The organism is Nocardia sp. MDA0666 (assembly GCF_003023875.1).
Lineage (GTDB): Bacteria > Actinomycetota > Actinomycetes > Mycobacteriales > Mycobacteriaceae > Nocardia > Nocardia aobensis.
Genome location: NZ_PYHT01000016.1, coordinates 115,344 through 169,990 on the forward strand (window position 1 = coordinate 115,344; position 54,647 = coordinate 169,990).

At 68.0% G+C, this 54,647-nt stretch carries 47 protein-coding genes and 1 pseudogene (1 of these 48 only partly in view); 27 read left to right on the forward strand and 21 right to left on the reverse strand.

All coding sequences use genetic code 11. The features are described 5' to 3' along the window. Positions 1–545: the 5' portion of an alpha/beta fold hydrolase gene (locus C8258_RS21735; protein WP_106956788.1), read on the reverse strand. Its footprint begins 505 nt before the window's first position; the window shows 545 of its 1,050 coding nt (coding positions 1–545); its start codon is at positions 543–545; the stop codon falls past the left edge of the window. A 561-nt stretch (positions 546–1,106) separates the two neighbouring features. Between C8258_RS21735 and C8258_RS21740 the strand changes: the two genes are divergently transcribed. The 7 genes and pseudogenes from C8258_RS21740 to C8258_RS21770 all read left to right on the forward strand — a co-directional run bounded on the left by C8258_RS21740 (position 1,107) and on the right by C8258_RS21770 (position 7,541). Next, the gene (locus C8258_RS21740) at positions 1,107–2,717 is read left to right on the forward strand and encodes a DEAD/DEAH box helicase (RefSeq protein ID WP_199195803.1); all 1,611 of its coding nucleotides are present in this window, start codon (positions 1,107–1,109) and stop codon (positions 2,715–2,717) included. 26 nt (positions 2,718–2,743) lie between these two features. Further along, complete coding sequence (locus C8258_RS21745; RefSeq protein ID WP_106956790.1) at positions 2,744–3,961, forward strand: PQQ-binding-like beta-propeller repeat protein; 1,218 nt, start codon at positions 2,744–2,746, stop codon at positions 3,959–3,961. Between the two features lie 56 nt (positions 3,962–4,017). Further along, a complete protein-coding gene (locus tag C8258_RS21750) occupies positions 4,018–4,650 on the forward strand; it encodes an acid phosphatase (protein ID WP_233225243.1) in 633 nt (210 codons plus the stop codon). Then, a pseudogene (locus C8258_RS21755) lies at positions 4,647–5,125 on the forward strand (N-acetyltransferase family protein). Before C8258_RS21750 ends, C8258_RS21755 begins: the two are co-directional and overlap by 4 nt. A 93-nt stretch (positions 5,126–5,218) precedes the next feature. Further along, positions 5,219–5,560, forward strand: coding sequence for a YciI family protein (locus C8258_RS32935; protein ID WP_036504463.1), 342 nt, complete (start codon positions 5,219–5,221; stop codon positions 5,558–5,560). A gap of 8 nt (positions 5,561–5,568) precedes the next feature. After that, positions 5,569–6,888, forward strand: coding sequence for an RNA polymerase sigma factor (locus tag C8258_RS21765; protein WP_106956792.1), 1,320 nt, complete (start codon positions 5,569–5,571; stop codon positions 6,886–6,888). A gap of 59 nt (positions 6,889–6,947) precedes the next feature. Then, positions 6,948–7,541 carry an N-acetyltransferase gene (locus tag C8258_RS21770; protein WP_233225244.1) on the forward strand — a complete coding sequence of 198 codons (594 nt, stop codon included), beginning with the start codon at positions 6,948–6,950 and terminating at the stop codon, positions 7,539–7,541. Here the strand turns inward: C8258_RS21770 and C8258_RS21775 are convergent. After that, positions 7,523–7,969 carry a hypothetical protein gene (locus C8258_RS21775; RefSeq protein ID WP_369974799.1) on the reverse strand — a complete coding sequence of 149 codons (447 nt, stop codon included), beginning with the start codon at positions 7,967–7,969 and terminating at the stop codon, positions 7,523–7,525. The two genes, C8258_RS21770 and C8258_RS21775, sit on opposite strands and share 19 nt — an antisense overlap. A 92-nt stretch (positions 7,970–8,061) precedes the next feature. Between C8258_RS21775 and C8258_RS21780 the strand changes: the two genes are divergently transcribed. Both C8258_RS21780 and C8258_RS21785 read left to right on the forward strand, forming a co-directional pair. Then, entirely contained in the window at positions 8,062–9,135 is a 1,074-nt protein-coding gene (locus C8258_RS21780) for a diacylglycerol kinase family protein (protein WP_106956794.1), read from the forward strand. Positions 9,136–9,369: 234 nt separating this feature from the next. After that, positions 9,370–9,624 carry a WhiB family transcriptional regulator gene (locus C8258_RS21785; RefSeq protein WP_030516005.1) on the forward strand — a complete coding sequence of 85 codons (255 nt, stop codon included), beginning with the start codon at positions 9,370–9,372 and terminating at the stop codon, positions 9,622–9,624. A gap of 191 nt (positions 9,625–9,815) precedes the next feature. On the opposite strand, the gene C8258_RS21790 is transcribed toward C8258_RS21785, so the two are convergent. The 4 genes from C8258_RS21790 to C8258_RS21805 all read right to left on the reverse strand — a co-directional run bounded on the left by C8258_RS21790 (position 9,816) and on the right by C8258_RS21805 (position 14,743). Continuing rightward, positions 9,816–11,330 carry a sensor histidine kinase gene (locus C8258_RS21790; RefSeq protein WP_036504467.1) on the reverse strand — a complete coding sequence of 505 codons (1,515 nt, stop codon included), beginning with the start codon at positions 11,328–11,330 and terminating at the stop codon, positions 9,816–9,818. 54 nt (positions 11,331–11,384) lie between these two features. Further along, the gene (locus tag C8258_RS21795) at positions 11,385–11,600 is read right to left on the reverse strand and encodes a biotin/lipoyl-binding carrier protein (RefSeq protein ID WP_036504493.1); all 216 of its coding nucleotides are present in this window, start codon (positions 11,598–11,600) and stop codon (positions 11,385–11,387) included. A 112-nt stretch (positions 11,601–11,712) separates the two neighbouring features. Then, a complete protein-coding gene (locus C8258_RS21800; protein ID WP_106956795.1) occupies positions 11,713–13,866 on the reverse strand; it encodes a molybdopterin oxidoreductase family protein in 2,154 nt (717 codons plus the stop codon). Between the two features lie 76 nt (positions 13,867–13,942). Then, positions 13,943–14,743 carry a hypothetical protein gene (locus tag C8258_RS21805; protein WP_146161302.1) on the reverse strand — a complete coding sequence of 267 codons (801 nt, stop codon included), beginning with the start codon at positions 14,741–14,743 and terminating at the stop codon, positions 13,943–13,945. 452 nt (positions 14,744–15,195) lie between these two features. Here C8258_RS21805 and C8258_RS21810 point away from each other — a divergent pair, with 452 nt between their 5' ends. Further along, entirely contained in the window at positions 15,196–16,653 is a 1,458-nt protein-coding gene (locus C8258_RS21810; RefSeq protein WP_106956797.1) for a wax ester/triacylglycerol synthase family O-acyltransferase, read from the forward strand. 28 nt (positions 16,654–16,681) lie between these two features. Here C8258_RS21810 and C8258_RS21815 read toward each other — a convergent pair whose 3' ends face one another. Then, positions 16,682–17,677 carry an alpha/beta hydrolase family protein gene (locus C8258_RS21815; RefSeq protein ID WP_106956829.1) on the reverse strand — a complete coding sequence of 332 codons (996 nt, stop codon included), beginning with the start codon at positions 17,675–17,677 and terminating at the stop codon, positions 16,682–16,684. A gap of 1,201 nt (positions 17,678–18,878) precedes the next feature. Next, positions 18,879–19,772, reverse strand: a complete 894-nt coding sequence (locus C8258_RS21820; RefSeq protein ID WP_106956798.1) for a universal stress protein — start codon at positions 19,770–19,772, stop codon at positions 18,879–18,881. 286 nt (positions 19,773–20,058) lie between these two features. Here C8258_RS21820 and C8258_RS21825 point away from each other — a divergent pair, with 286 nt between their 5' ends. Beyond that, positions 20,059–21,327, forward strand: a complete 1,269-nt coding sequence (locus C8258_RS21825; protein ID WP_146161303.1) for a S9 family peptidase — start codon at positions 20,059–20,061, stop codon at positions 21,325–21,327. Between the two features lie 71 nt (positions 21,328–21,398). Here C8258_RS21825 and C8258_RS21830 read toward each other — a convergent pair whose 3' ends face one another. Then, a complete protein-coding gene (locus tag C8258_RS21830; protein WP_106956800.1) occupies positions 21,399–22,196 on the reverse strand; it encodes an SDR family oxidoreductase in 798 nt (265 codons plus the stop codon). Positions 22,197–22,334: 138 nt separating this feature from the next. Continuing rightward, positions 22,335–23,321 carry a DUF2804 domain-containing protein gene (locus C8258_RS21835; RefSeq protein WP_199195804.1) on the reverse strand — a complete coding sequence of 329 codons (987 nt, stop codon included), beginning with the start codon at positions 23,319–23,321 and terminating at the stop codon, positions 22,335–22,337. Between the two features lie 208 nt (positions 23,322–23,529). Between C8258_RS21835 and C8258_RS21840 the strand changes: the two genes are divergently transcribed. From C8258_RS21840 to C8258_RS21850, 3 genes are all read left to right on the forward strand, one after another. Next, complete coding sequence (locus tag C8258_RS21840) at positions 23,530–24,186, forward strand: TetR/AcrR family transcriptional regulator (protein ID WP_369974800.1); 657 nt, start codon at positions 23,530–23,532, stop codon at positions 24,184–24,186. 41 nt (positions 24,187–24,227) lie between these two features. After that, positions 24,228–25,088 carry a 3-hydroxyacyl-CoA dehydrogenase gene (locus tag C8258_RS21845; protein WP_106956802.1) on the forward strand — a complete coding sequence of 287 codons (861 nt, stop codon included), beginning with the start codon at positions 24,228–24,230 and terminating at the stop codon, positions 25,086–25,088. A 66-nt stretch (positions 25,089–25,154) separates the two neighbouring features. After that, positions 25,155–26,921, forward strand: coding sequence for an oleate hydratase (locus tag C8258_RS21850; protein ID WP_106956803.1), 1,767 nt, complete (start codon positions 25,155–25,157; stop codon positions 26,919–26,921). A 7-nt stretch (positions 26,922–26,928) separates the two neighbouring features. Here C8258_RS21850 and C8258_RS21855 read toward each other — a convergent pair whose 3' ends face one another. The 3 genes from C8258_RS21855 to C8258_RS21865 all read right to left on the reverse strand — a co-directional run bounded on the left by C8258_RS21855 (position 26,929) and on the right by C8258_RS21865 (position 29,244). Beyond that, entirely contained in the window at positions 26,929–27,438 is a 510-nt protein-coding gene (locus C8258_RS21855) for a nuclear transport factor 2 family protein (RefSeq protein WP_106956804.1), read from the reverse strand. A 145-nt stretch (positions 27,439–27,583) separates the two neighbouring features. Further along, complete coding sequence (locus C8258_RS21860; protein WP_106956831.1) at positions 27,584–28,432, reverse strand: TIGR03619 family F420-dependent LLM class oxidoreductase; 849 nt, start codon at positions 28,430–28,432, stop codon at positions 27,584–27,586. 8 nt (positions 28,433–28,440) lie between these two features. After that, positions 28,441–29,244 carry an SDR family oxidoreductase gene (locus C8258_RS21865; protein ID WP_106956832.1) on the reverse strand — a complete coding sequence of 268 codons (804 nt, stop codon included), beginning with the start codon at positions 29,242–29,244 and terminating at the stop codon, positions 28,441–28,443. A 493-nt stretch (positions 29,245–29,737) separates the two neighbouring features. Between C8258_RS21865 and C8258_RS21870 the strand changes: the two genes are divergently transcribed. The 7 genes from C8258_RS21870 (at position 29,738) to C8258_RS21900 (ending at position 37,236) form a co-directional block, all read left to right on the forward strand. Further along, complete coding sequence (locus C8258_RS21870) at positions 29,738–31,153, forward strand: sensor histidine kinase KdpD (protein ID WP_233225245.1); 1,416 nt, start codon at positions 29,738–29,740, stop codon at positions 31,151–31,153. Beyond that, positions 31,150–31,557, forward strand: a complete 408-nt coding sequence (locus C8258_RS21875; protein ID WP_106956806.1) for a roadblock/LC7 domain-containing protein — start codon at positions 31,150–31,152, stop codon at positions 31,555–31,557. Before C8258_RS21870 ends, C8258_RS21875 begins: the two co-directional genes overlap by 4 nt. Before the next feature lie 10 nt (positions 31,558–31,567). Next, entirely contained in the window at positions 31,568–31,933 is a 366-nt protein-coding gene (locus tag C8258_RS21880; protein ID WP_106956807.1) for a DUF742 domain-containing protein, read from the forward strand. A 49-nt stretch (positions 31,934–31,982) separates the two neighbouring features. Further along, positions 31,983–32,561, forward strand: a complete 579-nt coding sequence (locus tag C8258_RS21885; RefSeq protein ID WP_255420437.1) for an ATP/GTP-binding protein — start codon at positions 31,983–31,985, stop codon at positions 32,559–32,561. Continuing rightward, a complete protein-coding gene (locus C8258_RS21890) occupies positions 32,558–33,835 on the forward strand; it encodes a cytochrome P450 (RefSeq protein ID WP_106956808.1) in 1,278 nt (425 codons plus the stop codon). Before C8258_RS21885 ends, C8258_RS21890 begins: the two co-directional genes overlap by 4 nt. Beyond that, positions 33,832–35,064 carry a cytochrome P450 gene (locus C8258_RS21895; protein ID WP_233225246.1) on the forward strand — a complete coding sequence of 411 codons (1,233 nt, stop codon included), beginning with the start codon at positions 33,832–33,834 and terminating at the stop codon, positions 35,062–35,064. Before C8258_RS21890 ends, C8258_RS21895 begins: the two co-directional genes overlap by 4 nt. Positions 35,065–35,172: 108 nt before the next feature. Next, positions 35,173–37,236 (forward strand): CocE/NonD family hydrolase, encoded by a 2,064-nt coding sequence (locus C8258_RS21900; protein ID WP_106956809.1) that lies wholly within the window; start codon positions 35,173–35,175, stop codon positions 37,234–37,236. A gap of 77 nt (positions 37,237–37,313) precedes the next feature. Here C8258_RS21900 and C8258_RS21905 read toward each other — a convergent pair whose 3' ends face one another. Continuing rightward, the gene (locus tag C8258_RS21905) at positions 37,314–38,858 is read right to left on the reverse strand and encodes a long-chain-fatty-acid--CoA ligase (protein WP_106956810.1); all 1,545 of its coding nucleotides are present in this window, start codon (positions 38,856–38,858) and stop codon (positions 37,314–37,316) included. A 248-nt stretch (positions 38,859–39,106) separates the two neighbouring features. Here C8258_RS21905 and C8258_RS32940 point away from each other — a divergent pair, with 248 nt between their 5' ends. Next, entirely contained in the window at positions 39,107–40,282 is a 1,176-nt protein-coding gene (locus C8258_RS32940; RefSeq protein WP_233225247.1) for a CdaR family transcriptional regulator, read from the forward strand. A gap of 203 nt (positions 40,283–40,485) precedes the next feature. Beyond that, on the forward strand, positions 40,486–40,818 hold the full coding sequence (locus C8258_RS21915) for a hypothetical protein (protein ID WP_106956811.1): 333 nt from the start codon (positions 40,486–40,488) through the stop codon (positions 40,816–40,818). A 22-nt stretch (positions 40,819–40,840) separates the two neighbouring features. Here C8258_RS21915 and C8258_RS21920 read toward each other — a convergent pair whose 3' ends face one another. From C8258_RS21920 to C8258_RS21930, 3 genes are read right to left on the reverse strand one after another with little or no spacing between them, the layout of a single operon-like run. Next, complete coding sequence (locus C8258_RS21920; RefSeq protein ID WP_036509014.1) at positions 40,841–41,662, reverse strand: YceI family protein; 822 nt, start codon at positions 41,660–41,662, stop codon at positions 40,841–40,843. Beyond that, on the reverse strand, positions 41,659–44,358 hold the full coding sequence (locus C8258_RS21925) for an MFS transporter (protein WP_106956812.1): 2,700 nt from the start codon (positions 44,356–44,358) through the stop codon (positions 41,659–41,661). Before C8258_RS21925 ends, C8258_RS21920 begins: the two co-directional genes overlap by 4 nt. A 13-nt stretch (positions 44,359–44,371) precedes the next feature. Next, complete coding sequence (locus C8258_RS21930; RefSeq protein ID WP_233225248.1) at positions 44,372–44,899, reverse strand: MarR family winged helix-turn-helix transcriptional regulator; 528 nt, start codon at positions 44,897–44,899, stop codon at positions 44,372–44,374. Between the two features lie 452 nt (positions 44,900–45,351). Here C8258_RS21930 and C8258_RS33325 point away from each other — a divergent pair, with 452 nt between their 5' ends. The 3 genes from C8258_RS33325 to lipB all read left to right on the forward strand — a co-directional run bounded on the left by C8258_RS33325 (position 45,352) and on the right by lipB (position 47,911). After that, positions 45,352–45,846, forward strand: a complete 495-nt coding sequence (locus C8258_RS33325; protein WP_233225249.1) for a transglycosylase SLT domain-containing protein — start codon at positions 45,352–45,354, stop codon at positions 45,844–45,846. Positions 45,847–45,968: 122 nt separating this feature from the next. Then, a complete protein-coding gene (locus C8258_RS21940; protein WP_106956815.1) occupies positions 45,969–47,198 on the forward strand; it encodes a DUF475 domain-containing protein in 1,230 nt (409 codons plus the stop codon). A gap of 62 nt (positions 47,199–47,260) precedes the next feature. Beyond that, positions 47,261–47,911 (forward strand): lipoyl(octanoyl) transferase LipB, encoded by a 651-nt coding sequence (lipB, locus tag C8258_RS21945; protein ID WP_106956816.1) that lies wholly within the window; start codon positions 47,261–47,263, stop codon positions 47,909–47,911. Here lipB and C8258_RS21950 read toward each other — a convergent pair. From C8258_RS21950 to C8258_RS21960, 3 genes are read right to left on the reverse strand one after another with little or no spacing between them, the layout of a single operon-like run. Further along, positions 47,854–48,876 carry a hypothetical protein gene (locus tag C8258_RS21950; protein WP_106956817.1) on the reverse strand — a complete coding sequence of 341 codons (1,023 nt, stop codon included), beginning with the start codon at positions 48,874–48,876 and terminating at the stop codon, positions 47,854–47,856. The genes lipB and C8258_RS21950 overlap by 58 nt on opposite strands. Then, positions 48,873–50,276, reverse strand: coding sequence for a pyridoxal phosphate-dependent aminotransferase (locus tag C8258_RS21955; protein ID WP_106956818.1), 1,404 nt, complete (start codon positions 50,274–50,276; stop codon positions 48,873–48,875). Before C8258_RS21955 ends, C8258_RS21950 begins: the two co-directional genes overlap by 4 nt. After that, complete coding sequence (locus tag C8258_RS21960) at positions 50,273–51,322, reverse strand: helix-turn-helix transcriptional regulator (protein ID WP_063064913.1); 1,050 nt, start codon at positions 51,320–51,322, stop codon at positions 50,273–50,275. Before C8258_RS21960 ends, C8258_RS21955 begins: the two co-directional genes overlap by 4 nt. Positions 51,323–51,709: 387 nt before the next feature. On the opposite strand from C8258_RS21960, the gene C8258_RS21965 reads away from it, so the two are divergent. Then, positions 51,710–52,201 carry a hypothetical protein gene (locus tag C8258_RS21965; protein ID WP_106956819.1) on the forward strand — a complete coding sequence of 164 codons (492 nt, stop codon included), beginning with the start codon at positions 51,710–51,712 and terminating at the stop codon, positions 52,199–52,201. Here C8258_RS21965 and C8258_RS21970 read toward each other — a convergent pair. After that, positions 52,174–54,645 (reverse strand): MFS transporter, encoded by a 2,472-nt coding sequence (locus C8258_RS21970; protein WP_233225250.1) that lies wholly within the window; start codon positions 54,643–54,645, stop codon positions 52,174–52,176. The two genes, C8258_RS21965 and C8258_RS21970, sit on opposite strands and share 28 nt — an antisense overlap. Between the last annotated feature and the right edge of the window lie 2 nt (positions 54,646–54,647).

The following is a 54,647-nucleotide window of genomic DNA, read 5'->3' on the forward strand; positions in this document are numbered from 1 at the left end:
GCCAGCGCGCGGACCTGCGGAACACCGTTGACGCGGTTGTAGTCCAGCGGTGCGCCGACCGCGGTGACGGAGCGAATCGGCAGGGTCGCGTCGGCCGCGGCGGTGAGCAGTGACAGCACGCCGCCGAGGGACCAGCCGACCAGATCGACCGGAGCTCCGTCGCGATCGGCCGAGACGCGCCGCACCGCCTCGGGCAGGATGTCGTCGACCCAGTCCTCGAATCCCATGCGGCGGTCGGCGAAGCCGATCTCGCCGTAGTCGACGAGGTAGGGGCGGCGGCCGATCTCCAGCAGGAAGCGGGCCATACTCTGGTCCGGGCGCAGATCGAAGCACACCGCCGGGGCCGCCAGCGGCGGAACCATCAGCACTGCCGTGTCGTCGGCGGGCGGCGGTCCGGCGGGATCGACGTCGAAGCGGCGCAGCAGCCGGTGCGGTTCGTCCCAGAGCACCGTCGAGGGAGTGGGGACGGGCGCTTCGATGCCATCGCCGAAGGTCAGCGCCCATGCGTTGCGGGCCGCGACGCCCACGGTCTCTGCCAAGCTCACAGCGACCAATTTATCGTGTGACACACCGTCTCACATATGTGGGCTGGACCACGCCGCGCCGCGCCGCTCGCGGACCCGGCGAGCGAAAGCAGACATATCGACCTCGCGCCACTCGCCCGCAGCTTCCGCGAAATCACCGTTCCGACCGACCGCGCAATTTCGCGAGTCACGATGAATTGCCGTGTGCCGCATACGGACCGGAGACCGAGCAGCGGACGGCGACAGCGGGAGCGAGGCGAAGAAAGCTATCACGCTACAATCTCTATGGGCAACGGAAATTTTCGCTCGCACCGCCATATCCCGGCCGGCTAATCGGGACCGGTGGTCGAGGCAGTGCGACAAGGGGTAACCGGGGCCCGCCGAAAATGTGCGCGCACCAGATCCGCGACCCCTTTGCGCCGCGCTCGGACAGCGATCCGGGTGGCGAGAGTGCAGGTGGAACCCGCCGGAAATGTGGTGGCCCGGTAATCCGGTCCCAATCCACCCTCGTGCGCGCTGGATGCGACAAACACGAGGAAGGCACGAATCCTGAGCAAGATCACCGTCGAACAAGAACCCGGGTTGGCGGACACGCTGCTGACAGCGGAACTCGACTCCACCCACACCACTCCGACATTCGCCGAATTGGGCGTTCGCCCCGAAATCGTGCGCGCTCTCGGCGAGATCGGAATCGAACACACTTTCGCCATCCAGGAGCTGACTCTCCCCCTCGCGCTGGCCGGCGACGATCTGATCGGCCAGGCCCGCACCGGTATGGGCAAGACCTTCGGATTCGGCGTACCGCTGCTGCACCGGATTTCCACCGCGAATTCCGGCACCACGGCATTGGACGGCACCCCCCGCGCACTGGTCATCGTGCCGACGCGGGAACTGTGCGTCCAGGTCACCCAGGATCTGGAGAATGCCGGTAAATATCTGAGCAATCAGCAGGGACGCCTGCGCGTCACCTCGATCTACGGCGGCCGCCCCTACGACGCGCAGATCGCCGCGCTGCGCGAGGGCGTCGACGTGGTCGTCGGCACCCCCGGCCGCCTGCTGGATCTGGCCGAACAGCAGCATCTGATTCTCGGCAAGGTCGGCGTCCTCGTGCTCGACGAGGCCGACGAAATGCTCGACCTCGGCTTCCTGCCCGATATCGAGCGCATTCTGTCGATGGTTCCGGAACAGCGTCAGACGATGCTGTTCTCGGCGACCATGCCGGGACCGATCATCACGCTGGCCCGCACATTCCTGCACAAGCCCACCCATATCCGGGCCGAGGAACCCTCCGATTCCGCGGTGCACGAGCGCACCGCGCAATTCGTCTACCGCGCGCACGCGCTGGACAAGAGCGAATTGGTCGCGCGGATTCTGCAGGCCGAGGGGCGCGGCGCGACCATGATCTTCACCCGCACCAAGCGCACCGCCCAGAAGGTGGCCGACGATCTGGCCGACCGCGGTTTCGCCGTCGGCGCGGTACACGGCGATCTGGGCCAGATCGCGCGCGAGAAGGCGCTGGACAAATTCCGCAAGGGCAAGATCGACGTGCTGGTCGCGACCGATGTCGCCGCCCGCGGTATCGATATCGACGACGTCACCCACGTCGTGAACTATCAGTGCCCGGAGGACGAGAAGACCTACGTGCACCGCATCGGCCGCACGGGCCGGGCCGGGCGCACGGGTGTCGCGGTCACGCTGGTCGACTGGGACGAGCTGCATCGCTGGGAGAGCATCAATTCCGCACTGGGCCTGGGCATTCCCGAGCCGGTGGAAACCTACTCGCGCTCCGAGCACCTGCGCAGCGATCTCGGTATTCCGGAGAACACGACCGGCACCGTGCGGCGCGCCCCCGCGCGCGAACCGGATGCGGTCGTGGAAGAGCGGGAGGCACGCCAGCCGCGCAAGCGCAACCGGCGCCGCACCCGCGGCGGCAAGGCGGTCGACGCGGCCGAGGGCACCACGGCGGAGTCGGCAGAGTCGGCGACGGACACCGCGGAAAGCGCTGCGGGGCAATCGGTTTCGGCCGAACAGCCCGCGAGCGACGCGGCCGAGGGCGACAAGCCCGCACGGCGTCGTCGCCGTCGGCGTCGTAAGCCCGCCGCGGAGGCAGGCGACACCACCGGCGGTGACGACTCGGCAGCCGAGTCCGGTAGTACGGCAACAGGTGGGGATCAGACTGCCGCATCGGCCTAGTCGCCGGATCGGTTAGTCTCGCTGACGTGCTCGCACCCGAGCGGCGGACGCGCGCCGACCTCTATGCCGCAGTCGCGATCGCCGTTGTCGTGGCGATCGCGGCGGTTGTCGTGTGGTCGACGAGCGACGCCCGCGGCACCGAATCCGATCCCGCGGCACATCCGGCTTCGGTGGCGCCGACGGCCGATCGGCTGCCGGATGCCCTCACCGAGCGGTGGCACGCCCCGGACGGCGTCGCCGCGCGGGCACTGACCTCGAGCGGCGTCGCCGTCACCGGTGACGGCGGCACCGTCCGCAGCCTCGACGCCGCCACCGGGCGCGAGCTCTGGAAATATCAGCGCGATCTGCCGCTGTGCGCGCTGGAGAGCCAATTCGCCACGGTGATCGCCACCTATCGCGATCCGCGCGGTTGCAGCCAGACCACGATGCTCGGCGCGGAGGACGGGCGGCGGCGCACCGCGCGCAGCAGCTATATGGACTCGCAGGTCCGGCTGTCCACCGACGGCACCTACGTGCTGGCCCAGGGCCCGCGCCGGCTGGAGGTGTGGCGGTCGGATCTGGTCCGCACGCTCGAGTACGGCTACGTCGACGCGCAGGTGAACCCGCACACCCAGCCCCGGCACGACTGCACGCTGCTGTCGGCGGCCTCGGGCGGCAGCCGCCTGGCCGTGCTCGAACGCTGCCCCGACGACGCCGCGGACCGGCTGACGGTGCTGAATCCGGCACCCAAGGACGCCTCGGCCCCGGAGGAGTACGGTTCGCACGTCTTGACCGAACCCGGAGCAGCGGCCGGCAACGCCCGCGTCGTGGCGGTCGCGGACAATCGGATCGCGCTGTATCTTCCCGGAACCGATGCCGCCCCACCGGAATTCGCGATCTACGATGCCAACGCGAATTCGCTTGCGGTGCATCGTCTTTCCGCGCCGATCGCCGACAACAGCACGGTCACCCGGCTCGGCTCGGCGTATTTCGTGTTCACCGGCAACAGCGTGATCGCCTTGAGCGCGAGCACGTTCGAGCCGCTGTGGACCGCACCGGACGCCCTGGGCGCACCGGCGATGATGGCGGGCAACGTCCTAGTGCCGGTCGCCGACGGTATCGCGGCGCTCGATCCGGGCAGCGGCGCCCTGCAGAAGCGGATCCCGTTGCGGCGCAGCGACTATCACGGGGAGCCGATTTCGCTGGCCGTGAGCGGTCCGGTGGTGCTGGAGTTGCGGGGCGGCCGGCTCTACGGAACCAGCTGAGCCCACGCCTCGATCCGTCCGTCCGGCCGCTCGGGTGGTGCGGCATGATCGAAATCATGAGTGCATCGGACAGGGACTATCGGCTGGTGCTGCTGCGGCACGGCGAGACCGCGTGGTCGGCGGCGCGCAAACACACCGGGCGCACCGATATCGCGCTCACCGAACGCGGCGAAGCGCAAGCCCGTGCCGCCGGGAAGGTCGTGGCGGGACTCGGCCTGAGCGATCCGCTGGTACTGACCAGCCCGAAGCAGCGCGCCCTGCGCAGCGCCGAACTGGCCGGGCTGCCCGATCCGCGAATCGACGACGACCTGGTCGAATGGGATTACGGCGACTACGAGGGCCTGACCACCCCGCAGATCCGCGAAACCGCGCCCGGCTGGACGGTCTTCACCGGCGACGTCCCGGGCGGTGAATCCGCCGATGCGGTCGGCGCGCGGGCCGATCGGGTGCTCGAATCGGTCGCGCCGGCGCTGCGGATGCGCGATGTGGTGCTGGTCGGGCACGGACATTTCTCCCGGGTGCTGATCGCGCGCTGGGCAGGGTTCCCGGCCCGGGAGGGACGGCGATTCTTCCTGTCGACCGCCGCGATCAGCGTGCTGGGCCACGATCACCAGGCCGCGACGATTCTGGCGCACAACATCGTGCCGCCCGAGGCGAGCCGAGAATCCGACACCGAGGCGAGCCGATGATTCGCCGCGCCACGCCCGAGGACGTGCCGCCCTCGTCGACCTCGTCTACGACCTCGCCGACTACGAGAAGGCGCGCGAACAGTGCGCCTTGACGGCCGCCGACCTGCACTCCGCCCTGTTCGGTCCGGCGCCGGCGCTGTTCGCCCATGTCGCGACCGTCGATGGGCGGGTCGCCGGGTGCGCGATCTGGTTTCTGAACTATTCGACCTGGACCGGTAAGCACGGCATCTACCTGGAGGATCTGTACGTCCGGCCGGAGGCGCGCGGTCGCGGCCTGGGCACGGCGCTGCTCGCCGAACTGGCCCGCGAGGCCGTGGCCAACGGGTACACCCGGGTGGATTGGTCGGTGCTGGACTGGAATACGCCCTCGATCGAGTTCTACCGCGGGCTGGGTGCGGTGGCCCAGGACGAGTGGACCGGGTTCCGGCTCGCGGGTGACGCGCTGGCGCGGCTCGCCGATTCCGGAAAATTCTGAGAATTCCGCGCGCCGGTGTCGATTCCGCGGCGGGGTGCGCGTCGAAGAGTTGAATGGCTCGAAAGGCGGGCCACCCACTCGGAGGACGAAACCATGTCGCAATATCTGATCCTCATCTACCAGGACGAGCGTGCCGTGGCCGAACCGGAGTCCGGCAGCGCGATGCTCGACAGTCACCGGCAGTTCGGCGAGGCCCACGCGGCGGCGCTGCGCGGCGGAAACGCCTTGCACCACAGTCACACCGCCACCAGTGTGCGGCCGGACGGCGCCGGCGACTTCGTGATCACCGACGGCCCGTTCGCCGAGACCAAGGAGCAGCTCGGCGGCTACTACCTGATCGAGGCCGAGGACCTCGATGCCGCGATCGCCATCGCCCGCCGCGTGCCGATGAGCTCCGGGGGCGTGGAAGTGCGCCCGGTCCTCGAATTGAGCTGAGCCACACCGTGCTCGACGACCACTCCCCCGGCCCCGCCCGCACCGACCGCTCCACCGACCGGGTCGCCGCGGCGGTGGCCGACGCGCATCGCCGGGAGTGGGCGTTCGTGCTGGCGGCGACCGTGCGGGTGACCCACGACCTCGAGCTCGCCGAAGAATGCGTCCAGGACGCGTACGCGCAGGCGCTGGTGCGATGGGCCGCGGACGGAATTCCGTCCCGGCCCGCAGCCTGGCTGACCACGGTGGCCCGCCATCGCGCATTGGATCTGCTGCGCCGGCAGTCCACCGCGCGCCGGGCGCTGCCGTTGCTGATCGCGGACGAAAAAACCACCGGGACAACCGATTTCGATGCCGTCGATCCGTACGATCCGCAGTTCCCCGACGACCGCCTGCGACTGATCTGCACCTGCTGCCATCCGGCGCTGGCCCCGCAGACCCAGGTAGCGCTCACCCTGCGTCTGGTTTGCGGGCTCACCACCGCCGAGGTGGCGCGCGCCTTCCTGGTGGCCGAGCCGACTATGGCCGCGCGGATCACCCGCGCCAAGAAGAAGATCGCCGCGGCCCGGATTCCCTACCGGGTACCGGGACCGGCCGAACTGCCCGAGCGCATCGAGGCCGTGCTGGCGGTCGTGCATCTGCTGTTCACCACCGGGCACACCGCACCGTCGGGCGACGACCTCATCCGCCGCGATCTGACCGAACGCGCCCTCGATCTGGCGCGGATGCTGCACGCTCTGCTGCCCGAGGATCCGGAGATCGCGGGCCTGCTCGCGCTGCTGCTGCTCACCGACGCCCGCCGCGCGGCGCGGGTGACGTCCGGGGGCGCCATGGTCGCGCTGGCCGATCAGGACCGCGCGCGCTGGGATCGGGAGGAGATCACCCAGGGCATCGCGCTGGTGCGCTTCGCGCTGGAACGGCGGCCGGGCCGGTACGCGCTGCAGGCCGCGATCGCCGCCGTGCACGCCGAGGCGCCCAGCTACGCCGCCACCGACTGGCAGGAGATCCGCGGACTCTACGACGTGCTGATCCGGATCTGGCCGTCGCCGGTAGTGGCGCTCAATCGAGCCGTCGCGATCGGGATGGCGGGCGATCCGGCCGCCGGGTACGCCGCGCTCGAGGCCCTCGCTGCCGAACCGCAGCTGGCCGGGTACAGCTATCTGCCCGCAGCGCGCGCCCACTTCCTCACCGAACTCGGGCGGTTCGACGAGGCCCGGCTCGCCTACTCCGAGGCCCTGCTGCTGACCGAGAACGCCGCCGAGCGCGACTTTCTCGACCGCCGCCTGGCCGAGCTCGACCGGCGCGCGTCCGGCCGCCACAACGGCCGCTGAGGCGGCGTTTCGCGCGGTCGCGGGCATAGGGTGGACCGATGGATGTGACCGTTCGTCCCGTGACGGAATCGGAAGTGCCCGAACTGGCCCGCGTGCTGGGTCTGGCGTTCGACGACGATCCGATCATGCGGTGGTGCATACCCGCCGAACGCTCCCGGCCCGCCCGCGCGGCGACCATGTTCGGCGTGCTGATCCGGCATCTGTACCTGCGGCACGGGGCGGTGGACGCGGCCTTCGACGCGGCGGGCCGGATCGTCGGGGGCGCGGTGTGGGCGCCGCCCGGGCAGTGGAATTCCTCGGACGCCGATCAGCTGCGGATGCTGCCCGCGCTGGCGCGTGCGTTCCGGCTGCGGCTGCTCGCCGCCGGGCGGATGTCGGATCGGATGAGCAAGGCGCATCCGCACGAACCGCATTGGTATCTCGCCATCGTCGGCACCGATCCGGCGGTCCGCGGCAAGGGGTACGGGCATGCCCTGCTGGCGCCGCGGCTGGCGCACTGTGACGAAACCGGTGCGCCCGCGTATCTGGAATCCAGCAAGTTCGCCAATATCGCCTATTACGAGCGCTACGGCTTCGATCTGCGCGGCGAACTCGACGTCACCGGCGGCGGACCGCTGTTGTGGCCGATGTGGCGTCAGTCCGCGACGTCGTAGGCCTGGGCCATCCACCGCACCGACGGCGGCGAGAAGATCAGGCCGAGGGTGACGAGTGCGAGCAGCCCGACCGGAACGCCCAGTTCGAACCGATGCGAGCTGAGCATGTACCAGGCGGCGGGCAGCAGGAGGACCTGCGCGATCACCACGATGGCCCGGCCCCAGCGCTTTCCGCGCAGCAGGCCGATACCGGCGGCCAGCACCGCGCCGGCCAGGATGACGAACCAGGCGGCGGTGCCGTAGGCCGATTTCGCGGAGGTGTCGGCCGAGGTGATGCCCTGCACCACGAGCACGATCGCGATGATCACCCCGATCAGGCCCTCGAGCGTGGCCAGCGCACCCGCGCCACGCACGGTGCCCGGAGTCGGGTCGGCCGCGCCGCCGGTGGTGCCGCCGGTGCTCTCACTGTCCGCGTTCTGCTTCGCCACCCGCCCAGCGTAGAACCGCGCGAACCGGGCCTCGCACGCGTGGTCACCTCCGCGGCGGGATTCGGCGGCGATCGCTCAGTAGGCTGCTCAGGGTGCGGACGCTGTTGATCGTGAATCCCAATGCCACCTCGACCACTCCGGCCACGCGGGATCTGCTCGCCCACGCGCTGGAAAGCCGCACCCAGCTCATCGTGGCGCATACCCAGCATCGTGGACACGCCGCCGAATTGGCGCAGTGGGCCACCGATGCCGAGATGGACCTGATCGTGGTGCACGGCGGCGACGGCACGGTCAACGAGACCGTCAACGGATTCCTCCCGCTGCCGGAACCGGGCACATCGGCCCCGCCGGAACCGGGCACATCGGCACGGCCGCAATCGGCCGCGTCCGCATCGGACCCCGCCGGCGCCGTGGCATCGGCCGCCGCGCGACGAGCGGGCACCTGGATCCCGCGGTTGGGCGTGATCCCGGGCGGTTCGGCGAACGTGTTCGCGCGTTCGCTGGGTATCGAAGCGGATCCGGTGGCCGCGACCAATCAGCTCATCGACCTGCTCTCGCTCGACGGCGGCGACGCCCACGCCGGCGATCGCCGGATCGGCCTGATGGTCGCCGACGGCCGCTGGTGCGCGTTCAGCGCGGGCGTCGGGTTGGACGCCGACGTGTGCGAGGCGATCGATCGCAGCCGCGCAGCGGGTCATGCCGCGACACCGGCCCGGTATCTGCGCACCACGGTCCGGCAATTCTTCCGGGCCAAGCGACGCGAGCCCGCGATCACCGTGCGTGTTCCCGGCCACGATCCGGTGCCGGGCGTGCATTACGCCTTCGTGACGAACACCAGTCCGTGGACTTATCTGGACAGCACTCCGGTGCGCACCAATCCCGGGACGACGTTCGAACGCGGGCTCGGTGTGTTTGCGATGCGGACCATGGGGGTATTGCCGACACTGTCGGTCGCCAGGCAACTCCTGGCGTCCGATGGAGATCCGAAGGCCCGCAATTTGTTTCGCGTCGACGATGTAGCGTCGGTGCGAATCGAGGCCGACGACGAGGTCGGCTTGCAAATCGATGGCGACTTCATCGGCCGCCGCAACGTGGTGGATTTCACCTCGGTGCCGGAAGTGCTCGAAGTGGTCGCTCCCGAGCCGGATTCCGCCCGACACAACTGAGAAACCTCGCAGTTGCGCTGCGGAAACCAGCACAAGCGAGTACAAAGGACTCCGCAGGCCCGGCTTTTCAGGGCTTTAGAGCGTGAGCTTCCCCACGGTGCACCCGAAGGCTATTGACATCTACGGTGTTCGTGAAAGCATTCACAAGCAACCGTGCGGAAACATTCGAGACGCACAAGTGAACGGACCACAAACCAGCGGCGCCTTACGGCGCCCATGCAAAGGAGCAGAGGAATGGACTGGCGCCACAAGGCCATCTGTCGCGACGAGGACCCCGAGCTGTTCTTCCCGGTGGGTAACAGTGGTCCGGCGCTCGCGCAGATTGCCGATGCCAAGCTGGTCTGCGCCCGCTGCCCCGTGACCGCCGATTGCCTGTCCTGGGCCCTGTCCTCCGGGCAGGATGCCGGCGTGTGGGGTGGTATGAGCGAAGACGAGCGCCGGGCGCTGAAGCGGCGCAACGCCCGCACCCGCACTCGCAGCGTCGTCTGAGACGCGCGGCGTTACCGGCCCGTAGTAACCGCACAGCCCGACCGGTAACGCATTTCGGCCCGGCACCGGAAAGGTGCCGGGCTTCACTGTTTTTGTTGCCGGATTGTTTTCCCGCGCTATTTCACATAACCGTTCGACGGCGATTCGGACTTATCCGATTTCCGCGACTCGCATGTGCGCGAGGCGCTGTTTCAGCGCGCGTTGCGGCGCCCCAGCGGCACCCGCAGCACGGCGTCGGTGCCGATATCGGCGCCGGGATGCAAACCGATCGAGCCGCCGAGTTCCGCGGTCACCAGAGTCCGCACGATCTGCAATCCCAGCCGATCGGAACCCTCGAGGCTGAATCCCTCCGGCAACCCGCGTCCGTCGTCGCTGATGATGACATCCAGCCACCGCGCCGAACGCTCGGAACGTATTGTGACAGTGCCGTTTTCGCCCGCATCGAAGGCGTGCTCGATGGCGTTCTGCACCAATTCGGTCAGCACCATCACCAACGGGGTCGCGCGTTCGGCCGAGAAAACTCCCAGCGAACCGTCGCGGCGGACCTTGATGCGCGCGGTGTGCACGGTCGCCACGTCCGCCATGATCGGCAGCAGGCGATCGACCACCTCGTCGAGGTCGACCTCCTCGTCCACCGACATCGACAGCATTTCGTGCACGGAGGCGATGGAGGTGACGCGGCGCACCGACTCGGTGAGCGCCACCCGGGCCTCTTCGTTTTCGGTGCGGCGGGCCTGCAGGCGCAGCAGGGCGGCGACGGTCTGCAGGTTGTTCTTCACCCGATGATGGATCTCGCGGATGGTGGCGTCCTTGGACAGCAGCGCCCGGTCGCGGCGCTTGACCTCCGTGACGTCGCGGACCAGCACCGCGGCCCCCGCCAGTTCACCGTGCGGGCGCAGCACCAGCGTGCGCAGCAGTACCGTCGCGCCGCGGGCCTCGACCTCCATCCGGCGGCCCGATTTGCCGGCCAGGGCGGCCTGGATGTCGCTGACGACCTCCTGCGCGTCGAACGGATCGGTGATCAGCGAGCGGGTCGATTGGGCCAGATCCTGTCCGGCCAACTCGCTCTGCAGGCCCATGCGGTGATACGCCGACAGCGCGTTCGGGCTGGCGTAGACGACCAGGCCGGCGGTGTCGAGGCGGATGAAGCCGTCCCCGGCGCGCGGGCTGGAATGTGAGCCGGTGCGGTCCTCGAGGGTGGGGAAGGTCCCGTCGGCGATCATCTGACACAGATCGTCGGCGCAGCTCATATAGGCGTGCTCGAGGCTGCCGCGGACCTTCGAACGCTCCATTTCGGTATCGCGGCCGAGCACGGCGATGACGTCGGTGCCGCAGCGCACCGGAATACCCTCGCGGATGACCCGCCCCGGAGTGGGGTGATAGACGCCGGTGGATTCGCCGTCGCCCTCGACCCGCACGATCTCCCCCGAACTCAGGGCCTGGAAGATCTGCGGATGTTCCTGGCGTGACGCCAGCGATCCGACGAGATCGTCGGGCTGGACCGTCGGGGCGGTCGTGGGCCGGCATTGGGCGACGCAGACCACGTCGGCCCCGTCGGTCACCGGGCCGATCCCGACCCACAGTTGCAGATCGGCGAACGACAGGTCGGCCAGCAGCTGCCAATCCCCCACCACGCGCTGCAGATGATCCACCGCCGCACCGGGGAGATCGGTGTGTTCGGCGAGCAGATCACTAAGAGTGGACACGGGAACAAAGGCTACGGCACCGGCCCGCGGGCCGAAGTCGTGTCGCGGCGGAAGCTACGAGATGACGGCGATCAGATCGCCCTTCTGCAGGACGTCGCCGGGTTTCACATTGATCGAGGCGACGGTGCCGTCCGCCTCGGCCACCACCGGGATCTCCATCTTCATCGATTCCAGCAGCACCAGGGTGTCGCCTTCGCGCACCGCCGCGCCCTCGTGCGCGACGATCTGGAAGACGGTGGACACCATCTCCGCGAGCACTTCCTCAGCCATGACACCCTTCCGGTCGATCGGCCCGTATCCGCTGACGGTACAGCCAACCACATCCGTACCGAGAGCGTTCGATCGCTCGAAAGATACCGGGCCGTAGGCGCTGTCGCGCCGGCTATGCGGTAGTGCTCACCTTGACCCAGGTGTTGTTGACCGCGGCCGTGCCGGACAGCGGGTCGACCAGTGCCGGGTCGTGGAGGAGGTTGACGTTGGCGCCCGGGAGCGAGGCGGCGACCCGCCAGCCGACGCCGGGTTCGCGGTGGCCCCAGCCGTGCGGAATCGCGACCGTGCCCGGGCGGATATCGGCGCCGACTTCCAAGGTCACCACGATGGAGCCGCTCGGCGAGGTGACGGTGACCGGTTCGCCGTCGGCCAGCCCCCGCGCACCGGCGTCGGCCGGATGCATGAGGACGGTGCAGCGATCGCGGCCCTTCACCATGGCCGGGACGTTGTGCAGCCACGAGTTGTTGCTGCGCAGATGGCGACGGCCGATCAGGCGCAGATCGAATCCGTCGGCTCCGGCGGGCGGCGTCGCCGGCAGGTCGGCGAGCAGTTTCGCCACCTCGGCGCGGAAATCCTCTGGCGCCAACCGGACCTTGCGGTCGCGGGTGCCGATCAGCGTGCGCAGGCGCGGGCGCAGCGGTCCGAGATCGATGCCGCCCGCGGAGGCGCGCAGCTTGGTGACGGTCAGGCCCGCACGGCCGCGGCGCAGCACGCCGTACGGACCGGCCGCGATGCCCAGAGCGGCCAGCCGCACCGGCGAGAGGCGTTCGAACATCGCGTTCAGCACCCTGCCGGTGAGCCGTCGCGCCGGCAGCGGCACCACCTCGGTGACCAGCCGCGCCATGATCTGCCAGTCCTCGAGGCCGTCGGCCGGCGGCTCGAACACCTTGGCGTCGTAGCGCAGATTGTTGCGCACGCTGAACACCGGGAACAGCAGGTTGACGTCCTCACGCTCGAGCTGGGACACCGGCGGCAGGATGATGTCGGCGTGCCGGGTGGTCTCGGTGACGTACATGTCCACGGCCACAAAGAAATCCAGCGATTCCAGCGCCGAGTCCAGACGCCCGCGCTGCGGCGTCGACAGCACCGGATTGCCGGCATAGGTGACCATCGCCCGGATCTGCCCGCGGCCCTCGGTGAGAATCTCGTCGGCCAGCGCCGCCACCGGCAGTTCGGAACGGAAGGATTTGTAGCGGCCCGAGCGGTCGGTCCACGCGCCGTGGCCCATCGGCAGATATTTGCCGTAGCGGGCGGCGTCGACCGGCGCGGTCGCGAACATCTGCCCGCCCGCCCGGTCCAGATTGCCGGTCACCGCGTTGATCGTGTTCACCAGCCAGTGCGTGAGTGTGCCGGTCACCTGCTGGCATACGCCGATCCGCGCGTAGAGCACGGCCGAACGGGCCGCGGCATGGTCGCGGGCGAATCCGCGGATGGTCTCGGCGTCGACACCGGCATGCGGGGCCGCCAGTTCGGGCGTGCACTGCGCGACGGTCTCGCGCAGTTCGTCCCAGCCCGAACAGCGCGCACGCACGGCCCGCTCGTCGCACAGCTTCTCGTCGATCAGCACATTGAGCACGGCCAGCAGCAGATAGACGTCCCCGCCCGGGACCACCGCGATGTGCTGGTCGGCCAGTCGTGCGGTCTCGGTGCGGCGCGGATCGATCACCACGACCGTGCCGCCGCGCTCACGCACCCGCTTGATGCGCTGCTTGGCATTCGGCATGGTCGTCACCGACCCGTTCGACACCGCCGGATTCGCACCCAGGATCACCAGCCGGTCGGTGCGGTCGATATCGGCGACCGGCATCAGGACATTGGATCCGAACATCCGCCAGGCCGCGAACTCCTGCGGTAACTGATCGATCGAGGAGGCGGAGAAGAAGTTGCGGGTCGCCAGCGCGACCCGCAGCAGCACGCCGTACAACACCGAAGAACTATGTGCCGCAGGGTTTCCCAGATACATGCCGATGGCGCTCGGACCGTGCTCGGAGCGGATCCGGCGCAGCCGCTGCCCGATCTCGCGGAAGGCTTCGTCCCAGCCGATCGGCTCGAACCGATCGCCGACGCGGCGTACCGGCGTGCGGAGCCGATCCGGATCGTGGTGCAACGCTCCCATCGCCGTGGCCTTGGGACAGATATATCCCTCGGACAGCACATCGTCGGGATTTCCCTCGATCCGGACGACGCGGTCGCCTTCGACGGTGACCCGGATTCCGCAGTGCGCCTCACACAGGGTGCACTGTCGAGAAACAATGCGAGTATCCATGGCACATCCTCTCACGCGGGGCATCTCGCAGCGTACCGGCGCCCGCGGCCTCGGTACAGCCCCGCCGGATCGGCCGTTACCGCCCGCGGATCTCGTAGAGCAGGGTGCGGCCGTCACGGACGACCGTACGCACGGACTGCCGGTAGGTCGTGTGACCGCCGTCGGGACGGTGCTCCTCGATATCCACATCGAACAGATCCGGCTCGCGCGTGGTGATGTGAACGCAGTACGTGGTCCCGGGCGGGATCACCGTGTCGATCGCCTGCTGCAGACCGGCGGCGGCGGCGACGTTGACGGTGTCCGGGGCGACGAAGGCCTGGGCCCGCTCACCGCTGCGCTCGGTGTAGTACGAATACTCGAATCCCAGAATGGAATTCGGCCCGTCGGTGATGCCGCCTGCGCCGTTGCCGACGACGATGCCGTCGTGCGACTCGGCCGGGCACGCCGGAGTCTGCGGCGCGGGGGCCGGGGCGGATGTTTCGGCGGATCCGGCCGGGGCCGAGGTCGTCGCCGTCGCGACCGCGGCGGCGGTACCCGGCTCCTTGCGCGCGACCGTCACCGCCAGCGCGATTCCGCCACCGGCCAGCGCCAGCACGACGACAGCGGCCGCGGCGGCGATCCACCACTTGCGCCGACGGGGCCGGCGCGGCGGCCGGGTGGACGGACCCAGTGCGAGCTGGATGGCATCGGGATCGATCGCCCATTCCGGCGACTCCTGCGGCCGCCGCACTATTCGCGGCGGCGATGCCGCTGGACGCGAATCGCGGAGCGGGGGTGGCTGCGGCGGACGGGGCGGCGTGAACCAATCGGCCGAGCCGACCGGCGGGCCGAACGGTTGCGGCACGGGTCCGGGCGGCCGGTTGGATTCAGAACTCATCACATCCCTCACGCCCGCTGCTGTCCCGCGGGGAAGACGATGCCAGCACTTGCCCCGGTACACAACCGGAAGCCGCTCCCAGCGCTGGGAGGTACTCCTTGCCATTCACGGGCGACCTTGGCTACGGACAGTCATCGGGGGCTCTCGCGGCAATCACGCGGAGAACGCGTCGGCCAGAGCCCAAGTAATAGTAGGCAGCTATTACTATCTGGAATCGACGCTTCGCCGTCGCCGGCCCGGCATGACCACTCAGGATCGCCCTCTCTCCGGCGCACTCCGAATTTCCCACATTCATCGCGGCGGTTTATGTCTTTTTCGACCGTCGCACATTTCCGCGCCGGATTTCCCTACCGCCATCGCCGCATCGGTCGCCGCGACTGTAGACTCCGCCGCGGAAAGAATTGTGTGGACATATTCTCTCCCGCCCGCACAATGTCCGGTCAGGAGTAATCATGACGACGAAAACGGTCCGCGATGCGAGCAGCGGTCTCCACGTCACCGCCGAACAACTGACGCCGCGCGATGCGGTATTCGTCTACGACGAGTTCGAGCGGCATCCGTCGAATATCGTCGCCGCCTATGTCTTCGCCGGTGCGGCGGAACCGGAAGGCCGGTCGGTGAGCCGGGCCCAGGTGCGGGCCTGGATGCGGGAGCGGCTCGGTTACGCATCGCTGTTCCACCGCCGCTTGGAACGGGTACCGGGCGATGTCGACCTGCCGTACTGGGTGCCCGACCCCGGCTTCGACATCGATCATCACGTGACGAGCGAGGAGCGCGCGGCATGGTCCTGGGACGAGGTGCGCGGCCGCCTGGCCGAGATCGCCGCGGCCCGGATGGATCTCACCCGGCCGCCGTGGGCACTGCACCTCTTCGACGGTGTGCGCGGTTTTCCCGAGACCGCCGATCCGGTGACGATCGTGGTACTGAAGTTCCATCACAGCGTCGGCGACGGGGTGGCCACCCGCGAACTCGAACGGAAACTGTTCGGCATCGCCGACACTCATCCTCCGCTTCCCACGACCGATCGCCGCTGGTCGCAGCCGGGCGCGCTGGTGCGGGCCGCCGCCGTTACGCCGTATCGGTTCACACGTTTCGTCTCCGGCGTGGCCCGCACGCGGGCGGCGGCACGCACGGTCGAAGCCAAGGCCGCGGAAAACCTGCTCCGCGAACCGATTCCGCTGCGACCCGCCACGCGCTTCAATCGCCGCATCGGCGCGACGCCCGTCTTCGATCTGGTCACCCTGCCGCTCGCACAGGTCGGAGCGGCGAAAGCGGCCTCCGCCGAGCGCATTACGGTCAACGACCTGCTGCTGTCCGTCGTCTCGGGCGCGCTGTCGGCCTATCTCGCCGAGCAGGGCGAAACGCCGTCCGCATCGCTCGGTGCGATGGTGCCGATCTCGATGCGCGGGCTCGCGCAGTGGAATTCGGCGAACCAGCTGTGCCAGATGTCGGTGGACCTGCACACCGATCTCGCCGATCCACTGGAACGCCTGTCCGCCATCCGGAACTCCGCGCGGGAGGAGAAGCGGCGCTGGGCCGACCCGGCGGTCATCGCCCGCGAGAGCCGCATGCAGACCTCACCCGCCTGGCTGTTGCGCCTGGCCGGATGGGCCCGCGCGCAGCGGGTTTTCGATGAGGTCGACACGGTGCCGCTGTCCAACACCACCGTCAGCAACGTGCCTCCGGTCGCGGACCGTCTGGAATTTCTCGGCGCACCGGTGATCAGCGTCTTCGGTGTGCTCCCGATCATGGACGGCGACGGGCTGCGGCATCTGATCACGTCTCAGGGCGAGCAGGTGGTGATCGCAGTCAGCTCCGATACCGATATGCTCCCGGACCCGGCGCGGTACGGCGAACTGCTGCTGCGCTCGTTCCGGGAGCTGAGTGAACGGCTCGCCGCACAACGGTGACGGACCGCGTGGCGGCGGGCGGAGCGGCTCAGTTCGCGCCGATCGCCGCCGCCATCATCGGCCACGATTTGTGCAGGTCGTCCTGCCAATAGCCCCATGAGTGGGTGCCCGCCGGATGGAAGTTGTAGGTGATGTCCGTGCGTCCGAGTTCCCGGGTGCGCTCGGCGAGTTTGGTCGTACAGTAGTTCGCCGCCGATTCGATGCCGCCGCCGAGCAGGACCTGATTGGCCAGCACCTCGGTGTTCGCGCGCACGCTCGGGTCGGCGAGACTGTCGTGCCGGCCGGGGAGCCCGCTCGCGCTGGAGATGTACATCGGAATCCGCGGCAGCCGGTCGGCGTGCAGATACGGATCGTGCGCCTTCCAGCCCTCACCGCCGACCGGTCCCCACATATTCGTCGCATCGCCCTTGCCCAGGCTGATCACCAGGCTGACGAACGACTGACCGAGCGGATCGCTGGTCATCGCGCAACCGCTGTACGCGGAGACGCTCCGATAGAGCGCCGGGGCCTCGATCGCCAGATCCAGCACCGAGGTACCGGCCATCGAGATGCCGGCCAGCGCATTGGCGCCGGTGGTGCCGAAGGCCGAATCGATCACGCGCGGAAGCTCGTCGGTGAGGAAGGTGGCCCACTTGTTCCGGCCGTTGTTCTTCAGTTTCTTCGCCAGGCCCGGGTCGTCGCGCTCCCAGTCGGTGTAGTAACTGAACGCGCCCTCCATCGGGATCACCACGTTGACGTGCTTGTCGGCGAAGAAGTCCGCGGCATCGGTCTGCGCCAGCCAGGTCGCGGCGTCCTCGCCACCGCCGGCGCCGTTGAGTAGATACAGCGTGGGCGCCGGGGTGCGGGAGTCCTTCGCGGGCAACACTTGCAGCGCGATATCGCGATCCATCGCCGGCGAATGGACGCTGATCCGGACTAGACGCCCGGGGCCCGGGGTTTCATCGACGATATGCGCCGCCGGAGCGGCCGAGCCGATCGGCGCGACCGACGTCCACAGCAGGGCGGCCGCACCGAGATATGCCATCAGCCAGGCGATCCCGCGCACCGTGCCGGTCCTCTTACCGCTCGACACCACTACCACCTCTACACAGCACTGTGGGGGCGCACCCGGTTCGAGTGAGCCCCCACCATCGACGACTGGATTATTTTCCGGCGGCCGGGGTGCCACCGCTGAGGGTGATGAGCGCATTCACGATGGTGGTTCCGACCGAACCGGCGCTCTGCGTGCCCATTCCCAGAATATCGATGAGCGATCCCATACTTTTCTCCTAAATATCCGTGCATCGAGTTGCCGCGCGCAACTCGATGAATACGAGCGGTTTCGTCGAATTACTTGACGATGCTTCCGAGCGAACCGAGGAAGGTTTCCCACAGCCCGTCACCCGCAACTGCGGAACCCAGGGCCGGAATCAACGCGGTAAGCAAGTCGCCCATCGAACCCATCGATGAATCTCCTTTGTGAGCGTGTTCAATCGCCTCTCAGTCGCCGGAATCACGCCTGAGAGTTATCGGTCACGGCCGGTACCGGTTAGTGACCGAGGCAACATATCAAGCGTCCACTTTTCAAGCAAGCGCCTCCTCTAAAACAGGGAGCCGCTTCACTACCGCTTTATAGCTACTTTTTAGCAACTTCCGGACGGAATCGGTTCCCTCGAACCGAACCGGAGTCCGCCACGCGCACCGCACCCCGCTCGGCGAGTTGCCTTGCTCGACAACACGTTTCACTTCCGATCGGAAGTTTCCGCTTTCGCGAAACCGGGTACAGGGTGGTGCACGCACGACACCGCTCGACGGTCTCGATCGGTCCTCGAGACCCTTCGTTTTGCTAGGAAATTTTTTTCGGGACCCGCCGGAGTCCCGCCACACCCCGGGAATCGGGCCCACAACGCCGCTCGAGACCGGTGATCCCGGCCGCGCGGACGGTGTGCGATGATCTTGTCGAACGGCTCGGACGGTCGGCCGCTCCTCGTCGCGGCGACCGAAGTTGTTCTCTCCATAGGCTTTTCCTGGTCAATAGACCGAGCGCTAGGGCTCGACCCTCACCGATGCCTGCCCGGCCGACCGCTGTCCACAGCTGCGTCGTCGCCCTGGGTTTGCCACGCCGTTACGCGGGCTCGCGACACTCCCGGTGAGCATGGTGCCGGCGAACGAGCCGGAACTGGAGTTCTCGGGGGTGTGATCGAACGACTGTCGCCGGGCGGCCGGTCGGCCGCCCGGCCGACGTCTCACCGTCGGCGCACCACTATCACCGGGCATTCGGACGACTGCAACAGGGCATGACCGGTCGAACCGAGCAGCATGCCGGTGAATCCGCCCCGGCCATGACTGCCGATCACCACCAGCTGCGAATGTTCGGATTCGGCGAGCAGCGCACGGGCCGGCCGATCGGCCCACACCACCGGCCGCACATCGACATCCGGATACTGTTCCCGCCATCCGGCCAGACTCTCCGAGAGCGCGGCGCGCTCGGATTCGCGCAGCGTGTCCCAGCCGGCCACCGCGATCTCGGGCAGGCTGATATCGCTCCACGTGTGCACGGCGATCAGCGGCACCTTCCGCCGCGAGGCCTCGTCGAAGGCGACGCCGATCGCGGGTTCACTGTTCTCGGTGCCGTCGACGCCGACCACCACCGGCTTCGCCGCGGTCACCATGTCCGTCGCGGAATTCCCGGGGATCACCGCGACCGGGCAGTGCGCCCGCTGCACCAACGCCGAACTCACCGAACCGAGCAGCGCCCGCCGAATGGCGCCGCGCCCGCGACTACCGACGACCAGGCGGTACGCCCGTTCCGAACGTGTGATCAGGGTCGGGATGATCGGGTCGAACACCAGCTCGGCATTGATCTCCAGCGGCCCCTTCACCAACCCGGCGACCCGGCGCGCCTCGGCGACGATGCGCTCACCGTCCTCGCGCACCCAATCCGCGCCGCCCGTCCACACCTCGGAGCCGAAACCGGTCGGCAGCGTGGCCGAGGTGACGATGTCCAGACGCCGCCCGTGCAGGACGGCATCGACCGCGGCCCAGGCCACCGCCTGATAGGAGATCTCCGAGCCGTCGACGCCGACCACGATGGGCCGGTCGGGTTCGTCCGCGAGGTACGCCTCAGCTGATTCGGTCACAGTCGGCTCCACTTCGTTTCGGCCAGCGGTCTCCGCGCCGAGATTACCGGGGAAGCGGAATGCGGCATCGCTCGTTCCGGATGAGTCGCGGATTCCGGTCCGGTACGGCCGACGGTCGTCCCGCCGTGTATCGCCATGTCAGCAATCTTTCAGCGCACAGCGACGCGCTGCCGGCCGCAGACGTCGAACCGGCTGGTTGCGCGGAGGTATCGATATGCAGACAAGTTGAGCCACAATGATTCCAGCGCGATGGCCGCGCTCCACACGGCCCCGTTATGTTGGATGAATGTCTCGCGTGTCGTCACCGACCAAGATCGCCCGCAATCGCCGGGCACGACGTGGTCGGCTGGTCGTCGCCGCGGCATTGGTCTCGATCGCGGCCACGACGGCCACCGCGGCGGCGGACCCCACCGGCACGACGGCCGTCCCGGAGGGGCAGGCCTTCTACGACGCACCCGCCGAGGCGATCGCCGGACCACACGGCTCGGTGATCCGGGCCCGCAGTATCGCCGGCGATCCGGGGCTGCCCGGGGCGCGGAATCTGCTCGTGCTGTACCGCTCGGTGGATCTGCAGGGGCATCCGGTGGCGGTCTCGGGAACACTGGCGGTGCCCGACGGCACACCGCCGCCGGACGGCTGGCCGCTCATCTCGTGGGCACACGGCACCACCGGTGTGGCCGATATCTGCGCGCCCTCGCGCGATACCGGCCCCGACTATCCCGCCCACGACTACACCGCGCAGGTGCGCGAGGTGCAGCAGCACTGGCTCGCGGCCGGATACGCGGTGGCGCAGACCGATTACCAGGGCCTCGGCACGCCGGGCCCGCACGGATACCTGATCGGCACCACCGAGGCGCGAGCCGTCGCCGATATGGCGCTGGCCGCGCGGGAACTCGACGCATCGATCGGTACGCGATGGGCGGCGATCGGCCATTCGCAGGGCGGCCAGGCGGCGATCTTCACCGATGCGCAGGCCCGCGCCTGGGCACCGGGACTGGATCTGCGCGCTGTGGTGGCACTCGCACCGGCATCACAGGTGGAATTCGGCATCGGAGCGCAGCGCGTGGCGAGTGCGGTGGGAGCCGGCGAGGCGCTGGCCGGCACACTCGGCAACTCGAATGCGTTCCTGCCGTTGCTGATTCGCGGCGCGCAGACCGCCGAGAATATCGATCCGGCCCGCTTCCTGACGCCGCGCGCACTGAGCCTGCTGCCCGAGGCCGACACCGGATGCATCGGCGCCCTGCGCGCGCCGGACAGCTGGGGCGGCCTCCCCGCCGATGCCGCATTCAGCCCGCTGGGCGACGCCGCGCCTTTCCTCCGGGTATTGACCGACAACGATCCCAGCACGCTGCGCATCGACGCACCACTGCTGGTGTTGCAGGGCAGCGCCGACACGACGGTGCCCCCGCGGGCGACCGACGCGATGGTCGCCCGCCTGCGCCTGACCGATCAGCAGCTCACCTACCGCACCTACCCCGGCGCCGACCATCGCGGCGTCCTGCAGGCCTCGCTCCCCGACGCCCTCGTCTGGGTCGGCGCGCGCTTCACCTCCTGAACCGTGCCGACGCGAATTCGACTCGGCTCCAGCGCATTCGGATGCCGGCCGAGCCGGCGGGCGTCGGCGGTCTACTCCCCCGCGTACATCTCGCGCATGCTCTTGCCCATGAGGGCGACGGCCTTCTTGCGGGGCAGTATTCGTGACAGCAGCGTGCCGTTGAAACGGTTGGCCCGGCCGGGGATCACCGAGGGTTGTCTGCCGAGTGCGGCCAAGCCGGCGGCGACCACGGGAGCTACCGGCATCACCTTCGGGGAATTGCGGATCGTGCGCGGTGCGTCGGCGCGGTAGCCGGGGGTGTCGGTGGGGCCGGGCACGACCGCGACGACGTCGACGCCGTGCGGACGCCATTCGTCCCACAGTGATTCGGCCAGATTCAGTGTCAGCGCCTTGGTGCCCGCGTAGGAGGCATACATGGGGGTGCCGAGAAGACCGGACATGGAGCTGAGCAGGATCACCCCGCCGCGGCCGCGGTCGATCATCGGCGGGACGAAGCGGTGCAGCACGGTCATCATCGTGGTCACGTTGATGTCGATCGTCTTCAGATGTCGTTCCAGCGGTGTGTCCAGCCACATGCCGCAGACCGAGAGCCCGGCGTTGTAGACGACCAGGCCCAGTTCGACGTCGCCGACCAGCAGCGCTACCGATTCCAGCACCTCGGGCGCGGTGATGTCTCCGGTCACCGTCTGGGTGCGGATGCCGTAGCGGTCGGCCAGATCCGTTGCCAGCGTGTCGAGTTCGTCCTTCTCCAGCGCCACCATGACGAGGTTCAGGCCACGCTCGGCGAGCTGACGGCAGAATTCGGCCCCCAGTCCCAGCGCGGCACCGACCACCAACGCCCACGGCCCGTACCGCTGTGGAAAGCTCATCTGCTGTCTCCTCGACTCCGATCAGAAACGTATGCGAGTCCGATCATTGCATCCGGGAGACGAACACGCCCGCGGCGAGGGCCGGGCGGACCTGGGCGATCTACATCCGCACGGCAAGAACGTAGGTAGCGTTTCGGATCACCAGCGGTTACGCGCCTCTTCCGCCCAGCCGGTGAGGCCGTCGAACTCCACCCAGTCCCCCTCGTCGGCGCGGGCGCGGCCGGTGAAGTGCCCGAAGCACTGATGGGTGTCGTTGGCCACCACACCCAGCGCGGTCCTCGATTCGCGCACGTGGAAGGGAGTGAACTCCACGGCGACGCGGGGACCGCAAATCTGCCACGGCCGCAGCCAATCCCGGCGGTCGTACACCCATTCCAGCTCGTCACCGATCTTGTGTAACCGGCCGCCCACGAACAGCGCGTTCTCGGTCGAACCCGTGCCGTCGGTCCACCTGCCGCCGAGCTGGATCGCCGTCTCCGGACCGCAGCCGGCGGCCCAGTTCCACGCGATCGAGTACGGCCACTTCCCACGTCCGTGGTCGAGGACGGCGAATCCGTCGTCGATCACGTAGGCGACGCCGTCCACGGTGAGGGTGCCCGAGACCGGGCGGCCGAGATCCTTGACGGTGTACTGGAAGCGCTTCGCACTCCAGGGCACCACGACACCCAGCGATTCGTGTCCGGCCGGCAGCCCGGCCGTCAGATCGATATCGATCCGCGGCGTGGCGGCGTGAATCCTGGTGCCGCCCAGATCGTTTCGTAATTCGATCACCAGATCGCCGGCATGCCCGGATGCGGTACCGACGCCGCTGCGGTCGGGAAGGTGGACACCGCGAGCGAACGGCGTCACCACATCCTTGACGATCTCGGTGCCGTTGGCCCGGTCGAACAGGTAGATCCCCTGCAGCCCGGCGTAATCCAGCGACGCCAGCACGATTCCGATGATGTGATCGGGAGTGACGATGCCCCAGTACTCCCATCGCTTGGTGCGACCCCAGCCGCGCAGATTCGCCCGGTGCAGCGGGCGGCGCGTCCAGCCCACCGCGTCGGGGTTCAGCCGGCCCCGCGGCGTGCACAGATCGACACTCGCGGTGATCTCGCGCTCCGTGGTCACCCTTTCGGCCATCGTGGCCCTCCTTCGCTGCCGCGGTCGCCGCGACCGCGGTCGATCCATTGTCGCGGCCGGGCCGGTCGTCACGAACGGGCCACGCCTGTGACGAGGCCATGACCGGCACATGGGTCCGACGGCATGCTGGACGTGTTGCGCTTCCAATAGCTCTGAGTATGCTCATTAATGAGCGCACTCATTCTTATCGACCGGTAGGAGGTGTCGGGTGGCAAGCACACAGCAGAGCCAGCAGGTCGGCCGGCGTGTCCGCAATATGCGCGAGAAGCAGAGCCGGATCTTCGAGGTGGCCGCACGGTTGTTTGCCGAGCGCGGATTCGCCGAGGTCACCACCCAGCAGATCTCCGATCGGGCCGATATCGCCGCAGGCACCCTGTTCCGCTACGCCTCGTCCAAGGGGCAGCTGCTGCTCATGGTGTACAACGAGGATTTCCGGTCGGCACTCGAGACCGGCGCTCGCCGCGCCCGCGACATCGCCGATCCGGTCGGCGCGATCACGGCACTGCTGCGGCCGATTCTGGTCGCGGCCGCCCGCAATACCGAGAACACCATCGCCTACCAGCGCGAATTGCTGTTCGGCCCACCCGAGGAGACCTATCGGGAACAGGGGCTGGCGTTGGTGGCGCAGCTCGAGTCGGTCCTCGCCGAGATCCTGCTGACCGCTGTTGCGGACTCCGTCGATCCCACGGCCGCGCAGCGGGAGGCCGCGCGCGTGGCGGGCCGCAGTCTCTTCGCGGTCCTGCACATGGCGCTGGTGCGCCCGTCCACCGGCGTCCACCCCCACCACGATCCGATCGATGATCTGCACGCCCAGATCGCGCAGCTCGTCGCCGGTTTCCGCAGCGCCGCGGCCACCGGAACCTGAAAAACACCAGCGCGGGCCACGGTCCGCAGAACGGAGTCGACATGTCCGGCACGATTCGCAAGGTGAGCGTCCTCGGGACCGGAGTCCTGGGATCCCAGATCGCCTTCCAGACCGCCTTCCACGGTTTCGAGGTGACCGCCTACGACATCAACGACGAGGCGCTGACCGCCGCGCACGAGCGTTTCGACAAACTCGCGGCCACCTACCGTGAGCAGGTGCAGGGCGCGGGTGACGGCAAGGCCGAGGCCACCGCGGCGGGCATCACGCTCACCAGTGATCTCGCCGAGGCCGCGCGGGACGCGGATCTGATCATCGAGGCGGTGCCGGAGGTGCTGTCGATCAAGCAGGACACCTATCGCCGGCTCGGTGAGCTCGCGCCCGAGCACACCATCTTCGCCACCAACTCCTCGACGCTGCTGCCCAGCGATATGAAGGACGCCACCGGTCGCCCGGACCGCTTCCTGGCCCTGCACTTCGCGAATCAGGTGTGGCAGTTCAACACCGCTGAGGTCATGGGCACCGAGGACACCGATCCGAAGGTGTATCAGGCCGTGGTCGACTTCGCCCGGGCCATCGGCATGGTCCCGATCGAATTACACAAAGAGAAGGCCGGTTACGTCCTCAATTCGCTGCTCGTGCCGTTCCTCAACTCGGCGATGGCGCTGGCGGCGGGTGGCTACGCCGAACCGAAGGCGGTCGACGAGACCTGGCGCATCGGGACCGGCGCACCCGCGGGCCCGTTCCAGATCCTCGACATCGTCGGTCTCACCACGCCGTACAACATCCTGGTGAACAGCGGCGAGGACGGCCAGAAGCTGGCGCAGTGGCTGAAGTCGGAATACATCGACAAGGGCAAGCTCGGCCTGGCCAGCGGCGAGGGCTTCTACCGCTACAACGCGTAAGGCGATACGACACAGCAACTTTCGGCAGTGGGGGCGCGAACAACCTACAGGCAGGAGAAGACCCGGATGTACTACAGCAGCGGCAACTACGAGGCGTTCGCTCGGCCGCGCAAACCCGAGGGCGTCGACGACAAGACGGCGTGGTTCGTCGGGGCGGGCCTGGCCTCGCTGTCGGGCGCGGCCTTCCTGATCCGCGACGGGCAGATGTCCGGTGACCGGATCACCATCCTGGAGCGATTGAAGTTGCCTGGCGGCGCGCTGGACGGAATCAAGGAGCCCGCAAAGGGTTTCGTCATCCGTGGTGGCCGCGAGATGGAGAACCACTTCGAATGCCTGTGGGACCTGTTCCGCTCGGTGCCCTCGATCGAGATCGAGGGTGCGAGCGTCCTCGACGAGTTCTACTGGCTGAACAAGGACGATCCGAATTACTCGCTACAACGCGCCACCGTCGATCGCGGGCAGGACGCGCACACCGACGGACTCTTCGCGCTGAACGACAGGGCGCAGAAGGACATCGCGAAGGTCTTCCTCGCCACCCGCGAGGAGATGGAGAACAAGCGCATCGACGAGGTGTTCGGAAAGGACTTCCTGCAGAGCAACTTCTGGCTGTACTGGCGCACGATGTTCGCCTTCGAGGAGTGGCACAGCGCGCTGGAGATGAAGCTGTACCTGCACCGGTTCATCCACCACATCGGCGGACTGCCGGACTTCTCGGCACTGAAGTTCACCAAGTACAACCAGTACGAATCGCTGGTGCTGCCGCTGTATCGGTGGCTGCTCGATCAGGGTGTGACGGTCCGGTTCGATACCGAGGTCACCGACATCGACTTCGACATCACCCCGGATCGCAAGCAGGCCACCGGTATCCACTGGGTATCGGACGGGGTCGAGGGCGGCGTCCGGCTGGGCCCGGACGATCTGTTGTTCACCACGATCGGGTCGCTGGTGGAGAACTCCGACGAGGGCGATCAACACACCCCGGCGAAACTGAACGAGGGACCGGCGCCCGCGTGGGAATTGTGGCGGCGGATCGCGGCCGTGGACCCCGCCTTCGGCCGCCCCGACGTCTTCGGTTCCCATATCCCCGAGACCAAATGGGAATCGGCGACCGTCACCACGCTCGATCAGCGCATCCCGGAATACATCCGCAAGATCTGTCAGCGAGATCCGTTCAGCGGCAAGGTCGTCACCGGCGGGATCGTCACCGCCCGGGATTCGAGCTGGCTGTTGAGCTGGACGGTGAACCGGCAGCCGCACTTCAAACAGCAGCCGGCCGATCAGATCGTGGTGTGGGTGTACTCGCTGTTCGCCGACAAGCCGGGCGACTATGTGCACAAGACGATGCAGGAGTGCACCGGCGAGGAGATCACCCAGGAGTGGTTGTACCACTTGGGCGTTCCGCTCGACGACATCCCGGAACTGGCGGCCGAGGCGGCGAAGTGCGTGCCGGTGATGATGCCCTATATCACCTCGTTCTTCATGCCGCGTCAGGCCGGTGATCGGCCCGACGTGGTTCCCGAGGGCGCGGTGAACTTCGCCTTCATCGGCCAGTTCGCCGAAACGAGCCGGGACTGCATCTTCACCACCGAGTACTCGGTGCGCACCGGTATGGAGGCCGCCTATCGACTGCTGGGCATCGAGCGCGGCGTGCCGGAGGTGTTCAACTCCACCTACGACGTGCGCAGCCTGCTCAATGCGGTCGGCCACATGCGCGACGGGGACGCACTGAGGATTCCGGGCCCGGAGGCGTTGCGGCGCAGGCTCATCGGGAAGCTGGAGAGTTCGGAGGTCGGCAAGCTGCTCACCGAGTACGGGCTCATCGCCGACAAGTAGACGGCATTCAGTCGCGGGGATCGGTCTTCGGCCGGTCCCCGCTTCGGCGCGCGAAGGTGGACAGGAGTTCGCGCGCTTGTTCACCGCCGTCGAGCAGGCGGCCGGTGCGGCGGGCGATTCGCCACCCGTCGGATTCGCGGCGAAGTTCGAGCCGGTGCACACTCGCGCGCAGGACCCGGTAACTCTCCGATTCGCGGTGCACCAGCAGTGATTCGAAGACCGCGAGCGCCTCGTCGCCGTCGATGTCGATGCGTGCCGGACCCTGGAAATGCGCCGACCCGGACGTGATCAGACCCTGATGTGCGGGCGAGTTCACCATCGCGCGCACCTGGTCCCGGCCGTGCATCCGCCATCCCTCGACGTCGTATTCGCCATCGGGACACCATAATTCGGCAGTCGCCTCGGCCTCTCCGGCGTCCACCAGCGGTCCGTAGGAGGCGATGATGCGCATGATCGCCAGTTCGTCCTCGACCCGCCGCAGTCGGCGGAAAATGTCCGCGAGTTCGGTTTCGGCCATCTCGTTCTCCTCCGTACCGGCGCCGGCACTCGCACCGGTTCGAGTCCCGCGCCGACGTTGTGTCACAGAATATTCAGCTCGCCGCAGGCCGCGGGGCATCCGTCGGCTGGTCCGGTGGCAGGGTCCCCGCGCGGCGACGTCGGGCTCATCGGTTCGCGAGCTCGGCCAGTGCCGCCAGCTGATCGCAGTAGTGTTCGGCCGAGTTCGCGGTGACCGCGCATCCGGCCAATGTGGCACCCGCATCCGCCAGGGTCGCGAGCCGCCGTGTCACCCGGTCCGGCTCGCCCAGTGGGTCCAGCGGTCCGGTGGGGAGTACGACCTCGAAGCCGGGTGGCGATTCGACCTGCGAGAGCATCGTCTTCAGTTCTGCCATCGGCAATCCGAACGGCATCCACCCGTCGCCGAAGCGGACCGCGCGGCGCAGCGAGCGCATGGTTCGCCCGCCGACCCAGATCGGCACACGGGCCTGCACACCGGCCGGTTCGACGATCATCTCCGAGAAGCTGTAATGCGTTCCGGCATAGTGTGGTTCGCGCACACCGAACGCGGACCGCAGCGCGGCGATCGCATCGTCGGCCTGCTCTCCGCGTCCCTCCCACAACGCGCCCAGCAGCTCGAATTCCGCACGCAGCGAACCCACTCCGACGCCGAGAACGACCCGCCCGTCACTGATCCGGTCCAGGGTGCCGTAGCGCTTGGCGATCTCGAGCGGGTGGTGATAGGGCAGCACCAGCACCGAGGTGGCGAGGCGGATCCGGGTGGTGCGGGCGGCCAGATACGACAGTGTGGCCACCGGATCCCAATAGGTCGCGCCGCGGGAGGCGGCCACCGTCACGGGGACCGCGGTGTGCTCACTGCAGGTGAGATGGTCGAATCCGAGCCGATCGGCGGCCTCGGCGATGCGGGCGAGTTCCTCCATGCCGGCGTCGGCCTCCCACGGCGAATACTGCCCGGGAAACCGCACCACGATCGGCGACGAGAGGGCCAGTCGCAACGGCGCGGTCATCGCGAATCCGATTCGGCGCCGATCAATTTCTGCATCCGGCGATGCCCGCCCAGCACGATCGCCGCCCGGTCCGGGCCGCTGCTGCGCGCGGCCGTCTCGGCATTGCCGCCCGCGACGAACACCGGGCCGTTCGCCAACTGCTCGAGGCCTTCGCGCGCCACATCCGCGGGTTCGGCCACGAGCATTCCGGGAATGTCGAAATTCAAGCCCGCCCGTGCCATCGCCGGCGTCCGGGTCACCCCGAGTACCAGATGCAGCACGTCGACGTCGTACTCCCGCAGTTCCAGCCACAAGCTCTCGGCGAAGATCCGCAGATACGCCTTGGACCCGCCGTACACGGTGTGGCGGGCCGAACCGCAGTATCCGGTGAGCGAGCCGACCAGCACGATGCCGCCCCGGCCCCGGGCGCGCATACCGCGCCCGAAATGGTGGACCAGTGCCAGCGGCGCGGTCACGTTGAGCGCGTTCATGGCGGCGAACGCCTCGAGGTCGCCGTCGAGGAATTCGGCGCTGTGGGTATTGGCCCCCGCGTTGTAGACGAGCAGGCCGACCTCCACGTCGGCGGTGGCGTTCGCGACCCGAGCCGGCGCATCCGGCGCGGTGAGATCCACCGCCAGTGTCCGCACCTGGACACCACGCGCGGCGACTCGTGCGGCGGTCTCGGCCAGCGGGCCCTCCCGCCGCGCCAGCAGCACGATGTTGATCCCCGCGGCGGCGAGCCGGTCGGCGAACTCCGCGCCGACCCCCTCCGAACCGCCGGCGATGACGGCCCACGGCCCGTAGCGGTGCGGATCGATGATGTCGTTCGGTTCTGCGGCCATGCCGGGACGGTAACTGAAACACGTTTCGGTCCGGCGCGCACTCCCGCTCACCGGTCACCCGGCGCCGGGAAGAAAAGCACTGCTCAGGGTGAAATGAACGCTGTTCACTAAAATGCCGAAAAATAGTGTGTCGCAACGTTTTCACTTCGTGATCATGTCGATCGATCACCCGGCGCATTCGCCAGTATTTTCGAACATGGTCGCCGAGCAGCGTTTTCAGAGAAACGGACCACTCGGCATCACATTCCTTCATTTCGAAAACTCGCCGTGAAACTTCCATTTCGAAGCCGCCGGACGGCAAGAACACTTCGGGTAGCGCACCCTCGAGGTCGGCGTTATGCTCGTGCGCGAATTTCGAAAACGTCTGGCGGTCCGCATATTCGAGCCAGCCGTGCACAGCGGAAGGTGGGGGAACTGTGCCGTCTCCGCACGGGTGGATGTGGATCCGGAAGTATCGATAGTGATCTATTCAGTGAATACGCAGCAGCCTCCCTCCGGCGGAACGTCCCGGCCACCGCGACGGCTACCGGCTTTCCTCCTTCCCGCCACGATCTGCGTCCTCACCGGCGCGGTGGCCTGCCTCGCCGTACTCCGGTTCGCACCCGCTACCGGACGGGTGACATTCGCCATCGCCGCCGGCGCCGCCGGGCTGATCCTCGCCGTGACGTCGGGATGCGCGGCGCACTACCGTGACCAGGCGATTCGCTATCGTGAAGCGAACGACCGGGCCGAGCGTGCGGCCGCCACCTACGTCGCCGAGAGCGAGGCGCGCCTGGCCGCCGCGCACGACACCGCGTCCGTGGCGGGGCGGGAGGCGAACGGCAGCGAGAACCGCCGGGTGGCCGCGATGGCGGCGTTCGCCGGTGCGGCCGGGCGCATGCAGGCCATGACCACCTCGATGCTGGCCGAACTGCGCGAGATGGAACATCGGCACGCCGACCCGTCGGTGCTGGCCGATCTGCTGACCCTCGACCACCGCACCGCACAGGCCGGACGCCTGGCCGACAGTATCGCGGTGCTCAGCGGCGCCCGCTCGGGCCGCCGATGGGCGAAACCCATTGCGATGGAGTCGATTCTGCGCGGCGCCATGGGCCGCGTCGCGGGCTACCGCCGGGTGCGCCTGCGCGCGGTCGCCGAAATCGCGATCGCCGGTCACGCCGCCGAGGGAGTCATGCATGCGCTGGCCGAGCTGATCGACAACGCGTGCAACTTCTCCCCGCCCACGACCGAAGTCCACGTCTATGCCGCCGAAGTGCCGGCCGGCGTCGTCGTCACCATCGAGGACAGCGGACTCGTGATGAGCGAATCCGCCCTGCGCCGCGCCGAACAGGCGGTATCGGGCACCGCGGCGGGCCGCGGAGCCGATACCGATCTGTCCTCACTGACCGGTACCCGGCTGGGGCTCGCCGTGGTCGGCAATCTGGCCCGCAAACACGCGCTGACCGTGTCGTACCGCCCGTCGGCGATCGGCGGCACGGCGGTCGTCGTGGTCGTTCCGCGCGATCTGACCACCCGTCTGGACCGCTCCCCCGGCTCCACCGCGACGATCGAAGTGCCTCCCGCGCCGCGATCGGTCAACCCGGCCGCAATTCCCGCGAGTCCGTTCGGACCGCCACTGACCGGCGACCGTGCATCGAGTCCGTCCGCGCCGAATACGGAACAGCCTGCCGCCCACTCGGTTCCACCCCTCGAACCGCCGGCCGAGCCACTGCCGAAGCGCCGCCGCGGCAGCACCCTCGCCGCCGTGCATCCCGACGGCCTGCGCACCGCCGCCGCCGACAATTCCGCCCACCCGCCGGCGCGCCCCTCGGCGCTGGGCGCCTTCCAGCGTGCGGTCTCGGCCCCGGATTCCCCCTCCCCTTCGATTGCCCTGGAGAACGATCGGTGACCACTTCCGTACCGGCACAACTGGATTGGCTACTCGACCAGCTGCTGGCCCGCACCCCGCACAGCCGCCACGCCCTGCTGCTGTCCAGCGACGGTCTCAAGATCTGCCACACCCCGGAACTGTCGGTGGACAAGGCCGATCAACTGGCCGCGATCGCGGCCGGTATCCAGAGCCTCTCGCACGGCGCCTCGGTCGAATTCGGCGACGGGCGCAGTGGCGTGCGGCAGTCGATGACGGAGTTCTACGGCGGCATCCTGTTCATCGTCGAAGCCGGGCTGGGAGCCCACATCGCGGTCGTCGCCGATGCCGAGGCCGATGCCGGGCTGGTCGGCCACAACATGAGCGAACTGGTCGAACAGCTCGGCGAACACCTGTCCGCCGCGCCGCGCGGTCCGCGTCCGTGAGGCGGCCGCGATGACCAGTCCGGGCCGTGACGACACCCCGGACCGGCTCTACACCCTCACCGGCGGCCGCAGCCACCCCGATACGGACACCTTCGATCTGGTGACGCTCGTGGTGGCCGAATCGGTTCCGGCCCCCGGTATGCAATCCGAACAGGTCGCGATCCTGGAGATCTGCCGGGCGCCGACTGCCGTGGTCGAGATCGCCGCCGAACTGCGGCTGCCGGTCGGCATCACGATGGTCCTGCTGGCCGATCTGCTCGACGCCGGCAAGATCACCGTGCGCCACCCGCGTTCCGCCCCCGCGTGGGAGCCGTGGAAAGCCTTGCCCGACACCGAAATACTGGAGAAGGTGCTCGTTGGACTCCGCAACCTCTGATCCGCTCCGCACCGGATTCGGCGACCGTCCCGCCCGGGCCCAGGCGCCGCTGGCCGATACCGTCCGGCACGGGCTCAAGGTCGTCATCGTCGGCGGTTTCGGCGTCGGCAAGACGACCATGGTCCGCGCGGTCAGTGAGATCCGGCCGCTCGACACCGAAGCGACGATGACCTCCCTGGGCATCGGTATCGACGATCCCACCGGCGCACCGGCCAAATCCACCACCACGGTCGCCTTCGACTTCGGCCGCATCACCATCGACGCCGAACACGTCCTGTATCTGTTCGGGGCTCCCGGACAGGAGCGCTTCTGGTTTCTGTGGGACCGGTTGTTCACCGGCGCGCTGGGCGCGATCGTGCTGGTCGACCCGCGCCGGATCACCGATTCCTGGTATGCGATCGACCGGCTCGAACATCAGCAGACGCCGTTCGTGGTGGCGTGCAACATCTTCGGGCCCACGGGCCACGACGACACCCAACTGCGCGCGGCACTGGATCTGGATCCGCACGTGCCGATGGTGGCATGCGATGCGCGCTCGCGGGATTCGGGTAAGCGGGTGCTGATCGCCCTCGTCGAACATCTGCACGCTGCCGGTCTGCGGGCCGCCGCCCGGGGATCCGCCCGATGAACGCGCCGCAGCCCGGCCTCACCACCGGCGGTTGCCCGGTGTCGCCCACCGATCCGGTTCCGTTGAGCGGACCGCGTTTCCACACCGACCCGCAGGAGTTGTACCGGGAGATGCGCCGCGCCCACGGCCCGGTGGTCTCGGTGGAACTGCCCGGCGGGATTCCGGCCTGGCTGGTGATCGGCTACCGCGAAGTGCACCAGGTCACCAGCGACGGGGAACTGTTCCCGCGCGACGTGGCGTGCTGGAACCAGTGGCCGAACATCCCGGAGGACTGGCCGCTGCTGCCGATGGTCGGTCGTCCGATGCCCTCGATCTATTTCACCGCCGGAGCCGAACATCTGCGGCATCTGGCCATGGTCGAGCCCGCGCTCGAACAGGTCGACCCGTTCGGATTGCGCAGGGCCTGCGAGGATCTGGCGGATCGGCTGATCGACCACTTCTGCGGGCGCGGCCACGCCGATCTGATCGCGGAGTACGCCGAACCGCTGCCGGTACTGGCCTTGGCGTGGGTGATCGGATTCCCCGACGACCAGGGCGCGGATCTGGCCTGGACGATGAAGACGCTGGCCGACGGCGGCGCCGAGGCGCAGGCGGCCTACGGCCGGTTCGCCGACCATATGCAGCGACTCGTCGCGATGAAGAAGTCGCGCCCGGGCAACGATCTGACCTCGCGGATGCTGCATTCGCCACAACGGTTCAGCGACGAGGAGTACGCCCTGGACCTGATGGCCGTCACCGCCGCGGGCCAGCTGCCGACCAGCGACTGGCTGGGAAATTCGGTGCGGCTGATGCTCACCGACGACCGTTTCGCCGCCGCGCTCGGCGGCGGCCGCCACAGCATCGGCCAGGCGATGAACGAGGTGCTGTGGGAGGACACCCCCACGCAGATCCTGGCCGGGCGCTGGGCCTCGCGCGACACCCGGCTGGCCGACAAGACCATCCGGCGCGGCGATATGCTGCTGCTCGGCCTGGCCGGCGCGAACACCGATCCGCATGTGCGCCAAGACCTTTCCGATTCGCTCGCCCCCGCGCACAGCGGCAACAGCGCGCATTTCGCGTTCAGCTACGGCGAATACCGCTGCCCCTTCCCGGCCCAGCAGATCGCGGAGATCATCGCGCGCACCGGGATCGAGGTGCTGCTGGATCGGCTGCCGGATCTCGACCTCGCGGTCGCCGCCACCGAACTGACCCGCCGGCCGTCGCCTTTCCTGCGCGGAATGACGTCGCTGCCGGTCACCTTCACACCCGTTCGTACCGTGGGAGGTACCCCGTGAATGCCAGTTGCCCGCATGCCGCACCGCTCGTGATCGATCCGATGGTCGGCGACCTCGCCGGGGAGACCGCCCGATTACGCGATGCCGGACAGCTGACCCGCATCGAACTGCTGGGCGTCCCGGCGTGGACCGTCACCGGCCATACCCTGGCCCGGCAGTTGCTCATCGACCCGCGACTGGTCAAGGACATCAACTCCTGGTCGCTGTGGCGCGACGGCGTGGTCACCCGGCAGTGGCCGCTGATCGGCATGATCGATGTCGGGGTCTCGATGTTCACCGTCGACGGGCCCGAACACCGCCGCCTGCGGATCAAGACCACCCAGGCGCTGACCGCGCGCCGCCTGACCGCCCTGCGCCCGTTCATCGAATCGACGGTCGCCGCACTGCTGGACGATCTGGCCGCCGCCTCCGGCGACGGCACGGTCGACCTGAAATCGGTCTTCGCCTATCCGCTGCCGATGCGCGTGATCAGCGAGCTGATGGGCGTCGACCACGCCGACCATCCGATGCTGCTCGACTGGTACAAGGCGTTCTTCTCCCTGCTCACCCCGCAGGACGAGCGGCTCGCGGTGATCGAGCGGATGGGCGAGTACTTCACCGAGATGGTGCGCAAGAAGGCCGCCGACCCGGCCGACGACCTGACCAGCGCGCTGATCCTCGCCACCGACGGTGGCGAACCGCTCAGCGAGGCCGAGGTGGTCGGCAATCTGCAGGCGCTGGTCGCGGCCGGGCACGAGACCACGGTGTCGCTGATCCTCACCACCGTGCGCGCCCTGCTCACCCATCCGGAACAGTTCGCGCTGGTGCGGTCGGGGCAGATCGACTGGGAGACCGCGATCGAGGAGACCCTGCGCTGGGACGGCCCGGTGACACATCTGCTGATGCGGTTCGCGACCGAGGACATCACCGTCGGCGACACCGTCATCGAACGCGGCGAGGGGGTGGTCATGTCGTATCGGGCCATCGGCCGCGACACCACGGTGCACGGCGCCGATGCCGGTGAATTCGACATCACCCGGCCGACGGCCAAGCGGCACATCAGTTTCGGTCACGGCCCGCACATCTGCCCGGGTGCCGCACTCGCCCGGCTGGAGGCCTCGATCGCGCTGCCCGCGCTGTTCGAGCGATTCCCGCAGCTGTCGGTGGCCGTACCGGTGGAGGAGATCCACAACCTTCCCGTGCTGACGCAGAACGATCTGGCACAGTTCCCGGTCCGGCTCGGCGACTGAGTTTCCGCGCGCGACACCAGGGCCGCGCTACCGGCTTTCTCGGTAGCGCATTGCTATCGTCGATGACCGGCCCAGTCGTGCGCGAAAACTCAACCGAGAAAGGGCGTGATGTTCGGGCAGCTGCGATCGCGCAAACCCGTCGTGCCCGTCCGAACCCTGATTGCCGTTGCGGCAGTGGGGATTTCCGCGACCGCCACCGCGCTCTTCGGTGGCCTACCGCACTCCGGCGCCCCCAGCCTCGCCGGCCGGGAGGACCAGTGGACCGCCGTGCACGACGGCCCGCAGCAATATCCCGACGTCCACGTGGATTCCGATGTGACGATCCGAATGAGCGACGGGGTGCTGCTGAAGGCCGACGTCTACCGGCCGGTCGACGCCTCCGGCGCCGTGGTCGCCCAGCCACTGCCGACCATCGTCAATCTCACGCCCTACACGAAGCTGATGACCGATCTGGTCGGCTCGGCGGTGGAGAATCCGCAACTGCAGCCGCTGGTGATGTCGCTGGTGCGGCAGATCAACCTCTCCGGCACCCCAATCAGCAGCTTCGGCGATCTGCTGCACGCCCTCGACGGCGGCACCGTGCCGACCGTCCTCGGCCTGGACCGCAATCTGATCCGCAGCGGTTACACGCTGGTGGTCGCCGATGTGCGCGGCACCGGACAGTCCCAGGGCAATTGGGAGACACTGGGCGCGCGGGAACAGCTCGATACCCGCGAGGTGATCGATTGGGCTGCGGCACAACCGTTCTCGAACGGCAAGGTGGCGATGAGCGGCGGCTCGTACGCGGCCATCAACCAGCTGCGAGCGGCGGAGGACGCCCCGGCCGCGCTGCACGCCATCTTCCCGGTCGTCCCCGGCAGCGATCTCATGCGCGATGTGGTGGCGCCGGGCGGCGGCGTCGGCACCACCTTCCTGCCGATGTGGCTCCAGACGGTCAATCAGCTCAAGCTGATCCCCGACCTGAAGTCGATCTTCGACGGAACCTTCGACTGGAAATGGCTCGCCGCCCGGGTGGCGGATCCGGCCACCAATGTCGACCTGCTCGCGCAGGCCCTGCTGACGCCGTCGATGGACGATATGCCGCCCGCCCTCGCGGACGCGCTCGACTCCGGCAGCGATTTCCGCCAGGCCCTCACCGGTCATCCGGAACGAGTCACCGTGCCCACCTTCGTCTACGGCGGCTGGCACGACATCTTCGCCAACAGCGCCACCAAGATCTATCAGGCCATCCCGCTGCCGGCCGGTCGCAAGCAACTCGTGGTCGGCGACACCTATCACGCCAATCCCGGCGCCGGCACCGGCGTACCCGGCGCCCCGCCGCGGCTCGAGGTGCTGCAGCGAGCGTGGTTCGACAAGTGGCTCAAGGACATCGACAACGGTATCGACGGCTACGGCCCCATCGTGCTGAAGGAACAGGGCGGCGGCTGGGTGACACTGCCGCAGTATCCGCAGCCCGGAGCCGACCACCGCCGGATCTACCTGACCGCCGCGCCCAGCGGAACCACCGATGCGGCGGTGCACGACGGCTCCTTGAGCGCCCAGCCGCCGGCCGAGGTCTCCGCACTCACCGTGGCGCCGGGGCTGGCGACCCTCTGCTCACGGGACGCGGCCCAGGGTTCGGCCGGTTCGGCCGCGATGCTCGACACCTGCGCCAAGGACTCCCGGGTGGCCGAACACGATGCGCTGACCTTCACCAGCGCCCCGGTGTCCGCGCCGACCGCCATCTCCGGGCCGATCGACATCCACCTCGAGACCGTGCAGGACGCCACCGACGGATTCTGGAGCGCCACCGTCAACGACGTCGCACCCGACGGCACCTCCACGGCCCTGACCACGGGCCAGCTCACCGTCTCCATGCGCGCCGTCGACGATGCCCGCAGCTCCCGATCAGCCAACGGCGACTACACCGTTCCGTTCCATCTCCTCACCGCCGCGGCGCGGCAGCCGGTGACGCCCGGCGAACCGGTGGGCCTCGACATCGCGGTGATCCCGACCCAGGCGCGGCTCCAGATCGGACATCGGCTGCGTATCGATCTGTTCGCGGCCAACGCGCCCAAGGCCATGCCGTTCCGCCCGATGCTCAACGATTCGGAACTCAAGCCCCAGCATCTGCGCCTGGATCCGAACGCACCGAGTTACGTCAATCTGCCCACCGATCGGCCCCTCGGCTGAAACATCCTGTGGCCGAGAAGGTTTTCGAGCCCAGCACAGGTGCCGGAACCGGCCGCCGGTCACGGTCGCTGACGCGCTCAGTGGACCTGCCGCTCCGCCTCGCCCCAATACTGTTTGCGCAGTTCCCGTTTGAGGATCTTGCCGGCACCGGAGACCGGCAGGGCCTCGACCAGTTCGATGGTGCGCGGAGCCTTGTAGCCGGCGATCAACTGCTTGGCGTGGTCGCGGATCTCCTCGACGGTGACGGTGGCGCCGGCATGGCACACGATCACCGCGTGCACCCGCTCGCCCCACTCCTCGTCCGGGACACCGATCACCGCGCACGCCGCCACCGACGGATGTGCGGAGACCGCGTTCTCCACCTCGGCGGAATACACGTTCTCGCCACCGCTGACGATCATGTCCTTCATCCGGTCGACGATGTAGACGTAGCCCTCGTCGTCCATATAGCCGCCGTCGCCGGTGTGCATCCAGCCGCCGCGTAGCGCCGCCGCGGTCTCCTCGGGCCGGTTCCAGTACCCGAGCATCACATGGCCGCCGCGCACCAGGATCTCGCCGACGGTCCCGCGCGGCACTTCGTTGTCCTCGGCATCGGCGATGCGCACCTCGGCGTGCGGCGCCGCGCGGCCCGCCGAACGCAACCGTCCGGCCAGGTGGTCGTCGGGACCGAGCAGCGTTGCCACGGGCGACAATTCGGTCATCCCGTAGGCCTGGGCGAAACGCGCCTGCGGGAACGCGCGCATGGCGCGCTCGAGCACGGCCTGCGCGATCGGGGAGGCCCCGTACACGATGCCGCGCACACTGGACAGATCGAACTCGCTCACCCGCGGATGGTCGACGATCATCTGGATCATCACCGGCACCAGCAGCGTATCCGTAACCTGGTGCTCGGCAATCGCTGTCATCACCGCGACGGGGTCGAACGCCGGAACCATCACCTGGGCGCCACCCATCATGATCTGAGTGACACAACCGGCCAGGTCGGCCAGATGGAACATCGGCGCGGCATGCAGATAGCGGGCGCCGGGCTGCGCCAGATATCCGGTCGACAAGCTGCCCAGGCCCGAGATCTGCAGCCCGGCATGGCTGAGCACCACGCCCTTGGGGTGACCGGTGGTGCCGCCGGTATAGAAGATTCCGGCCGGGGCGTCACCACCGCGGCGAGCGTCCTCGACAGGGTCCGCGCCCGCGATCAACTCCTCGTACGACAGCATGCCGTCGGGCGCGGCACCGTCCCCGCAGTGGATCACGGTGCGCAGCACCGGCGCGGCTGCCCGCAGCGCCGGCACCATCGCGGCGAAGACATCGTCGACCAGCAGGACCGCGGTCTCGGAATCCTCCAGCGAATAAGCGATTTCGGCCGGACTCCAGCGAATGTTGACCGGGTTCAGCGCTGCCCCGGCCCACGGCACCGCCAGCACGTACTCCAGATACCGGTCACTGTTGAGCGCCAGAATCGCGACCCGGTCCCCCTCGCCGACACCCAGCTGCCGCAACGCCCCGGCGAGCCGCGCCACCCGGTCGGCGCCCTCGGCGAAGGTGCGGGTGCGATCCCCGCAGATCGACATGACCCCGCCGGGGTTCTGCTGGACGGCCCGGTGCAGGCCCTGAGTCAGGTACATGGTCTCTCTGCTTTCTGCCTTCGCTTCGCTCAGGCGGGGTCTCGGCCCCTTGGCCTCGATTTTTCCCTCCTCCGCTCAATCGCTGCGCTCCCTCGCTCCGTCAGTCCGAAATCGAGGCGGCCGAGACCTCAGAGGAACACCGTTGAGTGTCGTGCACCACATCGCGGGCGGCCATGGAGTCCGTGTCGAAGTTCGGGGGCCGCGTTTTGTTGGTTTCTCCAAAGGCGCGTCGTATCCTCGGGCCTGTCATGAGCGAATCGTCCGAGGTCCCGAGTTCCCCGCGGCAGCGCTTGCTGGTGCGGATGCGGGCCGAGCGCGACGCGCTCGCGGCCCGCATCGTCGACCGGGCCCGCGCCGAGATTCCGGACTACCGCACGATCGAGGCGGACGATCTGCTCCCGACGACGACGGCGATCATGGACCGGTTGTTCGCCTCCCTTGCCGGTACTGCCGATATCGAGCCGCCCGAGGGTGCCCGGATGACCGACTACGGCCGCATCCGCGCCACTCAGGACGTGTCGATGGAAGCGCTGCTGCGAGCCTGGCGCCTCGCCGAACGGCTGCATCTCGAGACCTTGAGCGCGGTCGCGGCCGAATGCGGCGCCGACGACGCGGTGCTGTTCGAGATCACCAGGGACCTGCTGCGCCTGGTCGACGAGGCGGCGACCTCCTTCTCCGACGCCCACCACGAGGTCGAGCGCACCCGGGCCGGCCACGACCGCCTCCAGCGCGCGGAATTCACGCGGGCGGTGCTGGCGGGCACGATCTCGGCCACCGAACTGACGTTGGGCATCCAGCGCTACGGCCTGCGCGCCGACGCCGAATACCGGGCCTTCCGCGCCCGCGCCGACGCCGCGCCGCCGGCCGAATTCGACCGTCTGCTGCGACCCCAGGGCGCCGATTACGCCTTCCGCACCGTGATCGACGGGGATTACGCCGGATTCACCGATCGCACGATCCACATCCCGGGTACGGCACTGCTGGCGTTCGGGCCGCCGCGCCCGCTCGGCGAGGCTCCGCGCTCGTTTCGGCTGGCGGGCCGCGCCCTGGCCACCGCAGCCGCTCTCGGCCATACCGGCACCTGCGAATTCGACGGTCTCGGCCTGTTGCCCGGGGTCGCGGCCGATCCCGAACTGGGCGCCGAACTCGTGCGCCGCTATCTCGCGCCGTTGGGCAGCACCGGCTCGGCGACGACGCTGATCGATACCGTCACCGCATATCTCGATACCGGTATGCGCATCGAGGCGACCGCACAGCGACTGATCGTGCATCCGAATACGGTCCGCTATCGCATCGCTCGTTTCGAGGAGCTGACCGGGTGCGATCTGCGCCGGGCCCACACCGGCGCACAGGTGTGGTGGGCGATTCAATACGACCGTCTGGTACGGCCTGGCGCAACGAATTTCGCGTCTGCGAATCAGTGAAGTTTCCCCCGAAATGCCGTGCGGTTGCCACGAAGTGGCTTAGGCTCGGACTGCCTCGATAGCTCGGGGCTTGCAGAGCGGGTCGCCATGCCCACAGCGTCCTGCTGTCGCAAAATCAGGTCAGATGGGGGCTGCGTCCCCGACAGCCCCCATCGCCCCTGAACAACACCGTAGTGTGAAACATCGATAAATCGAGGGACAGTATGCGCGGATCCCACGCCCCGTCGCCCGCCGAACGATTGCTGGCCGAGATCTACGAGGCCGGATACACCTCCGTCGATGACTTCATCGATCGGCTACGGTTTCGCCCGCGCCACGCGGCGCCGGAGCCGGCCCGCCACGCCGCGGTAATCGACCCGTTCACCGACACCATCGAGCTGCAACTGGACATTCCCAGTGCGGCGAATCCCCTTGCGGGCATGACGCGTTGGTATCCGGAGTTCGATCCCGAGATCGAGGTCGACCCCAACGCCGACACGACGGAATTCCCCGCGGTGCAGCGCATGTGGGTCGTCCCGGAACGCCACGCGAGCTGACCGGCCCCGGCCGGCCCGCCCGCTACATCTGCGGCAGCGAATCTCCCTGCACCAGTTCGATATCCAGCTCGACCTTCACCGTGGTGCCCACCGCGGCGACGCCGGCGCGTACGACGGCGTTGTAGTCGATCGCGAAATCGTTGCGGTGCAAATGGGTTTCGGCATGGAAGGCGGCGCGGACCCCGCCCCACGGGTCGGGTCCCGAACCGCCGTAGGTCAGGTCCAGCTCCACCGGGCGGCGCTGGCCGTGCAACTCCAATTCACCGGGCATCACCCAGGTATCGGCGCCGGTGCGCCGCAATCCGGTTCCGGTGAAGCCGATCAGCGGGTAGCTCTCGACATCGAGGAAGTCGGCCGAGCGCAGATGGTCGTCGCGCATCCCGATTCCGGTATCGATGCTGGCCGCCTTGATCTCGGCGAATCCGGTCGTCTGCTCGAAGTTCCGGGCCACATCCAGCCGGCCGCCCACCTCGGCGAAGCGCGCCTTGATACTCGCGATACCGAGATGGCGGGCGGTGGCCACGACCGTGGAATGCACCGGGTCGATGGTCCACGGGCCGGGCGCCGGCGTGCCGACGGAGCTCGCCTCCGACTGCAACGCCACCGCACCCAATTGCCCACTGCCGGAAGCGGATATCCGCGCGATCTGCGCCACCGGCTGGTAGCCGGGGGCGGTCACCACCGCGGTGTGCATACCCGCGGGCAGCGGCTCGGTGGCCGCGGCCCCGGTCTCGTCGGCCACCGCCCGGGCGAGCTGGCGACCGGTCAGATCGGTCACGGTCAGCAGCGCACCCGGCACCGGCCAGCCATCGGAATTGCGAACCTGTGCGGTCAAACCGCTCATGACAGCTCCGTGTTCTGATCGACACCACTGGGTTCGACACCATTGTGCCGCACCCCGTTCCGTTCTCCGTTCGTCGCGACACCGTTCGTGCCGGCGACTCCGGTGGGCTCGGCGGCCGGGCGATCGCCCTCGTCACCATCGTCGTAACCCAGCCGGACATCGTGCTCGACCTCGCCGCCGCCGACGGTGACCCGGCTGGTCACCGGCGGATAACCGCGCGCGACCACCGTGTACTCACCCTCGCTGAGATCGGTCAGGACGTACTGGCCGTTCTCGTCGGTGCGAGTGGTCCCGATCGGGGTTCCGGAGCGATCCAGCACCGTGACCTCCGCGTCCAGCACCGCACCACCGTCGGCGAGCACGGTTCCGGTCAGCACCGCCATCGGCGAAAGCTCGATGTCGTGGTGCAGCAGGCCACTGTCGGGCACGACCAGCGCCATCGCGCTCGGGCGCATGTGTTCGGCCACCGCCACCAGGGTGTAGGTCCCCGAGACCACACCGTGGCAGAGGTAGTTGCCGGACGCGTCGGTGACGGCCGCGCCGACCACCTCACCACGCAGATCGGTGAGGGTGACGGTCGCACCGGCCAGCGGCTGTCCGGCGACGGCGGTCCGGACCGTACCCGACAGCTCGCCCGAACCCTGCAGGGTCAGGTCGAGGCGCTGGGTGCGTCCGTCGGCGGTGACGTTCACCGCGGCCGGCTGATGACCGTTCGCCGAGACGATCAGCACGTAACTACCCGCGCCGGGCGGCTCGATCGAATAGCGGCCGCCGCTGTCGCCGGTCGAACGCGAAACCTGGTGTCCACGTTGGTCGATCAGTGTCAGCGCGGCGCCCGCGACCGGTCGGCCGTCGGCCCGCTGCACCTGCCCGCCGATGGCGTGGCCGCTGCCGTGGGAGTTGACGACAGGGGTGTTTGTCATCGCCGAAACCTCCGCAATTCGATGTGATTCGTGCCCGTTGGCCGCGGCGTGCCGACCTGCCGCCGCGGCGGCGAGAACCGGTTCGGGCTCCGACAGCGCCTGGGCGGCACCCTCCCACACCTGGTTCTCGGCCCACTCGGCTTCAGCCGTCTCGACCGGATCCTTCGGCGCCGGGGCGGGCACCGAAGCATCCTGCAGCGGAATCTCTTTCATGAACATCATGACGATGCAGGCCAGCAGGGCCACGCCCGCCGCGGCGTAGAAGACGCCGTGCATCGAGTTGGTGAACCCGATCAGGATCGGATCCTTGATCTGCTGCGGGAGCGCGCCGATTCCGGCGGTATTGGCCTGCAACTGGTTCAGCTTGCCGGCGTCGAGTCCGGGCGGCAGATGTCCACCGAAGGCGTCGGTGATCTTGTGTGGCAACAGGTTGAACAGAATCGTCAGGAAGACCGCGACACCCAGCGTGCCGCCGACCTGCCGGAAGAAGGTCGCCGACGCCGTCGACACACCCATATCCGACCGCGGACCCGCATTCTGCGCCGCGATGATCAACGTCTGCATACAGCAGCCCAGGCCCAGACCGACCAGCGCGCCGATCGCGAGCACCTGCCACATCGCGCTGTCGAAATGCAACTGGGCGTAGAGCAGCGCGCCCACGGTCACCAGGAAGGTGCCGACCACCGGCAGGATCTTGTAGCGGCCGGTGCGCTTGACGACCTGACCGGAGATCATCGAGCCGATCATGATGCCCAGCACCAGCGGCAGCATCAGCAGACCCGCCTCGGTCGGCGAATAGCCGCGCACCACCTGCAGATACAGCGGCACCATACTGATCGCGCCGAACATCGCGATACCGACGATGAAACCACCGATCATCACCACCGAGAAGGTGGAATTCTTGAACAGCCGCAGCGGAATCAGCGCGGAATCCTTCATCAGGTATTCCACTCCGATGAACAACACCAGGCCCACCGCGCCGATGGCATAGCAGATCACCGAATCGCCGGAACCCCAGCCCCAGGTGCGGCCCTGTTCGGCCACGATCAGCAACGGCACCACACAGATCGCCAGCGCGATCGCACCCCACCAGTCGACGTTCAACTTCTGCCGCTGATGCGGGACGTTGAGCACCTTGGCCACGACCCCGAGCGCGACCACACCGATCGGGACGTTCACCAGGAACACCCAACGCCAGCCGTCGATACCCCACAGCGTGTCGTAATCGGAGAACAGGCCGCCCAGCACCGGGCCGAGCACGGTCGAAGTACCGAAGACCATCATGAAATAGCCCTGGTAGCGGGCCCGTTCACGCGGGGGGACGATATCGCCGACGATGGTCATGGCCAGCGACATGAGGCCACCGGCGCCCAAACCCTGGAACGCGCGGAACGCCGCCAACTCGTACATCGACGTCGCGAACGTACACGCCGCCGAACCCACCACGAAAATACCGATCGCCAACAGATAGAACGGCTTCCGACCATAGATATCGGCCAACTTGCCGTACAACGGCGTCGAAATCGTCGCCGTAATCAAATACGCCGTCGTCGCCCACGCCTGCTGATCGAAACCATGCAAACTATTCGCGATCCGAACGATCGCCACACTCACAATATTCTGATCCAGCGCCGCCAAGAACATCCCCAGCAACAAACCGGACAAAATAGTCAAAATCTGCCGATGCGACAGAGACGGTCGCACATCCGCCGCCGGCGCGACGGTCGGAGCGTTCGGCTGCGCCGGCGGAGCCTCACTGGTCGAAGTCGTCATGTGTATGTAAGCCCTAATTCGATTCGGCTGTTGCGGTGGACTTTTCAGCTGTGGATTCTTCGATGCCGCTGACGAGCAGCTCGAGGAGATCGGTCAATCTGGCCCGTTCGTCGGCGGGCCACTCGGCCATCACCTCGGCCAGCCAGCGGTTGCGGTTGCGGCGGTTCTCCTCGAAGACCCGCACCCCTTCGGCGGTGGGCGCCAGCACGCAGGCCCGTCCGTCCACGGGGTCGGCCCGGCGTTCCACCAGGCCGTGTGCCACCAGCGATCTGGTCTGTCTGCTGATGGTCGATGTTTCGGTATGCAAGGTGTCCGCCAGCTTCCCCGTCCGCTGCGGACCGTCGTGGACCAGGCAGAACAGCACAGAATAGGCCGATCGCTCCAGACCGTCCGGACCGTACTTGGCTATGTGCGATTTGGTTCTGCCGATCGCCCGCATCAACCGGATCAGCTGGCCGCCGAGTCGATCGGCCACATCCTGTTCGGTGACGCCGGCGCTGTGTTCGATGCCGTGTTCGCCAGGGCCTACGTGGTTACGCAAGCTACCGCCTTCGGCCCGCGTGCTCACACGGGAATCACGGGCATCGACGACCATGATCGAGTTTCCTTACTCCCCGCGACGCATTTGATTAGCATGTACAACTAGTTGCTGAGGCCAACTATACATACGTTCGGATACCGCTCGCACGTACCCCGGCCCACACCCGGGAAGCCCGCACCGGACACGCCGATCCCAATCCGGACATCCCGGGATTACCGGTGGTTTGCTCGACCTGTCGCATTTCCGACTCTGATCGATCGGCAAGTCGACACGGAAGGACCGAGCTGACCATGTCCGCGCCAATCGAGCCCGCCCGAATTCCGGCCCAGCCGACAAATCAGACCGCGGAGCCCACCGATTCGGCAACGCATTTTCCGGTCACCTCCGCATCGCCGATCGGCTCGGCAACCTTGCCGCCATCGTCGGCACCCGCCCCGGCCGGCATCGAAATTGTGACCGAGACGACACCTCGGTTCCCGCTGCGCCGCGCCGCCCTCGCCGCGTTCTGCGCACTGTGGCTGGTCGGAGCATCGGCGGCGCTCGCCGCGACGGCCGGCGCCGACTGCGGCCCCGCCTGCGCCGACACCTCCGGATCGGCATCCGGTTCGGCCTCGGGTTCGGCGGGATCCTCCGGTTCCGCCACCGCGGGTCTGCTGCTCGGCCTGCCGATGAAGACGGTCGCCCTCACGATCGTTCCGGCCCCGCAGTTCCCCTCGTTCGACAACGTGATCACCCACGAGAGCAGCTGGAATCCGTTCGCCGTCAATCCGGAATCGGGCGCCTACGGCCTCGGGCAGGCATTGCCGCCGGAGCGGATGGCCTCGCACGGCGTGGACTGGATGATCAACCCGGTGACCCAGATCCGCTGGACCTACGACTACATGGTCGAGCGGTACGGCAGCCCCGACGGGGCATGGGCATTCTGGCAGTCCCACCACTGGTACTAGCTGTCGATTGTCGCCGGACCACTTCAACTGTCACAATCGAGGGCAGGGTTGCGAGCACTCTGAATGCTGTAACCCGCGAGGTCATACCCCCCGCGGGTGTCGAATTGACGAAAGGCATCGGCATGTTCGTGCGAGTTTTCGCCCTGTCGTTCCTGGTAGCCGCGGCGTCCCTCGTCGTCGCGGTGCTGTACGGCGGGCCGGAGGCCGTGGTGCTGGTCGCAGCCCTCGGCGTTCTCGAGGTATCACTGTCGTTCGACAACGCGGTGGTCAATGCCAGTGTCCTGCAACGCATGAGCGCGTTCTGGCAGCGCATCTTCCTCACCGTGGGAATGGTGATCGCGGTCTTCGGCATGCGCCTGGTGTTCCCACTGGTGGTGGTAGCGATCGGCGCGCATCTGGACCCGATCGAGGCGCTGCGGCTGGCGATGAACCCACCCGCCGGCGGCGCGCCCTTCTTCCCGGACGGCCGGCCGAGCTACGAGACGCTGCTCAACGACGCCAATCCGAAGATCGCGGCGTTCGGCGGGATGTTCCTGTTGCTGCTCTTCCTGAACTACATCTGCGCCCAGCGTGAGGTCACCTGGTTGAGCTGGCTCGAGCGGCCGCTGGCGCGGATCGGGCGATTCTCGATGTTCACCGTGGTGATCGCGCTCATCGCGCTGGTGCTCACCGCCGGTGTGCTCGCGCCGAACAACAAGGCCGACGTCGTCATGGTCTCCGGTGCCCTCGGCATGGCCACCTATTTCCTCGTCGACGGCCTCGGCGCCCATTTCGAGAACGAACAGCCCGGCCAGGGCCCCTCCCGCGCCGCCCTGCTGACCGGTCGCGCCGCCTTCTTCGGCTTCGTGTATCTCGAAGTGCTGGACGCCTCGTTCTCCTTCGACGGCGTCATCGGCGCCTTCGCCATCAGCGCGGATCCGATCGTCATCGCATTGGGGCTGGGACTGATCGGCGCGATGTTCGTCCGGTCGATCACCGTCTACCTGGTCCGGCGCGGCACGCTGGCCGAGTACATCTATCTCGAACACGGTGCGCACTGGGCGATCGGCGCGCTCGCGGCGATCCTGCTGGTCTCCACCGGCCACCACCTCAACGAGGTCGTCACCGGGCTGCTGGGAGTCGCGATCATCGTCGCGGCCTACCTCAGCAGCATCGTCCACAATCGGCGCCACCGCGCACCCGCTGCCACCGAGACCGAGCTGGAACATCTGTCCCTCGGCGGTGACGAGCTGACGCTGCGCGGCGATACCGGCACGCTGTCCAGCCTCGACGGCGGCTTGCCCATCGATCGGGTCACGTTGCGCGGCGACGCGCTGCCGGCGCGAGACAAGCTCAACACCGAGGCGTACTGAGAAATGGCGTACCGCGGACCGCTGCCCGACGTCGCTCGCTGCCCCGGCCGTATTCTCGGATCATGAGGTCGCGGCCGCTGACACTGATCCAGGACGAACTCGTCGACTACGACAAGGCCATGGAGCGCATGGCCGAACTGGTGGAACAGCGCCAGCGCGACGAACGGCCGGATACGTTGTGGCTGCTCAGCCATCCGCAGGTCTATACGATCGGGCGCCGGACGCCGAGTGCGCATCTCCCCGATCCGGACCACGGGATTCCGGTGGTCGAGACCACCCGCGGCGGGCAGCTCACCTATCACGGCCCGGGGCAGCTGGTCGGATACCTCGTCGTGAAGCTCGGTGACGGCGAGGGCGTGGTCGACTACATCCGCGAGGTGGAACACCGCCTGGTCGCCGCGCTCGACCGGCTGGGCATCCGGGCGCAACGCCGCGACACCCCGCCGGGCGCGGAACTGCTCACCGGCGTGTGGACCGTCGAGACGGGTCGCAAGATCGTCTCCATCGGCATGCGGCAGAGCCGCGGCGTCACCAGCCACGGCTTCGCCATGAACGTCGACGGCGACCTGGAACCGTGGCAGTGGGCCGTCGCGTGCGGACTGCCCGACGTGGATATGACGTCGGTGCGGCGCGAACAGCCGGGCGCCGGAATCGATCAGGTTCGGCCGATCGTGGCGGAAGCATTCGAAGCGAAGACATCCGACACCGTCTGATCACACGGCACGCCGGATTCCGCCAGTCGCAGTATCGCGGCGGTTACCGCCGCACTGTAGGCCCGGCTGGCCGGGGCCGGTCGGCGCGCCGGATAGTTCGAGCGGTGGGTCACCACGACGCCGTTGGGTAGCACCACGGTCGCGTCGGTGACGGTCGCCGCACAGTTGCCACCCGCCTTGGCGGTCAGGTCCACCACGACCGCGCCGTCCCCGAGCGCGTCGAGTGCGGTCCCGTCGACCAGCAGCGGAGCCCGTTGTCCGCGCCGCACCGCGGCGCAGAGGACCAGATCCGGTTTGTCCGCGCGGATCCGCTCCAGGACGCGGGCGGCGTCGACGTCGTGGGACCAGTGAAAGACGTTGGGGCCCTGCGCGTTCAGCGCCGGTCGCAGTTCGGGCCGACGCCCCAGCACCACCGGCGGTTCGGCCCCGCAGGCGGCTGCCGCCGCGACGGCCGACAGTCCGGCCGGCCCGCATCCCAGAATCAGGGAACGGATCGGCCTGCGCACGGTGCGCGGCACCAGCCGCCGGCCCGCGAGATAGGCCACCCTGCCGGCGATCCGGCTCATCGCCGAGAGCGCGTCCAAGGCACCGGCCTCGTGGGAAAACAGCTCGAACGCAATTGATTCCACGCCCGAACCACGCAGTTCGGCGATCTGCGCGGCTCGCCGCAGCGGGTCCTGGAAGCCGATCAGCGTGAGCTGCGGCCGCCGCGACATCGCACGCAGATCGTGGGTCGTCGGCTTCACCCACGCCAGCACATCGCAGGCCGCGACGACGGCGCCCGGACCACCGACGAGGGCCGCACCCGCGAATCGGTAGGCGGCGTCGTCGAATCCGGCCGCCCGTCCGGCGCCGGCCTCCACCACGACCCGCATCCCGGCCGCGATCAGGCATCGGACTCCGTCCGGCGTCAGCGCCACCCGCCGTTCCCGGGCGGCGGTTTCGCGGAGCACGCCGACGATCACGGCGGTGGCTCCGAGAGACCGCGCCGATGCAGGATGTCGCGGTAGGTGGCGCCACCGGCCAGCTCGGCGACCAGCCCGCCGAGCCGGTCGAACAGTTCGTCGATCAACTCCCGCGATTCGGTGCCGGGTCCGCGCCGGGGTGCGAGGACGTTGAGCCGCGCACCCGTCCGCGGTGATCCGGTGCGCCCGAGCGCGACACTGTCGATTCCCGCACCGGCCAGCAAGAGATCCTCGAGCTCGGCGCTGTCGCCCACTTCCGCCGCGTCCAGCAGGGCGGGATCGGCGACGACGGACAGGAACATGCTCGCGCCGGAGCCCAGCGGCCGCAGAACATTCGAGCCGAATTCGGCATCGATTGTGGCGATCCGGTCCAGGGCGGTGTCGAACTGTTCGCGCACCAGCTTCCGGTTGTGCTCGAAATAGGCGTCGGGCGTATGGTCCAGCACCGCGCGCACCAGATGCGTACTCTCACGCTGAAAAGCGATCGTGAGTCGCGCCCGGATACGCTCCAGCCACTGCGCGTCACCGGTGCACGCCGCGCCCAGTTTACACGGTCCGAAAGCGTTGTAGCCCTTCGAATTACCCGTGACGGTCACCATCCGGTCGTACAACCGGACCGAGCCGCGCGCGGTCGGCACCTCCAGCGCCGCGAGCGGGATATGCCCGCCGACGAGCCGGTCGAAGGCCATATCGCAGACCACCGGCACCTCGGCCGCGACGAGAACCTCTGCGATTTCCCGCAATTCGTCCGGCGAGTACCGCGTGACGACCGGATTGCCCGGCAGCGTCAGCAGTACGGCACAGACGGCATCACCGTGGCGTGCCAGTTCCCGGGCCAATGCGATCGGGTCGATGCGGAACGAATCGTCCGGCGTGGCCGCCGGAACCACCACGCGCACATCGAATTTCGCGATGTGTGTGGCGAAGTTCTTGTAGAAGCCCTCCGGGCAGACGATCACTCCGCCCGGACGCGCGACGGTCGCGATCACCTCCTCGAGCATCAGCATGCTCGAATATGGGCACACGACAACCTCGTCGGGACGAACCCGGACGCCGGTCACTCCGTCGGCGGGGCGGTGCAGCCGGTCGAACAGGCGGGCGGCGGCCGACTCCCGCAACTCGAGCGGTTGCCGCTTGTCGTAGTCCGGCAGACCTCTGCGCCGGATCCGATGCGGCGCCAGGTCGTTCCACGCCCGCCGCAGGGCGCGCGCGGCCGCCGGATCGATCTCGAATCCGGTCTCGCCGTGGTACGCGTCCAGGACACCGTCATACCGGCGACCGGATCGGCCGGGAAACGGCGCGGTCTCCGACAGCTGCCGGCGCAGTTCCTTCTTGCGCTCCTCCGAACGCAGGATCATCGCGGCGGCGGCCCGCTCGGTATGCCGGGGGCCGCTCGTCACAGCCGCCCTGTTTCCAGCGACGCCTGACCGGGGGTCGGGATGTCGTCCCAGGCGCGAAGGAGCGTCTCGCGGAACAGGTCCCGCCCCTCACCATCGCCCAGGCGGTCGAATCGGGCCAGCCGCGGATCGGCCAGCAGATCGTTGACCACGATCGCCGAACCGATGCGCCGCAGGTCGTAGAGTTTCTCGAAGCGCCGGACCGCGAACGCCACATCGTGTTTGAGCACCGAGAAGCGCGTCGCGACCCGGGTCTGGCGGGAGTAGTCGTATTCCCCGACACAGACATACCGGTCGTCGACGACCAGCATGCTCTGCGCGTTGCGCGCGTGCTCCCGCTTCACCAGCACACTCTCGACACCGGAGCGCGCCTGCCACCACAGCTTGTCGTCGTAGGGCCACACATCTTCGATGCGATCCAGCACGTACATGCGCCGCACCGTGACTCGCGGCTCGTGCACCGCATCGGCGAGGCGCACGATCGCGGCATGGTAGTCATCGCCGACGTCACCGCCGATGGTGCCCAGGTCGGCGGTGTGGATGGCGCGCACGGACTGTTCGGCCTGTTCCAGGATGGTCAGCCAATCGTTGACCGTATTCCACTCCCACACCGTCGCACTGCGCGAAGGTATCTGCGCCAGCAGCTCTTCCGCGCGCTCGAGCTGGCGAGCGGCGATGAGGCGCAACGGCTCCACCTCCTCGCGCGCACCGCGGGCGTCGAGCACGGTCTGCGCGATCGTCAGCACCCGATCCACGACCCCGGGGTCCTTGCCGAGAAGCACGTTGAAACGCATCCGCAGGTCGTAATGCCCGCCGGGTTCGGACGAGCCGGCGACGCCGTCCATCGGAAGTTCCTGCCCCAGCGCCGAACTCAGACGTTCCCGCAGCGGCAGCGGCGGCACGCGGGTGCCGTTCTCGATCTGCTGAACGAGGCTGCGTGAACAGTCCGCCTGTTTGGCCAGCGCGGCCTGGGTGAGACCGGACTCGATACGGAGCCGGCGCACCAGTTCGCCGATCCGTTCGCCACCGTCTGGGTCAGATTGTGTCACGATGCGGAATTCTAATCACATGTGGCCCATCGCATCATCAGCTGAACATCAATTTTTCATTACTCCGGTGAACGCCCGGCGAACGCAGCTCACCGATAACTCGAATGTGCCCGGCTTGCTGCGGATTCTGCCACACGCCGCTCGAAATCGTTCCGCAGAGCCAACTTTCACGCCTCCGCACCACTCTTCGGTAATCAATTCAGATATTCGCTGGGCATATCTGATTGAAGATGGGCATCGAGGTCCCGAAGATATCGCAGATAAGCACAGATGCTTAGTTGACAGCCCCGGAAAGCCGTCCTTAGCATTTAGCTATAGCCACCGGCTCTCCGTTTATCGGAGCGGCAACGACCGCCGCAGCGGCCGGCTTGGTGGAAGGGGAATGCCATGACGCTTCATATCACCGACTGGTTGATGACCAGCGATGTCACCCCGGAATCTGCCCAGCGCCTGCCGTCACTTCCCGGGCAGTGGTTGCTGAGCTGGCTGCCCGGCGAGCTTCTGACCCAGGAACAGGCGCTGAGCGGCATGATCCTGGACGAGATCCTGTCCGATCCGGCTTTCGTGGACGACCTGGGGGCCGTCGAGATGGCCACCCTGCACGCCGCCGAACTCGGCATCACCCTGGACGAGGCGGTGATCCGGCTGTGCGCCCGGATCCTCGACCGCACAGCCCTGCGATCCGGCGATATCGGGCCGGATGACATCGACCCCGGCGACATCGAGCCCGGGGATATCGGGCCGGGCGACAGGGGGGCGAGTGTTACCGAATACGGCCCGGTCCGAGGCCACCCCCACCTACCGCATGTCCACCGCACCCCGGTGTCGCTGCACCGGCCGCGGCATACCGATCACGATCTGTCGGCCGCGCCGTCGTAGCAGAGCCGCAGGTCATGGGCGATCTGTACGCCGTCGACCGCCACCCGTGCACTGGCCGGCGGATAGCCGCGACCCACCACCGTGTAGTCCCCGGCGGGGAGATCGTCGATCCGGTAGCGGCCGTCCCCGTCCGTCAACGCCGCGGCCACCACCGCGCCGCCCGAATCCAGCACCGCCACGTGGGCGTGAGCAACCGGACCGCGCTCCGAGCGCACCCGGCCCGACAGCACCGCCGTCGGCGCGAGTTCGATGTCGTAGCGCAACATGCCGGTCTCGGGGACGGTCAACGTGGTGGCATCCGGCCTGCGATGTCCGGCGACCGCGACCAGGGTGTAGGTGCCCGCGACGATGCCGTGACAGGCGTAGGCGCCGTCGGCTCCGGTCACCGCCGCACCGACGACCTCGCCGCGCCGATCGGTCAGGGTGACGGTCACGCCCGCGAGCGGCCGGCCCGGCCCCTCGGTGACGATGCCGGACAGCTCCCCCGACCCCAGCAACGTGAGATCGACCATCTGCGGTTCGGAACCGATCGCGACGTTCACCGCGGCGGGCTGATGTCCCTCGGCGGAAACGATCAGTACATAGTTACCGCCGTCCGGCACGCTCAGGCGGTAGCCGCCCGCGCCGTCGGTCGTCGCGCGCGAAACCTGGTGTCCCCGTTGGTCGATCAGTGTCAGCGCCGCACCGGGTACGGATTGCCCGTCTTCGCGGTGGATGCGTCCGGACACAGGCGCGTCTCCGGGCACGTCGCCGGCGGCCTCCGCGAACGCGGTGTGCGCAGCCGGTTCGGCAAGGGCCGGCGCCGATTCCGGCCGCGCGGCTTCGCCGTCCGCCTCCCACAACGGCTCCCGCTCCCAGGGTTCGGGTGTCTCGGCGGCTTCGGTTTCAGCCACGGTCCGCGCGTCCTGCGGCGGCTCGGCGCGCTGAGGTGGCGCCGAACTGTCCTGCAGCGGAATCTCTTTCATGAACAGCAGCACCACACAGGCCAGCAGCGCCACCCCGGCGGCGGCGTAGAACACGCCGTGCAGGGAGTCGGTGAAGCCGATCAGGATCGGATCGCGCACCTGCGCCGGCAGTGCCGCGATCCCGCTGGTGTTGGCCTGCAACTGATCGAGTTCTCCGGTGTCGAAGCCGGGCGGCAGCACACCGCCGAACGCGTCGATGATCTTGTGCGGCAACAGATTGAACAAAATCGTCAGGAAGACCGCGACACCCAGCGTGCCGCCCATCTGCCGGAAGAAGGTCGCCGACGCCGTCGACACACCCATATCCGACCGCGGACCCGCATTCTGCGCCGCGATGATCAACGTCTGCATACAGCCACCGAGGCCGAAGCCGATGACCGCGCTGTACACCAGCGGCTGCCACAGCGGGCTGTCGTAGTGCACCTGCGCGTACAGTGCCGCCCCGCACGCGATGACGAAGGTGCCCAGCACGGGCAGGATCTTGTAGCGGCCGGTCAGTTTGGTGACCTGCCCCGCGATCAGCGAGCCGATCATGATGCCCAGCACCAGCGGCAGCATCAGCAAACCCGCCTTGGTGGGCGAATAGCCCCGCACGACCTGCAGATACAGCGGCACCATACTGATCGCGCCGAACATCGCGATACCGACGATGAAACCACCCAGGATGGTGATGGAGAACGTCGAATTCCGGAACAGCCGCAACGGAATCAGCGCGGCATCCTTCATCAGGAATTCCACGAGGACGAACAGCACGAGTCCGACCGCACCGATGCCGTAGCAGAGCAGCGCGCGCGGTGACTCCCAGCCCCAGCCGCGGCCCTGCTCGGCCACGATCAGCAACGGCACCACACAGATCGCCAGCGCGATCGCACCGAACCAGTCCACGCGATGCCGCTGCCGTTCGTGCGGCACGTTGAGCACTTTCGCGACCACGGCCAGCGCGAGCACACCGATCGGGACGTTCACCAGGAACACCCAACGCCAGCCGTCGATACCCCACAGCGTGTCGTAATCGGAGAAGAAGCCGCCGAGCACCGGGCCGGCGACCGTCGCGGTACCGAACACCATCATGAAATAGCCCTGGTACCGCACGCGTTCGCGAGCGGGCACGATGTCCCCGATGATGGTGAACGCCAGGGACATCAGGCCACCGGCGCCCAAGCCCTGGAACGCCCGGAACGCCGCCAACTCGTACATCGACGTCGCGAACGTACACGCCGCCGAACCCACCACGAAAATACCGATTGCCAACAGATAGAACGGCTTCCGACCATAGATATCGGCCAACTTGCCGTACAACGGCGTCGAAATCGTCGCCGTAATCAAATACGCCGTCGTCGCCCACGCCTGCTGATCGAAACCATGCAAACTATTCGCGATCCGAACGATCGCCACACTCACAATATTCTGATCCAGCGCCGCCAAGAACATCCCCAGCAACAAACCGGACAAAATAGTCAAAATCTGCCGATGCGACAGAG

Coding starts and splice junctions, on each gene's coding strand:
- C8258_RS21855 (WP_106956804.1), bottom strand. CDS start 27,438: ATGGCCGAAACCGAACTCGCGGACATTTTCCGCCGACTGCGGCGGGTC.
- C8258_RS21830 (WP_106956800.1), bottom strand. CDS start 22,196: ATGAGCTTTCCACAGCGGTACGGGCCGTGGGCGTTGGTGGTCGGTGCC.
- C8258_RS21845 (WP_106956802.1), top strand. CDS start 24,228: ATGTCCGGCACGATTCGCAAGGTGAGCGTCCTCGGGACCGGAGTCCTG.
- C8258_RS21800 (WP_106956795.1), bottom strand. CDS start 13,866: ATGGATACTCGCATTGTTTCTCGACAGTGCACCCTGTGTGAGGCGCAC.
- C8258_RS21900 (WP_106956809.1), top strand. CDS start 35,173: ATGTTCGGGCAGCTGCGATCGCGCAAACCCGTCGTGCCCGTCCGAACC.
- C8258_RS21750 (WP_233225243.1), top strand. CDS start 4,018: ATGAGTGCATCGGACAGGGACTATCGGCTGGTGCTGCTGCGGCACGGC.
- C8258_RS32935 (WP_036504463.1), top strand. CDS start 5,219: ATGTCGCAATATCTGATCCTCATCTACCAGGACGAGCGTGCCGTGGCC.
- C8258_RS21805 (WP_146161302.1), bottom strand. CDS start 14,743: ATGAGTTCTGAATCCAACCGGCCGCCCGGACCCGTGCCGCAACCGTTC.
- C8258_RS21825 (WP_146161303.1), top strand. CDS start 20,059: ATGTCTCGCGTGTCGTCACCGACCAAGATCGCCCGCAATCGCCGGGCA.
- C8258_RS21940 (WP_106956815.1), top strand. CDS start 45,969: ATGTTCGTGCGAGTTTTCGCCCTGTCGTTCCTGGTAGCCGCGGCGTCC.
- C8258_RS21815 (WP_106956829.1), bottom strand. CDS start 17,677: ATGGCATATCTCGGTGCGGCCGCCCTGCTGTGGACGTCGGTCGCGCCG.
- C8258_RS21795 (WP_036504493.1), bottom strand. CDS start 11,600: ATGGCTGAGGAAGTGCTCGCGGAGATGGTGTCCACCGTCTTCCAGATC.
- C8258_RS21850 (WP_106956803.1), top strand. CDS start 25,155: ATGTACTACAGCAGCGGCAACTACGAGGCGTTCGCTCGGCCGCGCAAA.
- C8258_RS32940 (WP_233225247.1), top strand. CDS start 39,107: ATGAGCGAATCGTCCGAGGTCCCGAGTTCCCCGCGGCAGCGCTTGCTG.
- C8258_RS21920 (WP_036509014.1), bottom strand. CDS start 41,662: ATGAGCGGTTTGACCGCACAGGTTCGCAATTCCGATGGCTGGCCGGTG.
- C8258_RS21965 (WP_106956819.1), top strand. CDS start 51,710: ATGACGCTTCATATCACCGACTGGTTGATGACCAGCGATGTCACCCCG.
- C8258_RS21905 (WP_106956810.1), bottom strand. CDS start 38,858: ATGTACCTGACTCAGGGCCTGCACCGGGCCGTCCAGCAGAACCCCGGC.
- C8258_RS21890 (WP_106956808.1), top strand. CDS start 32,558: ATGAACGCGCCGCAGCCCGGCCTCACCACCGGCGGTTGCCCGGTGTCG.
- C8258_RS21925 (WP_106956812.1), bottom strand. CDS start 44,358: ATGACGACTTCGACCAGTGAGGCTCCGCCGGCGCAGCCGAACGCTCCG.
- C8258_RS21810 (WP_106956797.1), top strand. CDS start 15,196: ATGACGACGAAAACGGTCCGCGATGCGAGCAGCGGTCTCCACGTCACC.
- C8258_RS21785 (WP_030516005.1), top strand. CDS start 9,370: ATGGACTGGCGCCACAAGGCCATCTGTCGCGACGAGGACCCCGAGCTG.
- lipB (WP_106956816.1), top strand. CDS start 47,261: ATGAGGTCGCGGCCGCTGACACTGATCCAGGACGAACTCGTCGACTAC.
- C8258_RS21880 (WP_106956807.1), top strand. CDS start 31,568: ATGACCAGTCCGGGCCGTGACGACACCCCGGACCGGCTCTACACCCTC.
- C8258_RS21915 (WP_106956811.1), top strand. CDS start 40,486: ATGCGCGGATCCCACGCCCCGTCGCCCGCCGAACGATTGCTGGCCGAG.
- C8258_RS21835 (WP_199195804.1), bottom strand. CDS start 23,321: ATGGCCGAAAGGGTGACCACGGAGCGCGAGATCACCGCGAGTGTCGAT.